The organism is Sphingomonas citricola, assembly GCF_019429535.1.
Classification (GTDB): domain Bacteria; phylum Pseudomonadota; class Alphaproteobacteria; order Sphingomonadales; family Sphingomonadaceae; genus Sphingomonas; species Sphingomonas citricola.
This window is the reverse complement of the sequence record NZ_JAHXZM010000001.1, coordinates 56,459-111,316: the sequence shown is the minus strand read 5'-3', so window position 1 is coordinate 111,316 and position 54,858 is coordinate 56,459. Positions and strand designations below refer to the sequence as shown.

Below are 54,858 nucleotides of genomic sequence, written 5' to 3'. Positions count from 1 at the left end.
GGTCGATCATCCACGCCGCCATGTTGTGGATCGAGATGAACGCCGACGTCGCGGGACAGCCGTAGGCCATCGCCTCCATCACCAGGGCCGCCTCGAGCCGGCCGAGCGCGATGCCACCCGATGCCTCGCTGACATAGATCGCGCCGAAGCCGAGTTCGCCCGCCGCCTTCCACACGTCGACCGGATAGTGCGATGTCTCGTCCCACTCGGCGGCGAACGGCGTGATCCGGTCGGCGGTGAAGCGCTGCGCGAGTTCCTGGATCTCGCGCTGATCGGGGGTCAAATCGAACTGGTTGGTATCGGTCATCGCTGATCTATCATGCTTGAGGATGTGGGTGCTGTTAGCACCGCTGGTATCGCATCGTCTGCCCCGGACGCGCGGTGTCGCCCTGCTCGACCAGCAGCAAGCGTGTGCCGCCCTGCTCGAGGCTGAACCGGGTTGAGTGCGTCCAGCGCGCGTCGTCGGCCTTGAACGACAGCGTCGCCGCGATTTCGTTGGCGGACACTTCGCGCAACGTGTCGACGCGCGCGCGCTTGCGGAAGAAGCGCAACTGGTCGGCCTCGATCGCGAGGCGTCCGCCCGCATCGACGTTGGCGAGCGCGCAATCGCCCGGCGTCGCGCCCCAATAGCCCTGGAACGCGATCGGCAGCTTACGCGCGCCGGCCGAGGACGGCGTCGCAGTCGCGACGGGCAGGCCGCTGCGCGCGGCGGCACGCGGCCCCTGCGCCGCCGCCGCGCGATCGATCTGTGCCTGCGCGCGCGCCTGCGCGGGGTCGACGCGGACGGTGTTGTAATCCGCCTCGTTCGACCCGGGCGAGCAGGCGGCGAGCCCTGCCGCCATTCCGATCGCCACCCAGCACCCGCGCGCCATCGTCCACCTCATCCCATCGTCGGGATGACGAACGCGTCCTGAATGCGGCTGGGTCCACCGTCCTCGCTGCCGCGCGGCAGATCGCCGCCCGACATGCCGAACCCGTCGGGCCAGCGCTGCGTCACGGTCTTGACCTTGGTCCAGAACTTGACGCCCTCCATGCCGTGCTGGTTGGTGTCGCCGAACGCCGAACGCTTCCACCCGCCGAAGGTGTGATAGGCGACGGGCACCGGGATCGGCACATTGATGCCGACCATGCCGACATTGACCCGCGCGGCGAACTCGCGCGCGGCGTGGCCGTTGCGGGTGAAAATCGCGACGCCGTTGCCGTACTGATGCTCGCTTGGCAGGCGCACCGCCTCCTCGAAGGTGTTCGCGCGCACGATCTGGAGGACCGGGCCGAAGATCTCCTCCTTGTACGCGCTCATGTCCGTCGTCACGCGGTCGAACAAAGTCGGGCCGACGAAGAAGCCGTCCTCGTGCCCCTGGAGCGTGAAGCCGCGCCCGTCGACGACCAGCTCCGCGCCCTCATCGACGCCGGTCTGGATCCAGTTCTCGACGCGTTGCTTGTGCGCGGCGTTGACGACGGGGCCGTAATGCGCCTCCGCATCGGTCGACACGCCGACGCGCAGCGCTTGGATCGCGGGGATCAGCTTCTCGCGCAGGCGGTCCGCGGTCTGCTCGCCGACCGGCACCACGACCGGCAGCGCCATGCAGCGCTCACCCGCCGAGCCGAACGCCGCGCCCGACAGATCGGCGACGACCTGATCGAGATCGGCGTCGGGCATGACGATGCCGTGGTTCTTCGCCCCGCCCATCGCCTGGACGCGCTTCCCCGCCTCGACGCCGCGGCGATAGACGTAGTGCGCGATGTCGCTACTGCCGACGAAGCTGACCGCCGCGATCGCGGGGTGATCGAGGATCGCGTCGACCATCTCCTTGTCGCCGTGGACGACCTGCAGGATGCCCTCGGGCAATCCTGCCTCGCGGAACAGCTCGGCGAGCCGCACCGGCACCGAGGGGTCGCGCTCGCTGGGTTTCAGGATGAAAGCGTTGCCGGTCGCGATCGCGACGCCCGACATCCACAGCGGAATCATCGCGGGGAAGTTGAACGGCGTGATGCCCGCACCGATGCCGAGCGGCTGGCGCATCGAATAAACGTCGATGCCCGGCCCGGCGCCCTGCGTGTACTCGCCTTTCAGGACGTGCGGGATGCCGCAGCAGAATTCGATCACCTCGAGCCCGCGCTGGATATCGCCCTTGGCGTCGGCGATCACCTTGCCGTGTTCGGACGAGAGCGTGTGCGCGAGCTCGTCCATGTTCGCCTCGACCAGTTCCTTGAACCGGAACATGACGCGCGCGCGGCGCTGCGGGTTGGTCGCGGCCCAAGCGGGTTGCGCGGCCTGCGCCGCCGCGATCGCGCGGTCGAGGTCTCCTCGCGTGCCGAGCGTGACGCTCGCCTGCACGCGGCCCGTGTTGGGGTCGTACACGTCCCCGGTACGCCCCGCACCCGCGCCGCCCGAATGGCCGACGATATGGTGGTCGATGAACCGCATTAGCGCTCTCCTAAATCTTGGCCGACCGTCTGCGCCTCATGCACGTTGCAGGCAACCGGCAAATCTGCAACGTCCGCCTGCAATGATGCAGCCGGTACCCTGGGGCGACCTGCAGGACTTCCTTGCCATCGCGCGCGCCGGGCAGATCGCGCGTGCCGCCGCGCAGGTCGGGGTCGACGCGACCACGATCGGTCGTCGGCTGCGCCGGCTAGAGGCGCGGCTGGGCGCGACGCTGTTCGAGCAGACGCGCGAGGGGCAGGTGCTGACCGAGGCGGGCGAGCGGCTGCTCGCGCAGGTCGAGACGATGCAGCGCGCGGCCGACCGTATCGGCGACCGGATCGGCGGGGCGGGCGACGGCGACCGCGAGACGCTGTCGGGGCTGCTGCGCGTCAGCGTGTCCGAAGGGTTCGGCACCTGGTTGATCGCGGAGCATCTGCACGACTTCGCGCGTCGCCACCCCGCGCTGACGATCGATCTGGTGGCGAGTTCGGGTTTCCTGTCGCCGTCGAAGCGCGAAGCCGATGTCGCGGTGCTGCTCGAGCGGCCGAGCGCGGGGCCGGTGGTCGCGAGCAAGCTCGCCGATTACAGGCTGCGCCTCTACGCCAGCCGTGGTTATCTCGAGCGGCACGGCAGTCCGACGCGCGAGACGATCGCCGCCGACCACCGGCTGATCGGCTATATCCCCGACCTGCTCTACTCACCCGAATTGCGCTACCTGCGCGAGATCGACGCGGATCTGCACCCGGCGTTGCGCAGTTCGAGCATCAATGCGCAGGCGCGGCTGATCGCGAGCGGGGCGGGTGTGGGCGTGCTGCCGCATTTCATCGCCGGGCAGGACCCCGCGCTGGTGCGCGTCATGCCCGAGGTCGAGATCGCACGCGCCTTCTGGCTCGTCACCCACCGCGACACGCGGCAGTTGCGCCGCGTGCGCGCGTTTCGGGCGTGGCTGGTCGAACTGGTCACGCGCCACCGCGCGCAACTGACCGGCGACTGAGCTACCGCGCGGAATAGCGGTCCTGCAGCGCGCGGACGACGCCGTTGGTCCAGCCGAAGCCATCCTGCGTCGGATATTCGCCCCCGCCGCCCGCGCGGCTTTCCTCGACGTCGTATTTCTCCAACAGCTTGCCCGAGGCGCGGTATTCGCGCTCGACCGTCCCGACGAAGCGAAGCGCGATCGCGCGCCCGAGGTAGTCGCGGCCGTACCGCGACAGTCCCTCGACCGCGATCCATTGCAACGGCGCCCAACCGTTGGGTTTGTCCCATTGCTGCCCGGTTGCCACCGTCGTCGTGCGCAGGCCGTTGGGTGCTAGCAGCAGCCGTTCGGTCGCGTCTGCCGTCCGCGCGGCATGTGCGGGCGATGCCAGCGCGGTGAACAGCGGATAAAGCGCCGCGGCGGTCATCCCGTCGCGCAGCCGCCCGCGCACGCTATCGTAATCGCCGTAGCGCCCGCCGCGCTCGTCCCACAGCCAGCGTTCCACTGCCGTCCGCCGCGCCGCCGCGCGCGCGGTGAAGACGCGCGCGCCGTCGGTGTCGCCCGTATCGGCGCACCCGCGCGCGATCGCCTGCTCCAATCCGTAGAGCAGGCTGTTCAGATCGACCGGCACGATCCGCGTCGTGTCGATCGTGGCGAGCGTCCGCCCGTCGGCGAGCCAGCGCGACGAGAAATCCCACCCGCTCTCCGCACCCGCGCGCAAGTTTCGGTACACCTCCCCCGCCGCGCGTCCGCTCGTCCGCGCGGTCTCGACATCCTCGCGGTAGGATTCGTCGCGCGGGGTGCGGCGCGCATCCCAGTAATGCTGGAGCGTCGAACCGTCGGGCATCGTCGTGGTGCGCTCCGGCACCGTCCAATAGGCCCATTCGCGCTTCAACGCGGCGAGCCGGCGCGCCTTGACGGCCGGATGGGTCGCGGGTGACAGCGCCATCATCGTGTAGAGGAGCGGCGGCTGCGATCGGCTGAGATAGTAGCTGCGCGTGCCGTTCGGCACATGGCCGTAGCGCTCGATCAGCGACACGAAGTCGTCGATCATGCTGTCGACGAGCGCGCCCTGCCCATCGGCCTTCAGACCCAGCATCGTGAAATAGCTGTCCCAGTAATACATCTCGCGGAACCGCCCGCCGGGCACCACATAGGCGCGCGGCAGCGCGAGCGCGGACGATCCAGCGGGAGGCGCGAGCGGCGCGCGGGTCAAGACCGGCCACAACCGCCGGATATGCTCCGCCATCGCGACGCGCCCGCCGCCGGTATCGGGTGCCGGGGCAGGCGCGAGCCCAGGCACGTCGAAATTCGCGAGCACGAAGGCGCGCAATGCCGCATCGTCCATCGCGCCGCGCGCGCGCCAGTCGCGCATGATCGCCGCCGCCGCGCGGCGTGGCACCGCGTCGACGAAGGTCTTGCCGTCGGGAAAGATGCGCCGCGTCTGCACCGCGACGAACAGGTCGCCGTACAGGTCGGCAGGTGTCTGTACGCGCGCCGGATCGACCGCGACGACGCGGTGCGGCGCCGGGGCCGCCGCGCCGCCGCCCGCCGTCAGGAGCAATATAGCGGCGGCGGTCATGGCGTGGCGGTGGCGCGCGGAGGGATGCGGAAAACTCATGCCGCATCATCTCACCACATCGGCCGGCATCACGACAACCGCTTGTCGTCGTCCGGGCCGGGCCATAGACAGCGAAGCGATCGTCTCAGGGGTAACCACCTACCATGCGCTTCGCCGTCACCGCCGCCCTGCTGCTCGCCTGTTCGAGCGCCGCGTTCAGCCAGGCGCTCCCGCCGCCGCAGCCCGTCGCGGGGGACAGTGCGGAGGACGGCCGGCTCAAGCGCCTGTTCTACGACAGCGACGAGGCGAGCCTGAAGCGCAACCCGATCAGCGCGATCTTCCGCGGCGATCTGCGCTACGCCGATCAACTGGGCGATCCGCTGTCCGACGCCTCGATCGCTGCCGAGCGCGCCGCGAACGAGCGCGATCTCGCCGCATTGAAGCGGATCGACCGTGCGAAGCTGACCCACGTCGACCAGATCGCGTACGACGTGTTCAAATATCAGACCGAGGTCGCGTTGCGCGGGCTCCAGCCCGACATCGTAGCACTGACGATCGTGCGCCCGCTCGATCATTTCTACGGGTTCCAGGCGTTCTACCCCGACTTCGCCTCGGGCCAGGGCGCGGCACCGTTCAAGACGCTGGCGGATTACGAGAACAACCTGAAGCGCAACGCCCAATATGCGCGGATCATGGACGAGGCGATTGGGCGCTTCCGCCAGGGGATGAAGGCCGGGATCGTCCAGCCCAAGCTCGTCGTGCGCAACATGGTCGAGCAGTTCGACAATCTACTCAAGCAGGGGATCGAGGGCTCTACCTTCTACGCGCCGGTCAAGACCTTCCCCGCGGGCATTTCCACCGCCGACCAGACCCGGCTGCGCGCCGCCTACGCCGCGCAGGTCCGCGACGTGATCAACCCCGCGCACCAGCGGATGCGCGACTTCCTCGAGCGCGAATATCTGCCGGTCGCGCGCGACAGTGTCGGGCTGTCGGCGATGCCGGGCGGCGCGAAGCTGTACGATTACCTGATCGAATCGAACACGACGCTGCCGCTCAAGGCGGAGGCGGTCCACCAACTCGGTCTGAGCGAGGTCGCGCGCATCCTGCGCGAGATGGAGGTGCAGAAGGCCAAGGTCGGGTTCAAGGGTACGCTGCCCGAGTTCTTCACCTATCTGCGCACCGACAAGCGCTTCCAGCCGACCTCGGCGGAGCAGTTGCGGCTCGGCTACGAGGCGATCGGGCGCCGCGTCGACGCGCGCGTGCGCGAGCAATTCTCGCTCATCCCCAAGACCAAGCTTGAAATCCGCCCCGTTCCCGCCTTCCGCGAGAAGACCGACGCGGGCGGGTCGTACAATGGCGGCACGCCCGACGGGTCGCGGCCGGGCGTGTTTTACTACAATACCTACGACCTCCCCTCGCGTTACATGTGGGAGATGGAGACATTGTACCTGCACGAAGCGGTGCCGGGACATCATTTCCAGATCAGCCTGGCGCAGGAGAATACCGCTCTTCCCGCGTTCATGCGTTTCGGCGGCAACACCGCTTATGCCGAGGGTTGGGGGCTGTACGCCGAGACGCTGTGGCCCGAACTGGGGGTCGAGACCGATCCCTATCAGCGGATGGGCGGGTTGAACGACGAGATGCTGCGCGCGATGCGGCTGGTGGTCGACACCGGCATCCATGCCAAGGGTTGGACGCGCGACCAGTCGATCGACTACATGCTCGCCAACTCGCCGATGGGACGGACCGACGCGACCGCCGAGGTCGAGCGTTATATCGCGATCCCGGGACAGGCGCTCGCCTACAAGCTTGGTCAGCTCACCATCTCGCGGCTGAAGGCGTCGAGCAAGGCGACGCTGGGCGCGCGGTTCGACCCGCGCGCGTTCCACGCGCAGGTGCTGGATACGGGCGCGCTGCCGATGCCGGTGCTCGAGCGCAAGATCGAGACCTGGGCGAAGGGCGCGAAATAGAAGTGGTTAAGTCCTCTCCCCGCCGGGGAGAGGGTGGGTCAGGGTTGGGAGTCTCGCCGGGCGCATTGCCCGGATTGGCCCCTCACCCCGACCCTCTCCCCGGCGGGGAGAGGAAGTGCGATCACGCCACGGTTTGTTCGATCACGCCGAAGATCGGGTGATGGCGGTCGTCCTCCGCCCAGATGCGGACCGTGTCGCCCTTCTTGAGAAACGGCGTCGTCGCCTTGCCCGATGCGATCGTCTCGACCGTGCGCACCTCGGCGAGGCAGGAATAGCCCACCCCGCCGTCCGCGATCAACTTGCCCGGCCCGCCGTCGGCGTCGCGGTTGGAGACGGTGCCCGAGCCGACGATCGTCCCCGCCCCCAGCCGCCGCGTCTTCGCCGCATGCGCGACGAGCGTACCGAAATCGAACGTCATGTCCTCGCCGGCCTCCGCGCGCCCGAATGGCTGCCCGTTCAGGTCGACGCACAGCCGGCGGTGGAGCTTGCCGTCCTGCCACCAGTCGCCCAGCGCCTCGGGTGTCACGAACACCGGCGAGAACGCGCTCGCGGGCTTCGACTGGAAGAAGCCGAACCCCTTGGCGAGTTCGCCGGGGATCAGGTTGCGCAAGCTCACGTCGTTGGTCAGCCCGACGAGCCGGATCGCGGCGAGCGCTTCGTCGCGGCTGGCGCCCTGCGCCACGTCGCCGGTCACCACCACCACCTCGGCCTCGAGATCGCAGCCCCAGCTCTCATCGGCGAGCGGGATCGCGTCGCGCGGCCCCAGGAAGCCGTCCGACCCGCCCTGGTACATCAGCGGATCGTGCCAGAACGTCTCGGGCATCTCCGCGCCGCGCGCCTGGCGCACCAGCGCGACGTGATTGACGTAGGCCGAGCCGTCCGCCCACTGATAAGCGCGCGGCAGCGGCGAAGCAGCGTCATGCTCGTGAAAGCGCGCACGCGGAATCGTTTCATGCTCCAGATCGGTCGCGAGCAGTTCGAGCTGCGGCGCCACGCGGTCCCAATCATCCAACGCGGCCTGCAGCGTCGGGCACAGATGCGCCGCATCGGCATACCAGGCGAGGTCGTTCGACACGACGACGAGCTTGCCGTCCCGACCGTGCTTAAGGCTGGCCAACTTCATGAATGCTCTCCTTCGCCCACGATCATAGGGACCGATCGCGGGGGAAGTCGAGGGATCAGCCGCCGGGCATCTTGAATACGACCGGCTGCTGCCGGCCGGCGCAGGCGAGCGCGCCTTCGGGGCGGAAACTGCTGCTGAAGCGACTGTCGCGCATGATCCCGGTGGCCGCATCGTCGAATACGAATGGCGGATAGGCGATCACTGCGCGCGGTGAGACCGTGCGCCCATCCGCAGCGATGTCATATTCGGTCCACACCCAGCCCTCGAAGCCCATCTGGATCGCTGCCATCGGGTAGTCGCTACCCGACGCGCCACTGCGGCGCAGATTCGGCGTGATCCCTAGCAGCGAGCATTGCTCCGCACTCAGTCCGGTTGCAGCGAACGCCTGTTTCGCGCCGGCCAGGTCACCCTTCGCGGCGCGCACATTCGCTTGCTGCAGCATCGCCGCGACCTTCAACGGGTGCCGCGCGGGAAGCGCCGGCTCGGCAATCACCGCGTCGAGCAACGGCGCCGCGTCATCGGGGAGCCCCGACCGGTAGCCCGGTGATGCGATCAGCAGCCGCAGCGTGGCAGCGCTAAGCGGATCGCGCGCGAATTCAGGCGCGGCCAACAAGGCGCGCACGCCCTTGCGATATTCCGAGCTGGTGTTCCCATCGATAGCGTTGATCGCCAGATAGGTCCGCACGGGCGTTGGAGCGCCGAGCGCCCCGGCCTGTGCAAGCGCCTGCGCCCGCAACGACGTGCGCTCGTCATCGGGTACGACCGGGTTGCCCGTCAGCGCGACGATCGCTGCCAGCCGGGTCATCGCATCACTGCTCGACATCGCGGCGCGTTGCAACGGCAGCGCGGCGGCGTCGGACATGCCGTCCCAGCCCGGATCGGCCACGCCCTTCGCGACGAACCAGTTCCGCGTTTCGTCGCGCAGGGGTGTGGTGAGTGACGGCACCTCGGGAGTCTTCAAGCAGCGCATCTCGACACGGGTCGCGACGCGGAAGAAGGGCTTGATCGCGGCCGCGTCTTCGGCCCGCCATGACCAGTCGGCGGCCGCGCGCGCGAACGCGATCGCCGCGGCGCGTTTGCCGGTCGTGAAGATCGGAACGGCATTGATCACCCGACCGTCCTCCGCCATTGAAAATTCGACGATCGCGACATCCTGCGGCGTCAGCCCCGGCACGTCGGCGCACGTTGGCGGTTTCATCGAGACTGCGCGGACGAATGGCGCATCCGCCATCCGCCCGGCACCGGTATAGGCCAGATATTGCCGCGCCCCGTCCATATCACCAGTTCTGAGCGCGGCGATCGCTAGGTCGGACCGGATCACCACGTCGTCCAACCCGACCCGCATCGTCAGCCCGCCCCGCTTCGCTAGGCTGCTTTTCAATTCAGCGTACGCCTCCTTGTCGCGCCCTTCGTTGAGAAGAACCCGCGCGTAGATCGCCTGCACGTTGGCAATGTCCTTCTTGGACAGCGTAGGGGTGGCAAGCGCGATTGTCCGCGCCTCCTGTGCATATCCCAGTGCTGCGCCGTCGCGGTCGAACATCAGCGTGGTGGCTAGCAGCATCAACGGACGCAGCCGCGCTACCCCAGTTGATAAGGCCAACGCCGCACGTCCGTCAGCCGCGGCAAGGTCATAATCGAAGGCCGACAGCGCCGATCGCGCGAGAAACAGATGCGTCTCGACGACCTCGTCCGCGAACGAGCCCCCTTGCGCCGCGAGCACCGGCAGCGCGGCGCGTACCATCGCGTCGCCCTCCGCGCGGCGATCGAGCGCGATTAGGCACTTGCCCTTGCGCACCTGCCCCGCTGCCGTGGCGATCTTCGACTTCGCCAGCCGCGGCGCAACCGCGTCGAAGATCGGTACGGCCTCGGCGCATTTGCCCTCCGCTGCCAATTGCGTCGCGGTGTCGAAACGTTGCTGCAGCGACGCGCCGCCGGCGGGTGCCGGAGCGGAGGCCGCGGGCGCTCCCGCGGCTTGACCGAGCGCGAGCAGCGCGAGCACAATCGATGACATATCCAATCCCCCCAGATGACGGGCAGAGGACCACGTGAACCAAGCGATGTCGAGCGTTTTGATGCTTTTACGTGCGATCCCGCTCGTCGTGCTGTTATCCGCCGCGACACCACCCACCAGCGCGCCCGCAGCGCCCCGCGTCGGCGAACCACATTATCCGCCGCGCACGATCATCATGCTGGTCGCGTCGTGGTGCGCGCCGTGCCGCGGCGAATTGGCGCGCCTCGACGAGATCGCCGCGGCGGCGGGCGGGCGACCGATCGGGGTCCTCGCGATCGATGACAGTGCCGCGACCCAGCGGATGCTGCGGCTGGTCGACCCGGCGCGGGTGTGGCGGCCCGACGTGGCCGAGCGCACACGGCTACGCGCCGTGCTGCTCGCGCGTACCGCCGGGCTGCCCTACGCGGTCGCGACCGACGCGCATGGCCTAATCTGCGCGGAGACGGATGGTGGGCTCGACGCGGCACGGACGATCGCACTCGTGCGGCGGTGCCCACCTCCATAACAAAAGTTACTTGACCCCCGTCGCGCTGCTCGCGACACTCGTGCCATATCATTCACGCGAGAGGGCGCACATGACACTCGACGACGTCGCCGGCCGGCAGGCCTATACCGAGGATCACGAGGCGTTCCGCCAGACGGTACGCAGCTTCCTCGCCAAGGAAGGCCAACCCTTTGCCGACCAGTGGAATAAGGATCGGCTGGTGCCGAAATCCTTCTGGCGGCAGGCAGGCGAGGTCGGGATGCTGTGTCCGACCGTGCCCGAGGCGTATGGCGGGCTCGGGCTCGATTTCGGCTACAACGCGATCGTCGACGAGGAAATGGCCTATGCGGGGGTGCCCGCGGGCTTCTCGCTCCAGTCGGACATCGTCGCGGGCTATATCGAGCATTACGGCAGCGAGGAGCAGAAGGCGCAGTGGCTGCCCAAGATGGTCTCGGGCGAGGTCGTCACCGCGATCGCGATGACCGAGCCGGGCACGGGCAGCGACCTGCAATCGATCCGCACCTCGGCGAAGAAGGACGGCAACCATTACGTCATCAACGGCTCGAAAACCTACATCACCAACGGGCAGAATACCGACCTGACGCTGGTGGTCGCGAAGACCAACCCCGACGCGCAACCCGCCTACAAGGGGATGTCGATCATCCTGGTCGAGAGCGACCGCGAGGGGTTCAGAAAGGGGCGCAAGCTCGACAAGATCGGGCAGGACGCGGCCGATACGTCCGAACTATTCTTCGACGACGTGCGCGTGCCGATCACCAACTGCCTGGGCGAAGAGGGCATGGGGTTCATCTACCTGATGAGCCAGTTGCCGCAGGAACGCCTGTCGATCGCGGTGTCGGTACAGGCGACCGCGCAGAAGGCATTCGACGAGACGGTCGCCTTCACCAAGGATCGCAAGGCGTTCAAGGGCACGGTGTTCGATTTCCAGAACACCAAATTTGTCCTCGCCGACCTGAAGACCAAATTGCAGGTCGGCTGGGCGCACCTCGACTGGTGCATCAAGCGGCATCTGGCCGGCGAGCTGACCAACGAGGAAGGCGCCGCCGCCAAGCTGTTCCACACCGAACTCGAGTGGGAGGTGATGGACAAATGCCTCCAGCTCCACGGCGGTGCGGGGTACATGAACGAATATCCGATTGCGCGTGCGTGGCGCGCGGCGCGCGTCAGCCGCATCTACGGCGGCACCAACGAGATCATGAAGGAAGTGATCGCGCGCAAGTTGTAAGAAAGTGCGGGGCCGGATTGCTATGGTCCTGCCCCGCCTGTTTATTGCCCCGCCTGGCAGCGCTCGATCCAGGCGGCTTTCTCGCCCCTGCATCGGTTCACGAGCGCATCCGGTCGATGTGAGGGGCGGGCTCGGCCTCACCCGGCCTGGCGCTCAAGCGGCGGCGTCGGCGCGCAGCTCCTCCACGAAGCGATCGGTTGACTGGCGCAGCTGCCGCGCGTGCGCCGACAGACTGGCGGCGGCCGCGCGGACGTCGCCCGACAGCGTCTCGGCCGCGGTCGCGGCGCTCGCCACCACCGCAATCTGTTGCTCGACGTAATCGGCGCCGCGCGCGGCGTCGTAGGCGGTGCGCTCGATCTCCGCTGCCACGACGCGCTGCGTCCCGACCGCCTCGCGAATGTCGTTCGCCGCCAGCGTGACGCGCGTCACCAGCGCGCTCGCCGCGTCGAGATCGCCCGCAGCGGTCGACACGCCGTGCTGGATGCCCGAGATCAGATCGGCGATCTTCTGCGTCGCGCGCGCGGTTCCGGCGGCCAGTTGCTTCACCTCGCCCGCGACCACCGCGAAGCCGCGCCCCGCCTCGCCCGCGCGCACCGCCTCGATCGTGGCGTTGAGCGCGAGGAGGTTGGTCTGCGCGGCGATGCCGTGGATCTGCTCGACGAAGCCGCCGATGTCGCCCGTCCGCGCGGCGAGCGCGCGGACCGCCTGATCGCTCGATGCCGCGCTGTCGCGCGCGGCACGGGTCAGGTCGCGCTGCGCCTCGGCGTGCTGTGCGACCGTCTCCATCGACCCCGACAGGTCGCGGATCGCTGCCGCCACCCCCTGCGCCGCCGACGATGCCTGCACCGCACCCGCCACCACCTCGGTCGCCTGATGCCCGGCGTCCGCGGCGAGTTCGTTGAGCGAGACGGCCGAATTGACGAGTTGCGCCGATGCTTCCTCCAGTGCGACCGCGACGCCCGCGACGGTATGCTCGAACGCCCCCGCCAGCGTCAGCAGCGCGGCGCGGCGCTCGCTCGCCAGCCGCTGCTCGGCCTGTTCGCGGCGGACACGGTCGCGCGTCGAGCGTTCCTCGGCAGCCGTCGCCGCGGCGAGCGCCTCGACCGCGCGCTGCGCCGCCGCTTCGGCCGCGGCGGACAATTCCTCGCTCCGCACCCGCGCACGTTCCTGCTCGTGGCCCGCATGGTCCTGCGCGATGATCAAGTTGCGCAATTGCTGCGTGACATAGGCGAGCGCGCCGAACTGGAGCACGACCGCCACCGCGTGAAAGATGACACGACCGAGATTGCCCGACCCGGCGAACACCCAGTCGGGCACCAGCGCCTCGAACAGCAGGTGGTGGACGGCGATCAGCGCGGAAGCGAGCGCGATCGGACGCCAGTCGCACAGCAACGTCAGCGCGGCGAGCGCGACGAAGAAATACATGTGCGCGTCCATCTGCCACGCATGCCCGCGCAGCAGATAGACGAACACCGCCGGCATGATCGCGGCCGCGACCGCAACCGTCAGTCGCGCGGCGCGATCGAACCGCCCGTTGAACGCCATGATGGTCGGCAGCACCAGCGTCATCACCGCGACCGCCAGCTCGAGCCCGAAGATCGGGCGGTCGAGCAGGACGTTGCCCGCGGCGAGCAACGGCACGCAGAGCCAGCCCGCGACCACGAGCGCGCGTACCCCGCGGCGGCGCAGGTCATCGAGCGCGGCCGAGCGGCGCGTCTGGTCGATCGGCGTCATCTCAGCATCGCTCATGCTGCGACCTCCGCGCCGCACAGCGCGCTCGGCGCCGCGACCACCAGAATGCCCGCGCGCAGCAGCCGCGCGGCGTCGCGTGCGTGCGTCGCGCGCACCACCACCGAGCCGAGCGGACCGCGCGCGAGCAGCGCGAAGCCGTCACCCAGCGCCGCCTGCGCCGGCTGCGCCCGGGGCGTCAGTGGCAGGTAGAGCAGGTTACCGCGTTCGGGCGGCGCGAAAGCGAAGACGATCAGGGCGGCGAGCCCCCCGACGATCTGCACCAATGGTAAAGTGTAAGAAAAAACGGGGGACATGCCCGCCCATTAGCGCGGCTATCGTTACCGGTCCGTTTAACATCGCGCATCGTAAACGCGCGATGGATCGATCATCCGCATCTTGCGTACCCAAGGCTGAAACGGATGCGGGCCGGACGCGAATGCGGGCCGGAAGCGAACAGGCAGGAGTGGCGAATGGATCGTCGAGACGCACGCCCGGATGCCGGGTTCTTTCCCTTTCCCGTCGGCCATGCCGCCTTCGCGCTGGGCGTCGCCGGATTGTTGCCGCAGACCGCGGCGGCGCTGCTCGCGGGACTGGGATATTTGTCCGGCGGGATGATCGCGCTTGGCTACGGCGCGCTGATCCTCAGTTTCCTCGGCGGGATGTGGTGGGGTTTCGCAATGTTCCTGCGATCGGGGCAGCCGCTGCTCGTCGCGCTGGCGGTGGTGCCGAGCCTCGTGGCGGGAGCGATCCTCGCGCTCGCATCGGTTCACCTGCCGATCGCGCTTGTCATACTGGGCAGCGCGATCCTGCTGACGCTGCCGGTCGATCGCTCGCTCGTCGCGCGGGGTATCGCGCCGGCCAACTGGATGCGGCTGCGCGTGCCGCTGTCGGTGGGCCTCGGCGCGCTGACGATCGCGGCGGGGGCGCTCGCCGCGTGACGGTCAATCGGCAAGCAGCAGGCTGACTTTCGCGGCGAGCGTGTCCATCGCGAACGGCTTCGTCACCAGCGCCATGTGTGGGGCGAGCTGCCCGTTGCCGATCACCGCATTCTCGGCATAGCCGGTGATGAACAGCACGCGCAGCGCCGGCATCTGCGCGACCGCCGCGTCGGCGAGCTGGCGCCCGTTCATCTGCCCGGGCAGGCCGACATCGGTGACGAGCAGGTCGGGCGTGATGCCCGAGGCGAGCAGGCGGAGCGCGCTCGCACCGTCGCCCGCTTCCAGCACGGTATAGCCCTGCTCGGCCAGTACCTCGGCCACCAGCATTCGGATCGTGGGTTCGTCGTCGACGACGAGCACGGTGCGCTGTCCGTCGGGTTGCGCCGCGGCGAGTTCCTGCAAAACCGTCGCGCCGTCCTCCACCTCGCCGCCGTAGAAGCGCGGCAGGTAGATGCACAAGGTCGTCCCTTCGCCCAGCTCGGTATAGATGCGTACCTGCCCACCCGATTGCCGTGCGAAACCGTAGATCATCGACAGCCCGAGGCCGGTGCCCTCCCCGAGCGGCTTGGTGGTGAAGAACGGATCGAACGCGCGCGCCTGCACCTCGGGCGTCATGCCCGCGCCCGTGTCGGTCACGCACAGCGACAGATATTGTCCGGGCGTCAGGTCGCGCTCGCGCCCGGTCCGCTCGTCAATCCATTTGTTCGCGGTCTCGATCGTGATCCGCCCGCCGTCGGGCATCGCGTCGCGCGCGTTGATGCACAGGTTGAGCAGCGCGTTCTCGAGCTGGTTGGGGTCGACCAATGCCGGCCACAACCCCGCCGCGCCGACCACCTCGAGCGTGATCGACGGGCCGACGGTGCGCCCGATCAGTTCCTCCATCCCGGCCACCAGCCGATTGACGTCGGTCGGCCGGGGATCGAGCGTCTGGCGGCGCGAGAAGGCGAGCAGGCGGTGCGTCAGTGCGGCCGCGCGTCTGGTCGCCCCCTGCGCCGCGGCGACGTAGCGGTCGAGTTCGTTCACCCGCCCCTGCCCGACGCGCAACTGCATCATCTCGAGCGCGCCCGAGATGCCGGTCAGCAGATTGTTGAAATCGTGCGCGAGGCCGCCGGTGAGCTGTCCCACCGCCTCCATCTTGTGCGCCTGCCGGAGCTGTTCCTCCGCGCGCATCAGCTCGGCGGTGCGCGCGTCGACCTCCTCCTCTAGCCGCGCGTTCAAGGCGGCAAGTTCGTGCTCCGCGCGCCGACGCTCAACCGCGTCGCGCACGCGCTCCGCCACGTCGCGGACGAAGGCGATTTCCTCCTCGCTCCACGCGCGCGGCACCGCATTGTTGAGGTACAACAGCGCGACGAAGCCGCCACGTTCGGTTACCGGCATGTTGATGAACGACATGGCCGACAGCTCGCGCAGGCCGTCGGCGGTGTCGCGGGTGCGCGGATCATGGCGCACGTCGGGGATCGCGACGGTGACGCCCGCCTTCAGATCCTCGATATAGCTGCCATAATCGCGGAAATGCAGCAGCGAGGGCAGCGGGGCGATCCCCTGCGCGCAATAGGCCCGCTCGGTCGTGATCGTCTCGTCGCGCGGATCGACGGTACCGTAGCCCGCGCGGCTGACGTCGAGGACGCGGCCGAGTATCTCCGCAGCGGCGAGCGCCAGATCGCCCGCATCGCCGCCCGCGCGCAGCCGGTCGTTGATCTCGACCGTCGCGGCGAGCCGCAATTCGTGACGTTTGCGCGCGTCGATGTCGTAGCTGATGCCGGGGAAGGCGTGCGGCGCGCCCGTCCCGTCATATTCGACCCGCCCCTGCGCGACGAGCCAGCGGACCTGCCCGTCGACATCGACGACGCGGTATTCCTCCTCGAACGGATCGCCGACCGCGAGCGTCCGCGCGATCGCGGCCTGGACGCGCGACAGATCGTCGCGGTGGATCCCGCCGAAAAAGGTGGCGATCGGCGCACCCTGCGCCGCGACGTCGGCAGGCACGCCGTACATTGTCGCGAACGACGCATCGGCAGTGATCCGGTCGGTTCGGACGTCCCAGTACCAGCGGCCGATACTGAGCGCTTCGTCGCGGGGAGATTGGGAAAACGAGACGGCCATGGTCGAAATCGACTATCCGGGATGAACGATGTTGATGGGGACGAGCAGCCTGAACACATGCTGCGCCGGCTGGTTCAACCCCAAACCTTGACTTTTTGCGGCGCAGCGAGCAGATATCGCGACATCGAGGCGTTTGCAGCGTGATCGACCCCGCAAGGGGTCCGGCTCCGCCTCGGTCGATCATCGACCGACCTCCCATGTCACGCGGGGTGTCTATTCTTACCCCCACCCTCTTCGTGCCCCGGCGCGGCGGGGGTTCGATTATTTGGGACCATATTTCCATGTCATTCGCACATCTCGGCCTCGCCGAGCCGCTCGTCCGCGCGATCGAGGCCAAGGGCTATTCCGAGCCGACGCCGATCCAGCGCGACAGCATCCCCACCCTGCTGGAGGGCCGCGACCTGCTCGGGATCGCGCAGACCGGCACCGGCAAGACCGCGGCGTTCGTGCTGCCCTCGATCCAGCGCCTCGTCGCCGCCGACAAGCGCGTCCTGCCTACGCACGTCCGCATGCTTGTACTCGCCCCGACGCGCGAACTTGCCAGCCAGATCGCGGAAAGCGCGCGCGGCTACGGTGCCTTCTCTAAGATGTCGGTCGCGACCGTGTTTGGCGGCACCAGCATCAACAAGAACCGGCAGGACGTCAGCCGCGGTGTCGACATCCTGGTCGCGACGCCGGGCCGCCTGATCGACTGCGTCGAGCAGGGCTACATCAACCTGTCGATGATCGAGATCCTGGTGCTCGACGAGGCCGACCAGATGCTCGACCTCGGCTTCATCCACGCACTCAAGAAGATCGTGCGGATGGTGCCGCGCAAGCGCCAGACCTTGTTCTTCTCCGCCACGATGCCGGTCGCGATCCGCGACCTGGCGGCGCAGTTCCTGACCGACCCGGCCACCGTCTCGATCAAGCCCGCGTCGACCACCGCCGAACGCGTCGATCAGAGCGTCGTGTTCTGCAACCAGGCCGAGAAGCAGGCGCTGCTGACGATCATGCTGCGCGAAACGAAGATCGACCGCGCGCTCGTCTTCACGCGTACCAAGCACGGCGCCGACCGCGTCGTGAAGCTGCTCGCGGGCAACGGCATCGCGGCGAGCGCGATCCACGGCAACAAGAGCCAGCCGCAGCGCGAGCGCGCGCTGGCGCTGTTCAAGTCGGGCGAAGTGCCGATCCTCGTCGCGACCGACATCGCTGCGCGCGGTATCGACGTGTCGGGCGTCAGCCATGTGTTCAACTTCGAGCTGCCCAACGTGCCCGAACAGTACGTCCACCGCATCGGCCGCACCGCACGTGCGGGCGCGAGCGGCGAGGCGATCGCGTTCTGCGCCGACGACGAGAAGCCGTATCTGAAGGATATCGAGAAGGTCACGCGGCAGAAGATCCCGGTCGTGGCGCTTCCCGACGATTTCATGCGCCGCGCGAACGAACTGAAGGCCGAGCGCGTCAAGGCGATCGGCGCCGATCCCGCGCCGCGCGTCGACCGGCAGCGCGGTCCCGCGCGTCCGAAGGCGACGCATGCGCCGCGGCCCGCGCACGGTTCGCGCCAGCACGAGCCGCAGGCGCCTGCGCGCGCGCACGGCGGCGGCGGCGGTGCGACACGCCCGGCGCAGGGCGGTGCCTCGGCACGTGGTGCGCAGGGCGGCAACGGCGGCGCGGGTGCGAACACCGGTGGGCGCAGCTATGCCAATGCGAGCGGCGGCCGCCGGCGCGGCGGTCGCGGTCGCGGTGGCCCCGGCGGTGGGCGCAGCCTCTCCGCCTGATCGCCCGATCACGCGTTGACGGCGGCCCGTGCGGGGTCCGTGGTTGGACCACGGCCCTCGCGCGGGCCGCTTCGCATTTCGGGCCGGGGGACGTGCGCCCGGCCTGTCGACTTCGCGCGGTTCGCGCCTACAAGCGTCGCCATGACCGATGCGCCCCCTACCCCGCCTCGCCCGCTCGCGGGTCTTCGCGTACTCGAGCTCGCGCGCATCCTGGCGGGGCCGTGGTGCGGGCAATTGCTCGCCGATCTGGGTGCTGACGTGATCAAGGTCGAGCGACCGGGCGAGGGCGATGACACGCGCCACTGGGGGCCGCCCTTCGTCACCGCGGCGGACGGCACCAACCTGTCCGCGGCCTATTATCACGCCTGCAACCGCGGCAAACGCTCGGTCGCGATCGATATCGCCAGCGTTGAGGGGCAGGACCGTGTCCGGGCGCTCGCAGCGGATGCCGACGTGGTGATCGAGAATTACAAGGTCGGGGGCCTTGCCAAATACGGGCTAGACGCCGCCGCGTTGCGCGCGTCGAACCCGCGGCTGATCGTCTGCTCGGTGACGGGATTCGGGCAGACCGGGCCTTACGCGCACCGCGCGGGCTATGACTTCATCATCCAGGGCATGGGCGGGATCATGTCGCTGACCGGCGAGCCCGACGGCGCGCCGCAGAAGAGCGGGGTCGCGATCGCGGATCTTTTCACCGGCGTATATTCCGCGGTCGCGATCCTCGCCGCGCTGCGTGAACGCGAGCGATCGGGCGTGGGCGCGCACATCGACATGGCGCTGCTCGACACGCAGGTGGGCGTCCTCGGCAATCAGGCGCTCAACTGGATGGCGAGCGGTATCGTGCCCGGCCGGATGGGCAACGGCCACGTCAACCTGGCACCCTATCAGAGCTTTCCCACGAGCGACGGCGACCTGATCGTCGCGGTTGGCAACGACCGGCAGTTTGGCAAGTTCTGCGCGGTGCTCGGCACACCCGCACTCGCGGAGGACGCGCGCTTCGCGACCAATCCCGAACGGGTGCGCAACCGCGCCGCGCTGCTGCCGCTGATTATCGCGGAAACGGTGAAATGGGAAAGCGCGCAGTTGCTCGCCGCGCTGGAGGAGGCAGGCGTACCGGTCGGACCGGTCAACCGCGTCGACCAGGTGTTCGCCGACCCGCAGGTGATCGCGCGCGGGATGCAGATCAGCGTCGACGGGCTCGCCGGGCTGGCCGCGCCGATCACGATCGACGGGCACCGCGTTGTTGCCGACCGCGCCAGCCCGCGACTGGGCGAGCATGCCGACGCCGACTGGCGCTGATCGGGTGGCGGCGCTCGGGCGAGGTTTTGCCGCCGCGCGATGCCAGCCCCTTGTCTTGCCGCTTCGAAGCAGCCGAATGATCCGTCGCTCCGTCACACTTGCTCTGCTGCTCGGCGTCGCGGCACCCGCGCAGGCTCAGGCGATCGCCCCGGGCGCGGTGCCCGTGGCGGGCGAGGAGATCGTCGTCACCGGCCGCGGGCTGAAGGATCGCCCCAGCGATGTGGCCGCCAGCGTGGTCACGATCGACCGCGCACGGATCGAGAGCGATGCGGCCGACCGGCTCGAGAGCATCCTGGCCGACGTCGCGGGGTTGCAGCAGTTCCGCCGTTCCGACTCGCGCTCGGCCAACCCGACGAGCCAGGGGATTTCGCTGCGCGGGATCGGTGGCAACGCGTCGAGCCGCGCGCTGCTGATCCTCGACGGCGTACCGCAGGCCGACCCGTTCGGCGGCTGGGTCCCCTTCCCCGCCTACGCGACCGATCGCATCGGGCGGATCCGCGTGACCCGCGGCGGCGGCAGTGGCTATTTCGGCCCCGGCGCGCTGGCCGGCACGGTCGAGCTGGAAAGCGCGACGCCGTCGCAATCGGCGGGCGTCCAAGGCAATTTCGCCTACGGCAGCCGCGCCGCGCTCGACGCGCGAGCATCGGCAGCGTTCACCAACGACGGCGGATTCGCCACGCTGTCGGGCGCCTACGCGCGCGGCGACGGCTTCGTGCCGATCGTGGCGGAGGACCGCGGGCCAGCTGATCGCCGCGCACCCTATGAACAGGCGTCGGGCGCGGTGCGGGGGGTGATCCGCGCGGGGGCGGACACCGAAGTGCAGGCCAATGTCAGCGCCTTCACCGACCGTCGCACGCGTGGGACGCGTTTCACTGCGAACCGCAGCGACGGTGCGGACGCGAGCCTGCGGCTGGTGGGGCGCGGCCGGTGGGGCTATTCCGCGCTCGCCTACCTGCAGACGCGCGCGTTCGCGTCGCAATTCGCGAGCATCGACGCGGCGCGTACGACCGCGACGCAGACGCTCGACCAGTACAACACCCCCGCGACCGGCATGGGCGCGCGGCTGGAACTGGTGCCGCCGCTCGGCGCGGGGACCGACCTGCGGCTCGGCGTCGACTGGCGCGCCGTCGATGGGCGGACGCAGGAGCTCTACAGCTACGCGAACGGCGTTCCGACGCGGCGGCGTGTCGCGGGTGGCGGCAGCACCACGGTCGGCGCGTTCGCCGATGCGAGCGGCACGCGGGGGCCGCTGACACTGACGCTGGGCGGGCGGATCGATCGCTGGTCGATCAACGGCGGTTTCCTCAGCGAACGCGCGATCACCGCCGCGACCGTCTTCAGCGACAGCCGGTTCGCCGATCGCGACGGCACCGAGGCGACCGGACGCGCGGGCGCGGCGTACCGACTGAACGACGCGATCACCGTCCGTGCATCGGGTTATCGCGGCTGGCGGCTGCCGACGCTCAACGAACTCTACCGCCCATTCCGCGTCGGCGCGGACGCGACCGCCGCCAGTGCCGTGCTCCGCCCCGAGCGGCTGACCGGGCTCGACGCCGGCGTGACGGTCACCCCCGCCGCGCGCGTCGACATCACCGCGACGATGTTCTGGAACCGGCTCGACGACGCGATCGCCAACGTGACGGTCGCGCGCGGTCCGGGGACCTTTCCGGGCGTCGGCGTCGTCTCCGCGGCGGGTGTGTACCGCGTGCGGCAGAACCTCGACGCGATCAGGTCGACCGGGCTCGAGCTCGACGCCGACTGGAACGTCGCCGGGCCAATTTTCGCGCGCGCGTCGTGGAGCCATGTGTCGCCGCGCGTCGAGGCATCGGGAAGCGCCGCGACACTCGACGGTTTGCGGCCGGCGCAGACGCCACGCGACGCCGTGTCCGCGACGATCGGGTGGCGGCGCGATGGAGTGGCCGTTTCGGCCACGCTGCGCCATGTCGCACGCCAGTTCGAGGACGACGCCAACGCGCGCACGCTCGCGCCCGCGACGACGATCGACGGCTATCTCTCGCTCCCGCTCGTGCGCGCACTGGCGCTGGAGATACGGGCGGAGAATGTATTCGACGAGCGTGTCGAGACCGGGGTGAGCGGCGCCGACATGGTCGAGCGCGCGACGCCGCGGACGCTGTGGATCGGCATCCGCTATCATCCATCGTGAACCGCGAGACCGACCTTTCACATGCGGTCCCATTGGACGACACGCAGCGACGGCTGGAGGCGTGGCGGCGCGCGCTTGCCGACAGCGGGCGGCGGATGCCGCGGTTCGACGCTGCCGACGGCGGGGCGGCCGCACGGATGCTGGTTCTGCTCGAGACGCCCGGGCCTGGCGATGACGCCGAGCGCACGGTGTCACGCGACAATCCGACGGGGACCGCGCGCAACTTGACGCGGTTCCTTGCCGACGCAAGGATCGCGCGCTGCGACACCGTTCTGTGGAACACCGTGCCGTGGATCGTACATGAGTCCGGCGCGCGCAACCGGCCGCTGCGCCGCGGCGAGATACGCGAGGGGTTGAGTGTACTGCCCGACTGGCTGGTGCTGTTGCCGCGCCTGCGCGTCGTGGTGCTCGCCGGACGCGTGGCGCGGGAGGCAGCACCGGTGATCGCGGCGCATCGGCCCGAGCTGCCAATACTGTCGATGCCGCATCCGTCGCCGACGATCGTGTGCACCAGTCCGGCCATTCCGGCGGCGATCATGACCACGCTTTGGCAAGCCGCCGCGATCCTCGACACCCCCGACTAGACCGCGGCCCGGTGCGACGAATGGTCGCTGCGATGCGACCCGGACTGGGTGGGCGGACTTTCCGATATCGCCAGAACAGGCTATATCTACATCAATTTCGCAACAAGTTCCGTGGCGGCGTAAAAAAGTACGATTGCATGATCGTTGCTGCGTCGCTGCGCGTGCCCGAACCACAAAGGATGCCATGTACCTGCCGGCCGACGATCACCGCATCGACCTTCCCCTGCCCGCCTATGACGTCGTCATTCCCTGCTACAATCGTGCGCACGTCGTCGCCGATGCGCTGGAAAGCGTGCTGGCACAGGAACACGCGCCGACACGGGTGGTGCTGGTCGATGACGGGTCGCGCGACGACAGTGCACGCGTGATCCGACGGTTGGCGGATGCACATGCGAACGTCGAGGCCGCGGTGCTGCCGCGCAACGGCGGCGCGTCGAACGCACGCAACGTCGGCGTGTCGATATGCCGCGCGCCCTGGGTCGCGTTCCTTGACAGCGACGACGTCTGGCTGCCGGGCGCGGCGCGCGCGCTTCTGGAACGCGCGGAGGCGTATGACATCCTCGTCGGCTTCTTCGCGCGGGTGGAAGATGGCGGCACGCCCGGGGTGCCCGAATGCGGCTGGTTCGGCGACGACATCCGTTACGCGCTCAGCACCGGTGGCGTGATCGGGCCGAGCTGGTCGATCGTGCGACGCGCGACCGTGACCGACGTCGACGGTTTCGATCCCAGCTTCCACAATTGCAACGACTGGGATTTCTACACCCGCGCCGCCGCCGCGGGCGCGCGCTTCGGCCGGATTGAACGCTGCGTCGCGCTGTACCGGACGGTTGCGGGGTCACGCCTCGTCAACGACAGCGCGATCGGCGCGATCAACGCGCAGCGCGTGTTGTCGCATCCGTATCTCGCCGACCTGCTCGAGCCTGCGTAGGCACCGGGCACACACGCCGGCGTGCCCGGTTTGGGTCAGTTCAGGCCCTGTTCGAGCAACTTGCGAATGTAGCTCCAGCGACGGCGCTGGAAACTGGCCCAGTAGGCGCGCGCGATACGGCCGTTGACGTAGGTCATGGCGTCGGTGCCGTGGTCCACCTTGACCTGTCGCGCGCGCAAGACGGCCGTGGTCCGCCACCGGTCCCGCGCGCCCGTGAAATAGTCGAACCGCCGCATAACGCCCCTGTCGAGTCCCGCCGCGCTGATACGATGGCCACGACCGCACCGGCAGCAACAGAGTCTTACAATCGGTCCGTAGCGGCGTTATTTCTGGACCAAGGGCGTATCGCAATGGCACGATTTTTCACGGCCGATACCCATTTCGGCGATCACCGCACGATCAATATCCAGCGCCGCGCCTTCGGATCAGTGGCGGAGATGGATGCGCTGCTGATCGAGCGGTGGAACGCGACGGTCGCGCCCGACGACGAGGTCTGACATCTGGGCGACGTCGCCCGCCGCGCCGCCGACGTCGCCGCGCTGTTGGCACGCCTGCACGGCACCAAACATCTGATCCGCGGCAACAACGACCCCGACGCGACGCTAGCAGCCGCCGGCTGGGCGAGCGTCGCCGACTATGCCGAGATCGAGGAGGACAACCGCACGCTCGTGCTGTGCCACTACCCCTTCCGGTCGTGGAACGGTCAGTCGCGCGGCGCGATCAATCTGCACGGACACAGCCACGGCCGACTGAAGCCGATGACCCGACAGTTCGACGTCGGGGTCGACGCGCGCGACTTCGCCCCGGTGACGCTCGCCACGCTGCTCGCGCATTAAACGCCCCGGCGAAGCCCGGGTACCGCCGCGATGAAATTGGCGATTTCCAACCGCCGCCGGTCCTCGTGCGCGAATTCGTCGTCGACACCCAATTCCCAACGCGCGGCGTGATCATCGGGGTCGTGCTGGATACGGTCGAGGAGCGCTGAACAGTGCTCGACCGCGGCCTCGTCGCTCGCGAGGCCGGCCTCGACCAGTGAGGCTGCCTGTGCCCGGATCGCGCTCGCGATTTCACCGGGGCTCAGTTCCGGGTGGTATTGCACTCCCCAGAAGACCCCGCGACCCGACCGGATCTCGACCGCCTGTACATGGGTCACGCCGTTGGATGCGAGCAGCGTCGCACCGTCCGGCAGTTCGGCGACCTCGTCGGTGTGAACCGCCGCCGCGTCCCACGCGGGAGCGCGGCCAGCGAGCAGCGGATGGTCGCGTCCGTCGTCGGTCGCGGTGATCCGCCGCGCGATCGCCGCTTCCAGCCGCTCAGGCATCGGCCGCACGCGCCCGCCCGCGGCCGCGACCGCGACCTGCAACCCCGCGCACGATCCGAACGCGGGCACGCCGCTGTCGAATACCGTGCGCATGAACGCGACCTGCCGCTCCACCTCGGGCGCGTCGTCGTAGACGTGGAGCGGCGATCCGGTCAGGAACACCGCGTCGAACGCGGCGACCGCATCCGCGTCCATCCGATCGCCATCGGGGTCGGCGGGCTCGACCCGCGTCACCGCGGCGCCCGGTGCCATCTGCTCCAGCGTCGCCTGGAAACTCTCGCCCGAACTCTTGCCCGCACGCGCGCGCCGCTTGGCACGGTCGTCCGCCGTCTCGCTTTCCACCACCAGGAATTTCACGCGCGTCCGTTTCGAATGATTGTTGCCGGCCGAATGAACGCTCGCCGGGCTGCGTCGTTCTCCCCGCAACCATTTGAAAGGAAGAAATGATGGCGATCTTCAACAAGGACATGGTCGAGCTCGCGAACGGCAACGAGCTGTGGCAGAAGGAAGTGTACCGCGACAACAAGGTGCAGGTGGTGCTGATGAGCATCCCCGCGGGTGAGGAAATCGGGATGGAGACGCATCCCGCCGACCAGACCACCTTCATCGTCACCGGCGAGGCGCAGGTCACGATCGACGGCCACAACACCAAGGCCGGGCCGAACCACATGGTCGTCGTGCCCAAGGGATCGCAGCACAATATCGTCAACAAGGGGACGTCGGCGTTGAAGCTGTTCTCGGTCTACGCGCCCCCCGCCGAGCCCGAGGGTGCCGCGTTCAAGACCAAGGAAGAGGCCGAGGAAGCCGAGAAGGGCCTGCTCGCCAAGGCCACCGACGCGGTCAAGGACGCGATCGGCCGATGAGCCGGCGGTCCTCCAAGCCCGGCACGCGCGTCGTCATCACCGGCGCGTCGAGCGGCATCGGTGCGGCGACCGCGCTCGCCTTCGCGAAGAAGGGGGCGCACCTCGTGCTCGCCGCACGCGGTGAGGCCGGGCTGGAGGACATTGCGGCAAAAGTCTGCGCGGCAGGTGGCACCGCGGAGGTGCGCTCGGTCGACGTGACCGATGCCGCCGCGGTCGCCGCCTTCGCTGCCGACGCGCAGGCGATTTTGGGCGAGATCGACCTGTGGTTCAGCAACGTCGGCGTCGGCGTCGTCGGCAAATACCACGACGTCCCGATGGCGGATCACGCCCGCGTCGTGGAGGCGAACCTGATCGGCCACATGAACGACGCGCACGCGGTGTGGCCGATCTTCCTCGCGCAGGACCGCGGTACCTGGGTCAACATGATCTCGGTCGGCGGCTTCTTCGCGACGCCCCATGCCGCCGCCTATGCCGCGAGCAAATTCGGCCTGCGCGGGTTCAGCGAGGCCTTGCGCGCCGAGGTGTCGAAACACCCGCGCATCCACGTCTGCGACGTCTATCCGACCTTCGTCGATACGCCCGGCATCGACCATGCGGGCAATTACACCGGCGCGAAACTGTCGCTGCCGCCGGGCGCACTCGCGCCGGAGGCGGTCGCGGAGGCGGTGGTCAGGCTCGCCAAGCGCCCGCGCAACACGACCGTCGTCGGCGCGCCCGCGTGCCTGCTGAAACTCGGGCAGTTGGCGGTGCCGAATTTGGGCGCTGCGATGATGAACGGCTTCATGGACGTTTGGGCCGATCGCGCCGAGGCCGGCGAGGATAAGTCCGGCGCGCTCCACGAACCGGCCGCGGGGGCGAGCGGTGTCGAGGGCGGGCGCCGCCATCCTCAGCGTCGCCGAACCGCCGCGATCGTCGCGGGGGGAGTTGCAGCCGCGGGGATCGCCGCCGCGGCGGCCGTTTTCTGGCGCAACCGCCGCGACTGAGCGCGCACCGGTCACGCCCGATGGCCGCTACCTCGTGGTCCGCGGGCGCTTGTGGCGGCGCAGCAACCCGGCGCTGCCCGAAAATCGTCGCGCGGCGCTGGTATCCGAATTAACGGACGCCCGACGCATCATCGGCGGTGCGGGGCGGAGTGGTGATACCGACGCGGTCGCCGCCGCGCGCACACGCGTCCACGCCGCGAAGGTGGCGCTCGGCGAACGCGGTCCGGTCTGGTGGGACGACGACGCACCCGACCTCAACCGCCACATGGCGCGCAACACGCCCTACGCCGACTGGTTCGCGAGGCTGCCCGATCCGGGCGTCGAAGCCGGCACGGCGGATCGGCCGGATGAGGGAACGTGAGCCCCGGCGCTACACCGACACCGCCGCCTCGGTCCGCCCACCGTCGCCGAAGATCCGCAGATAGCGTGCGATCTCGGCCGGATCGCCCGTCGCCTTCGACGGATTATCCGACAATTTGACCGCGGGCCGCCCGTTCGCCTCGATCACCTTGGCGACGAGCGAGATCGGCTCGAGCGCGTGGCCGCCTTCCGGATCGCAGCCGCGAAAGTCGTTGGTAAGATTGGTCCCCCAACCGAAACTCATCCGGACCTGTCCCGCGAAATGGCGGTAGGTCGCCTCGATCGAATCCATGTCCATCCCGTCGGAGAAGATCAGCAGCTTCCCGCGCGGGTCGCGGCCACGCGCGCGCCACCATTCGATGATCTGCTCGCCCGCCGCGATCGGTGGCAGGCTGTCGGGTCGGAAACCGGTCCAGTCCGCGACCCAGTCGGGCGCGTGATCGAGGAATGCCTTCGTTCCGAACGCGTCGGGCAGGACGACGCGCAGGTTACCGCCATAATGCGCTTGCCACTCCTCCAGCACGCGGTACGGCGCCGCCGCCACACCCGCGTCGTCGTCGGCGAGCGCGGCCATCACCATCGGCAATTCATGCGCGTTGGTGCCGATCGCCTCCAGGTCGTTGTCCATCGCGAGCAGGACGTTCGACGAACCGATGAAACGCGTGCCCAGCCCTTCCTTCAGCGCTTCGACACACCAGCGTTGCCACAGGAAGCTGTGTCGCCGCCGCGTCCCGAAATCGGAGATAACGAGATCGGGCAATTGCCGCAGCCGCTCGACCTTGTTCCAGAGTTTCGCCTTGCCGCGCGCGTAGAGCACGTCGAGCTCGAACCGGCCGCGTGCCCTGAGCGCGGCGCGGCTCCGCAGTTCGTTGACGATCGCGAGCGCGGGGATTTCCCACATCGTCGTGTCGGTCCACGCGCCCTCGAAATGCAGCTCGTACTGCCCATCGGCGACGCGCAGGTCGTAGTCGGGCAGGCGGAAGTCGGCGAGCCAGGCGAGGAAGTCGGGCGCGAACATCCGCCGCTCGCCGTAGAAGGTGTTGCCCGCGAGCCAGATCAGTTCCTTCTTCGCCAGCCGCACGCTGCGCGCGTGGTCGAGTTGTTCGCGCAGCTCGCGCTCGTCTACCACCTCGGCGAGCCGCACCGATTTCGTGCGATTGATCAGCGCGAAGGTCGCGCGGACGTCGCGGTGCTCACGCCAGATCACCTGGAGCATTAGCAGCTTGTAGAAATCGGTATCCAGCAGGCTGCGGACGATCGGGTCCAGCCGCCAGCTATGGTCGTATACGCGCGTGGCGATGTCGGTCACCGCCACGCGGTATGCTCCGTCCCGTCAACTCAGAGGAAGGGCGTACCACCCGTCACCGGGATTGTCGCGCCCGAGATATAGCTCGCCTCGTCGCTCGCCAGCATGACATAGGGCGGCGCGAGTTCGGCGGGCTGCGCCGCGCGGCCGATCGGGGTTTCCTGCCCGAACGTCTTCACCTCGCCGGCAGGCATGGTGGAGGGGATCAGCGGCGTCCACACCGGCCCCGGCGCGACCGCGTTGACGCGAATCTTCCGCTCGGCGAGCATCTGCGCGAGGCCCGCGGTGAAATTGTGGATCGCGCCTTTGGTGGTCGCGTAGGCGAGCAGGGTCGGCAGCGGCTTGTCCGCGTTGATCGAGGTCGTGTTGATGATCGACGACCCTTCGCGCATGTGCGGCACCGCGGCTTTGCACAGGTAGAACATGGCGTGCATGTTGACCGCGAAGGTCTTCGCCCATTCCTCGTCCGAAATGTCCTCGATCGCGGCGAAGGTATGCTGGTAGGCGGCGTTGTTGACGAGCACGTCGACGCGCCCGAACGCCTCCACCGCCTTGTCGACCACGGCGCGCGCGTGCGCAGGATCGCTGATGTCGCCGGGGATGAGCACCGCCTTGCGCCCCGCATCCTCGACCAGCCGCTTGGTCTCGGCCGCGTCGTCATCCTCGTTCAGATAGCTGATCACCACGTCCGCGCCCTCGCGCGCGAAGGCGAGCGCGACCGCGCGCCCGATCCCGCTGTCGCCGCCCGTCACGATCGCCTTGCGGTCGTTCAGCCGACCATAGCCGACATAGCTATCCTCGCCGTGGTCGGGACGCGGGTTCATCTGGTCGGTGTGGCCGGGCACGTCCTGCTGCTGCTCGGCATAGGGCGGTTCGGGGCGATAGGTCATGCACGGCTCCTTGAGAGATGGAGGCTCAAGGGCTGGCGACGCGAAGCGTTCCCTCGGCACGGACGCGCGTTATCCCCATCCGTCAGGCCACTCCCTCCGCCACGATCCGCGCCGCCACCATCGCGCGGATATCCACCCGCGCCTTCAACCGCGCGGCGAGCAGCGCGGTGCCGCTGATCTTGCGCTGGACGAACAAGGTGTCGATCGGCGGCACGTGCCAGGTCGAGCGATCGCGCGCCATGTCGATCGCCTGCTCGCGCAGCACGCCGACGAAAGCGCGATCGCCGAAGTCGAACACGCCGGGCTGGTTGAGCTCGGCCAGGATCACGTCGATCATCCGGTCGACGAGCGCGCGATGCGCGACCGCCGCCGCCTCGCCCATGAAGCCGGCCGCCACCGCTGCCTCGCGTACTGCATCGCGACTGCCCGAAAGTCCCGCGGCGAGCAGCCGGCGATAGCCCGCGCTCGTCTCGGCGGGCACGGCCCGCGCGGCACCGAAGTCGAGCAGCACCAGCCGGCCTGTGTCCGGTTGCCATCGATAATTCGCGAAATTGGGATCGGTCTGCATCAACCCCCAGTCGAACAACTCGCGCAGGACCAGCGCGATCAGCCGCGCCATCGCCGCATCGCGCGTTTCCTGCGCGGCATCATCCAACGTCTCGATCGGTACCCCTGCGACGAAATCCATCGCGAGCACGCGCTCGGTCGTCATCGACGGCTCCAGCTTCGGCACGACGAAGCCGTCCTCCCCCGACAGCAGTTCGCCGTAGCGCGTCAGCATCCCGCCCTCGCGGCGGTAATCGGCCTCCTCGTGCAGCTGCCGCTTGGCTTCATTTAGCAGCGGACGGATATCGAGTTCGCGCGGCAGCAGCCCCGAGACGCGCAGCAAGGTCGCGACATTGTCGACGTCGGCGTCGATGCTTTCCTTCACGCCGGGATATTGCACCTTGATCGCGAGCTCGCGTCCATCGGGCAGCCGGGCGCGGTGGACCTGCCCGATCGAGGCGGCAGCGATCGGGTGCGCCTGGAAATGCGCGAAGCGACGACGCCAGCCTGCGCCCCATTCCTGCGTCAGCACCGTGTCGAGCTGTTTGGGCGGCATGTGATGCGCATTATCGCGCAGCCGCGACAGGATCTGGGTCAGCTCGGGCGGCAGCATGTCGCCCGCGTCCATCGACACCATTTGCCCGAGCTTCATCGCCGCACCGCGCAGGTTGGCGAGTTGATCGGCGACACGCGTCGCATTGGCCGGGGTGAGCAGCAGGTCGCCCATTCGCGGACGCTCGCCGTTCGCGAGCCGCCGCGCGCCCTCGGCGACGACGCCGCCCGCAACCCCTCCTGCCAGTCGCCCGAACGCGCCGAACCGCGCGACGCGCCCGCTCGGCACCGCACGACCACCGCCCGTCATCCGATCATCGTCACTCACGCCGGCACTCCTTCGCGCAGCCCAACGTTCGGCGCGGTGCGAAAGGTTCGGTGGATGAGGCGGTCGGGACCAATTCCGCCCCCTAGGATACGCGGTCAGGCCCGCGAGCCTCGGCGGGGATCACGTCGCCTCAGCAGCGACGCTTCGGTCCCGCGGGCACGACGTCGCGCACGTCGGCGAGCGTGAACGTGCCCGACTCGCTCGCATAAGCGCGCAACAGCGGCGCGTGGCCGGCACCGAAGATCGCCACCGTGCGATCCCCCGGCCGCCCCGCGACGCGCGCCAGATTGGCATAGATGCGCAGGTTACGCGCATGCCATTGCCCGACCCACGCGGCGCCGGGGGTCTCGCGCGCGTCGCCGAAGCGCGCGATCGTGTAATAGGGCGTCTCGTTACGGCGCATCGTGTCGGGATCGGCGTGATAGCGCAGCCAGTCGCCGACCGACGAACAACGCTGCCGCGCCGCAACCGCATTCGCCGCGACCTGCGCCTCACGCTGGAACCTTGCCCATTCGATGCCGCGGCCGTGCGCCTTGAGCCACGCGACGTAGTCGTAATCGGCGTCCTTGCCCGGTGCGTCGCCCTGGAAGTCAACCGCGTCGACGCGGGGGAGCCCGAGCCGGGCGGCGAGACGGAGCCCGAGCTGGTCGCGCTCGTCGGCGGTCAGGGTGTAGCGTCCCGCCCGGTAATCGGCGTAGCGTTTGTCGAGCCCCGCCTGATCGATCGCGCTCCACTCGACCGCGACATGGTTTGGGTGGAACCGCGCGAGACGATCGACCACCGCCTCGATCTCGCGCTGACGCTCGGGTGTCATGACGTCGTCGACGCTCGGGTCGGCGATGCCGGTCCTGGGATTGTCGAAATGCGGGGATCCGACGATCAGCAGCGCGGGCCTGTTGCCCGATAGCGATACGCCCTGCGCCGCCACGACCGTCGCGCCGGCCACGAGCGTCAAAGCCGAAAGCACCGCGCCGACCCATTTCAATGTCATCAAACAACTCCCCCGCCGTGAACCCCGTGGTACACGGCGGGGGCAATGCTTCAACCCGTCAGGGCTCTGGCCCGTCGGGGCGCGTGGATTAGACGCGAGGCGGCACGCCCGCGCGCGACGCCTTGTGGCGGTCGTAGGCCTTCTTACCAAGATAGGCCGCGCTCGCCGCCATGCCGAGCGGCCCCATCCGCGACAGCCCGCGGGTCAGCAACCCGCCGACGATCGCGCCCTTCACACCGCCGCCACGGTTGTTCTGGCTTACTTCGCGGCCGACCAGCGCACCCAGAATCGTTCTCAACATCACACGCTCTCCTTGATCCGGTCGCCTAGCACCGCGACGCCTTTCAACACGCCCCACCCGATCGCGTAGGTAACCGCGATCGGCAGAACCACTTTCAACACATTGGCGGTGATCGCGCCGATCAGCGCACCATCGGCGACGCTGTCGTCGTCACCCGACATCGCATCGATCGCGCCGCCGATCAGCGCGCCTACGCTTGTTGCACCCATGGAATGATCCTCCTCGCCGCATTCAATGACCGGCGTGGCCAGCGGTTCCGGAACGGACCTGCGCGGGCTCAGCGCCCGATCATGGTTTCAGGGCGAACCACGCGGTCGAACGTTTCCGCGTCGACCAGCCCGAGCGCCAGTCCCGCCTCGCGCAAACTCAACCCCTCGGCATGCGCGTGCTTGGCGATCTTCGCCGCATTGTCGTAGCCGATCTCGGGCGCCAGCGCGGTGACGAGCATCAGCGACCGGTCGAGCAATTCGGCGATCCGGCGCTCGTTCGGGACGATACCGGTGACGCAACGCTGCTCAAACGCGCGCATGCCGATCGCGAGCAGGTCCATCGAGCGCAACACGTTGCTCCCGATCAGCGGCTTGAACACGTTCAATTCCAGATGACCCTGAAGGCCGCCGATCGTCGCCGCGACGTGATTGCCCATCACCTGCGCGGCGACCATCGTCAGCATCTCGCACTGCGTCGGATTGACCTTGCCCGGCATGATCGAGCTGCCGGGTTCGTTCGCGGGTAGGTCGATCTCGGCCAGACCCGAGCGCGGACCAGAGGCGAGCAGGCGGATGTCGTTGGCGATCTTGGTCAGCGCCACCGCCAGCGTGTTGAGCGCACCCGACAGGTGAACCAGCGCATCGTTGCAGGCCAGCGCCTCGAACTTGTTGTCGGCAGGCACGAAGCGGATCCCCGTCAGCGCCGCAATCTCGGTCGCGATGTCGCGGTCGAACTTGGGCGGGGCGTTCAGCCCGGTGCCGACCGCGGTGCCGCCCTGCGCCAGCTTGTTGACGTCGATCAGCGCGGCGTCGATCCGCGCGCGGCAGGCCGAGAGCTGCGCGGCATAGCCCGAAAATTCCTGCCCCAGCGTCAGCGGCGTCGCGTCCTGCAGATGCGTCCGCCCGATCTTGACCAGATCGGCCCAGTCGCGCGCCTTGGCGTCGATCGCGTCGTGCAGGCTGGTCAGCGCGGGCAGCAGGTCGCCCGCCGCCTTGATCGAGGCGGCGACGTGCAGGGCGGTCGGGAAGCTGTCGTTGCTCGACTGTCCGCGGTTGACGTCGTCGTTGGGGTGGACGGGCGTCTTGCCGCCGCGCGTACCCGCCAGCAACTCGTTGGCGTGGCCCGCGATCACCTCGTTGACGTTCATGTTCGACTGCGTGCCCGAGCCCGTCTGCCAGATGACGAGCGGGAATTGATCGTCGAGCGCGCCGTCGATCACCGCGCGCGCCGCCGATTCGATCGCGTCGGCTTTCTCCGCCGACAGCCCGTGGCGCTTGTTGACGCGCGCCGCGGCAAGTTTGACGTATGCCAGCGCGCGAACGATCTCGATCGGCATCCGCTCACGCGTGCCGAACGGGAAATTCTCCAGGCTACGCTTGGTCTGCGCGCCCCAGTAAGCGTCGGCGGGAACCTCGATCGGTCCGATCGAGTCGGTTTCGGTGCGTGTGTCGGCCATGCACGATCAAGCGCGCGAGCCGCCCAAGTCGTTGCACGCGGCCGCGGGATACCACGGCCGGCGCCTTACTTTTTGCGCTTGAAATCCACCGCGACGACGTTTGAGCCGTCCTGCTGCTCCGCGGTCGGCGTGCCGTCGTTCTCGGCCGGATCGTGCCCACCCGGGCCGTCGCCCGGCCCTTCCTGCGCCTGAAAGCGCAGCTCGAAATTGACCGCGGGATCGTGGAACCCGGTGATCGCCGAATAGGGAATGACCAGCTTCGACGGCACCTGGTTGAACGACAGGCCGACCGAGAATTTCTGATCGTCGACGATCAGGTCCCAGAACCGGTTCTGAAGCACGATCGTCATCTCGTCGGGGAAGCGTTCGATCAGCCGCTGCGGGATGTCGACGCCCGGCGCCTGCGTCTTGAAGGTGATGTAGAAATGGTGCTCGCCGGGCAGCCCCCCGGTCTCGGCCACGGTGTTGAGCACGCGGCCCACCACGGCGCGAAGGGCTTCCTGCACGATCTCGTCGTACGGTATCAGGCTGTCGGGCATGTCGCTCATCGCGGGCCATCGGTAGCGCGGTCGCCGGCTGGGTCAAGCGTGCTTGGCGCAGCGCCGTCCGGGACGAGGTTGCCTGTCGCGAGCGCTTCGCTAAGGAGCGGGCCATGCGGACCGCGACCATCAAGCGCTCGACCAGCGAGACCAGCATCGAGGTGACCGTCAACCTCGACGGCACGGGCATCTACCATGTCGAAACGGGGGTCGGCTTCTTCGATCACATGCTCGAACAGCTCTCGCGCCACTCGCTGATCGACCTCGACGTCAAGACGCGGGGCGACCTGCACATCGACGCGCATCACACGGTCGAGGACACTGCGCTAGCGCTTGGCAGCGCGGTCGCGCAGGCGCTTGGCGACAAGCGCGGCATCCGCCGCTACGGCGACGCGCTCAGCCCGATGGACGAAGTGCTGACGCGCGTTGCGCTCGACATCTCGGGGCGTCCGTGGCTGGTCTGGAAGGCGCCGTTCAGCCAGGCGACGCTCGGCACGATGGACACCGAGTTGTTCGAGCATTTCTTCCATTCGTTCGCGCAGACCGCGGGCATCACGCTCCATGTCGAGCTGCTCCACGGTCACAACAACCACCATATCGCCGAAAGCGCCTTCAAGGGGTTGGCGCGCGCGCTGCGCACCGCGACCGAGGTCGATCCGCGCAAGGCCGACGCGATCCCGTCGACCAAGGGCGTGCTGTGAGCGCGCGGCGATGACGCTCGCGCTGATCGATTACGGCGCGGGCAATCTCCATTCGGTCGAGAATGCGCTGCGCGCCGCGGGCTGCCGTGACCTGACCGTCACCGCCGAGGCGGACGTGGTCGCGCGCGCCGACCGGATCGTCCTTCCCGGCGTCGGCGCATTCGGCGCGTGCGCAGGCGCGCTGCGCGGCGTGCCCGGCATGGTCCAAGCGCTGGAGCAGCGCGTACGCCGCGAAGGCGCGCCGTTTCTCGGCATCTGTGTCGGCATGCAGTTGATGGCGGAGGCGGGCGAGGAACTGGGCACCCACGCCGGGCTCGGCTGGGTGCGCGGGCGCGTGCGGCTGATCGACGCGGCCGGCACCGACGCGAAGGTGCCGCACATGGGGTGGAACGACGTCGCGCCGACCCGTCCCCACCCCCTGATCGTCCCCGGTGAGGCGTATTTCCTCCACAGCTTCGCCTTCGCGGGCGACGACGGCGACGTCGTTGCCACCACCAATCATGCCGGCCCCGTCACCGCCGCGGTCGCGCGCGACAACATGGTCGGTGTGCAATTCCACCCCGAGAAGAGCCAGCATTACGGCCTGGCGCTTCTCGACCGTTTCCTGAAGTGGCGCCCATGAGTTTGATCGTCTTCCCCGCCATCGATCTGAAAGCCGGGCAGGTCGTCCGTTTGGCCGAAGGCGACATGGCGCGCGCCACCGTTTACGGCGACGATCCCGCGGCGCAGGCGGCGACATTCGCCGCGGCGGGCGCGCAGCACCTCCACGTCGTCGATCTCGACGGCGCGTTCGCGGGCGAGAGCGTCAACGGCGACGCGGTGCGCTCGATCGTCGCGACCTTCCCCGGCCATGTGCAACTGGGCGGCGGCATCCGCACGCCGCAGGCGGTCGCGGCATGGTTCGACCTCGGCGTCGCGCGCGTCGTGATCGGCACCGCCGCGCTCGAGAACCCCGAGTTCGTCCGCGACATGGCGCGCGACTATCCCGGCGGCATCGTCGTCGCTGTCGATGCGAAGGACGGCATGGTGGCGACGAAAGGCTGGGCCGATGTCTCGACCGTCTCGGCGACCGACCTCGCGCGCCGGTTCGAGGACGCGGGTGTCGCCGCCGTACTCTTCACCGACGTCGGGCGCGACGGGATGCTCAAGGGCTGCAACGTCGAGGCGACCGTCGACCTCGCCCGTGCGGTCGACATTCCAGTGATCGCGAGCGGCGGCGTGAAGGGCATCGGCGACATTCATGTCCTGGCGATCCACGCGCGCGACGGCGTCGAGGGCGTGATCACCGGCCGCGCGCTCTACGACGGGCGGCTCGACCTCACGGCCGCACTGTCGGTCGCGGCCGCGGCATGACCCCCGCGATCGCAGCGCTGATCGGCGGCGCCTTGAGCACGGGTTACGCCCCGGTCCTCAGGCGGCAGGTTTGTGATGGAATCGTCTCGATCCCGATCGGCGGCATCAGGCCGTTCGAGATCCGCCGCGACACGGCGCCGCGCGCCTTTCGTGTCGCGGTCGCGGTGATGACCGCATCGGTGACCGCGCTCGTCATCGGCTGCGCCATTCTGCTGGTCGGGGCGCTACGCCGATGACCGTCCGCGCGCGCGTCATCCCGTGCCTCGACGTCGCGAACGGGCGCGTCGTGAAGGGGGTCAACTTCGTCGACCTGATCGACGCGGGCGATCCGGTCGAGCAGGCGCGCGCCTATGACGCGGCCGGCGCGGACGAATTGTGCTTCCTCGACATCACCGCGAGCCACGAGGCGCGCGGCACGATCCTCGACGTGGTCAGCCGCACCGCCGCGGTCTGCTTCATGCCGCTGACGGTCGGGGGCGGGGTGCGCACCGCGGAGGATGCGCGCGCGTTGCTGCTGGCGGGGGCGGACAAGGTCGCGGTCAATTCCGCCGCGGTGTCGCGGCCCGAGGTCGTCGCCGACATCGCCGAACGCTTCGGCGCGCAATGCTGCGTCGCCAGCATCGATGCGCGACGCGTCGCGGATGGCTGGGAAGTGTTCACCCACGGTGGTCGTCGCGCGACCGGCATCGACGCGGTGGCGCACGCGCTCAGGCTCGCCGAGCTCGGTGCGGGCGAGTTGCTCGTCACCTCGATGGATCGCGACGGCACCCGCGGGGGCTACGACCTCGATCTGGTGCGCGCGATCGCCGACCGGACGAGCGTGCCGGTCGTCGCCTCGGGCGGGGTCGGGACGCTCGACGATCTGGTCGCGGGGGTGACGCAGGGTCATGCCTCGGCAGTGCTCGCCGCCTCGATCTTCCATTTCGGCGACGCGACGATCGCCGACGCGCACGCCGCACTCGCCGCCGCGGGCGTCGCGGTCCGGTCGCACTGACGCCGGCCGTGGGCGCTGTGATGCCGGGCGCCAACCTTCTGGTGACGAACGCGTGCTACGATCGGCAACGATGACCAAGCGTCCCCTCGCCTGCCTGCTGTTCGCCGTGCCGCTGCTGCTCGCGGCGAGCGGGCACGACGGGCAACCGCACCCGCGCACCGCGCCCGAGCTGTCCGACGTCGCCCTGTTCGTGTTCGCGGTCGTCGCGGTGTGGCTGACCCGTCGCGCGCTGCGCAAGCGCGGACTGGTGCGCCGGGACCGCGCGTCGCGCAAGGATTGACCCCGCGCCCGGCACGGGGCACCGCGCACGGCATGGCCGACGACATCCTCGATCGCCTCCAGGCGACGATCTCTGAGCGAAAGAGCGCCGACGCGGGCGCCTCCTACACCGCATCCCTGTTCCAGAAAGGCCGCGCGCGGATCGCGCAGAAGCTGGGCGAGGAAGCGACCGAAACGATCATCGCCGCGATGGGCGACAACCCGCACGCGATCGTGCCCGAGGCGGCCGACCTCCTCTATCACCTGCTCGTCCTGCTAGCCGACGCGGGGTTAAGCCTCGGCGACGTGCGGATGGAGCTTGCCAAGCGCGAGGGACTGGGCGGGCTCGACGAAAAGGCCGCGCGAACGCCCGCCGGGCTGCCGTTGTCGTTCCGACCCTGACCCGATGGGAGAGTGAAGCCATGAGCGTCGACGCCACCCAACCCTACGACGACACCAACATCTTCGCACGGCTACTGCGCGGCGAAATCCCGTCGACGCGCGTCTACGAGGACGAACACACCGTGGTGTTCCGCGACATCGCCCCTTGGGCGCCGACCCACCTGCTCGCGATCCCCAGAGGTGCCTATGTCAGCTGGGACGATTTCAGCGAGCGCGCGTCCGACGCGGAGATTGCGGGCTTCACCCGCGCGATCGGCAAGGTCGCGCGGGACGCCGGGCTGGTCGCGGGCGGTTATCGCCTGATCGCGAACGTCGGCCTCGATAGTCACGCGGAGATACCGCACCTGCACGTTCACGTCCTGGCGGGCCGGCCGCTCGGACCAATGCTGGTCGAGAACGACAGCCGGCGCTAGAACAGCGCGCACTTGTCACCGCGGGAGAGGTCGCTAGGCTCCCCGCTTTCGCATTCCCGCGGGGAGGGGATATTTCTTTCATGTTCTTCGAACGCATTAAACCCTTGGACGCCATTCTGGCGACCGCGGAGGAGAAATCGCTCCACCGCTCGCTCGGCTGGTTCCAGCTGATGCTGTTCGGCATCGGATGCGTCATCGGCGGCGGCATCTTCGTGCTGACCGCGGTCGGCGCGCAGAAGGCGGGGCCTGGCCTGATGCTCGCCTTCGCGATCGCGGGCGCGATCTGCATCGTGGCCGCGCTCTGCTACGCCGAGATCGCGGCGATGATCCCGGTCGCGGGCAGCGCCTATACCTACAGCTACACGACGATCGGCGAGACGGTCGCCTGGACGGTCGGCTGGGCACTGATCCTCGAATATGCGGTCGCGGCGAGCGCGGTCGCGGTCAGCTGGTCGGGCTATTTCAACGGCACGATTTTGCAGCAATTCTTCGGCATCCATTTGCCCGCCTGGGCGAGTGCCGGACCGCTCGCGCTCGGCGGCGCGCCGGGGGGGCTCGTCAACCTGCCCGCGGTGTTCATCTCGCTCCTGATGACGTGGCTGCTGATGGTCGGCACCTCGGAGAGCGCGAAGGTCAACGCGATCCTGGTCGGGATCAAGGTCATCGCGCTGTCGATTTTCTGCTTCCTGACGCTGCCGAAGATCGACAGCGCGAACTACAGCCCGTTCCTGCCCGCCGGCGTGTTCGGTGGCCTAGGTAGCGGCGTTGGCGCCGTGGGTGCGGCGGCGACGATCTTCTTCGCCTATGTCGGGTTCGACGCGGTCTCGACCGCGGCGGAGGAGACCAAGAACCCGCAGCGTAACGTGCCGATCGGGCTGATCGGGTCGCTGCTGATCTGCACCGTGTTCTACATCGTCGTATCGGCGGGGGCGATCGGCGCGATCGGCGGCCAGCCGGTGATGAACGCGCTGACCGGCATGCCGCTGGAAGCCGGGTCGCCCGAGCTCGCGCGTCAGTGCGCGCTGCCGCAATACCGTGACGCGCTGGTCTGCTCGAACGAGGCGCTGGCGCACGTGCTGCGCGTGATCGGTTTCGGCAAGGTCGGCAATCTGCTCGGCATCGCGGCGAACATCGCGCTGCCGTCGGTCATTCTGATCCTCTTGTTCGGCCAGACGCGCATCTTCTTCGTGATGAGCCGCGACGGCTTGCTGCCCGAGGTGCTGAGCCGCGTCCATCCGAAGTGGAAGACCCCGCACATCGTGACCGCGATGACCGGCATCGCGGTGGCGATCGCGGCGGCGTTCCTGCCCGTTGGCCAGCTCGCCGACTGGGCCAATGCCGGCACGCTCTATGCCTTCATGATGGTCGCGATAAACGTGATGCTGCTGCGTCGCCAGCAGCCGAATGCGAAGCGGTCATTCCGCACGCCCGCCCTTTGGCTGGTGGGTCCTCTGACGATCGCAGGGTGCATCTTCCTGTTCGTCAACCTGCCGTGGCAGGCGATGCTGGTGTTCTTCGTCTGGGGCGCGATCGGGCTGGTCGTCTATTACGCCTACAGCCGCAAGACGAGCCACCTGGGTCGCGGCGAGGTGATCGTCCCCGACGCAGGGCACTAAGGCCGAATCTTTGGCCAAAACCGAAGGGCCGGGGGAGCGATCCCCCGGCCCTTTGCGTGTCAGAGCGTCGGGGGCGTCCCGCGCGCCTTCAGTTCGTCGCGGATCTCGCGCAGCAAGGCGACCTCGGCGGGCTCCGCGGCCGGCTCCGCCACACCCTGCACTTTCTCACGCTCGGCCGCGGCGATCAGCCGGTTCACGCTGCGCATCATCAGGAACACGATGAACGCGAGGATGACGAAGTTGATCACCACCGTCACGAACTCGCCGTACCCGAACAGTGGCACCCCCGCCGCCTTCAGCTGCGCGTAGCTGTCGAGCGACCCCTTGTAGGTCGCGGGCACGGGGCCGAGCCGCACGAAATAGCTCGAGAAATCGAACCCGCCGAAGATCGCACCGACGACCGGCATGATGATGTCGTCGGTCAGCGATTTGGTGATCGTCGCGAACGCGCCGCCGATGATCACACCGACCGCGAGGTCGAGCACGTTGCCGCGCGCGATGAAGGTGCGGAAATCCTTGAGCATCGTCACATTCTCCCTTTGTTGACCCATGCGCTGGACCGCATCGTTCCCCTCTTCGCGCCGGCGATCAAGTGTCCTATATGCGTGACACAGACCTGATGGAGACCTCTCGACGATGACCAACCGTGCCGTTGCCGCCGCGCTGATGGCGCTCCCGCTCGCCGCGTGCGGGCTCAACAGCGTGCCGACCGCGGAGGAAACCGCCAAGGCGCGCTGGGCCGACGTGCAGAACGAGTATCAGCGTCGAGCCGACCTAATCCCCAATCTCGTCTCGACCGTGAAGGGTTATGCCAAGCAGGAATCGGACGTGCTGACCCGCGTGACCGAGGCGCGCGCCAACGCGGGCCGCATCCAGCTGTCGGGCGACGATCTGAAGGATCCCGCCAAGGTGCAGCAATATGCCAATGCGCAGAACGGGCTGAGCGCCGCGCTGACGCAGCTGCGCCCGTTGCAGGAGGCCTATCCCGACCTGAAGAGCAACGCCAATTTCATGGCGCTGCAATCGCAGCTGGAGGGGACGGAGAACCGCATCACGATCGCGCGGCGCGACTATAACGGCGCGGTGCAGGATTATAATACGCGCATCCGCACCTTCCCCGACGCGGTCGGCGCCAAGATTTTCTACGGCGCGAAGCCGATGGTGCCGTTCCAGGCAACGACGCCGAACGCGCAGACCGCGCCGACGGTGAATTTCGGCGCCTGAGTTGCTCGCCTCCGCGCCGCGCCCGGTAACGCCGCGTTTCCTGACGCGGTTGTTCCGCACGATCCTCGCGCTGCTGCTGGTCGCGTTCGCGCTGCCCGCCGCGGCGCAGACGTTCCCCAAACTGACCGGGCGCGTGGTCGACGACGCGCACCTGCTCTCGCCCGAGCAGGTGCAACAACTGACACAGCTGAGCGCGTCGGTCGAACAGGCATCGACACGGCAGTTGGTCGTCGCGACGATCCCCGACCTGCAGGGGTATGAGATCGAGGATTACGGCTACCGGCTCGGTCGCGCCTGGGGGCTGGGGCAGAAAGACGCAAACAACGGCGTGATCCTGCTGGTCGCACCCAACGCGCGCAAGGTCAGGATCGAGGTCGGTTACGGGCTGGAGCCGATCGTGACCGACGCGCTGTCGAGCGTGATCATCAACCAGACGATCCTGCCGCGCTTCCGCAACGGCGACATGGCGGGCGGCATCGTCGCGGGGGCGAATGCGCTCGCCGAGCAATTGAAGCTGCCGCTGGAGGCAGCGGAACAACGCGCAAAGGCCGCCGGTGCCAAGCGCGCCGACGCGGGCGGCGAACAGCGCGGCGGGTTGATCGCGGGTTTCTGGATTATGGTGGTGCTGTTCTTCGTCGTGCCGCTGATCTTCCGGCGCGCGGGCGGGCGGCGTTTCCGCGACGACGACGACGATGACGACGACCGCGGCAGTGGTGGCGGCGGGGGCGGCGGTGGGCGTCGCCGCGGTATCGCGCCGCCGGTGGTGATCTGGGGACCGGGCTTCGGCGGCCGCGGTTGGGGTGGCGGCAGCAGCGGCGGCGGCTTCGGCGGCGGTGGTGGCGGCTTCGCGGGCGGCGGCGGGTCGTTCGGCGGCGGCGGTGCGAGCGGGAGCTGGTGATGGCGCAGGCAACCCTCTCCCCGGCCGAACACGCCGCGATCGCCGCGGCGGTGACCGCGGCGGAAGCGACGACCGACGGCGAGATCGTGACGATCGTCGCGCGCCGGTCGGATGCGTACCACGATGTCGCGCTTCATTACGCGGTGGCGGCGATGCTGGCGGTGACTGCGCTGGGTGCCATCCGGCCCGGCTGGCTCACCCCGTTCGACAACGGCTGGGAACATGAGGCGAGCGTCGCCGAAACACTGTTCGCGCTGCTGATCGCGCAGACGGTCGCGTTCCTCGCCGTCCGCCTGCTCCTTGCGTGGCGCCCGCTGCGCCTCGCGCTCACCCCTACCGCGACCAAGGCGCGCCGCGTGCGTCGCCGCGCGCTCGACGCCTTCCGCGTCGGCACCGAGCGCCGCACCGCGGGGCACGAGGGCGTGCTGCTCTACCTCTCGCTCGACGAGCATCGTGCCGAAATCGTCGCCGACGCCGCGGTCCACGCGCGGGTCGCGCCCGAGCGCTGGGGGCAGGCGATGACGGCGCTGGTGGCGGCGATCCGCGCGGGCCGGACCGCCGATGGCTTGGTCGCTGCGGTGGCGGCGATCGGGGCGGTGTTGGCGCAGATCCTCCCCAAGACCGCGGACAATCCCAACGAACTGCCGGACCGGGTGATCGAACTATGACCGTCGAGGATGCCGACGCGCCCGTCGAAGTGATGTGGGAGGGCCGCTTCATCCGCGCGGTGCGTCGCGGGCGGTGGGAATATGTCGGCCGCCGCGGCGGGATCGAGGCGGCGGTGATCTACGCCGAGACGCCCGCGGGCGAAGTGATCCTGGTGGAGCAATATCGCGTCCCGCTCGGCCGCCGCAGCCTGGAACTACCTGCGGGCCTCGTCGGCGATGATGCCGAGGGCGAGGGCGTCGCCAGCGCCGCCGCGCGCGAGCTGGAGGAGGAAACCGGCTACCGCGCCGGTCGCATCGAGGAGCTCGGTTTCTTCTACGCCTCGCCCGGCATGACCAGCGAGGGGTTCACGCTGGTCCGCGCGCACGATGTCGAGAAAGTCGGCGATGGCGGCGGCGACGCGCACGAGAATATCGAGGTCATCGTCGTGCCGCGCGCCGGCCTCCCCGCCTTCGTCGCCGCGAAACGCGCGGCGGGAGTCGCGATCGACGTCAAGATGCTGCTGCTGCTGGCCGACTCACTGCTTTAGCGCGTCGCCCGCGCCTCAGCGGAAGTTGTCGGCGTAGCTCTGCAGCTTGAGCTTCCTAGTCGGCGTCGGGATCACGGTATAGGCGATGCCCTGTTCCTCGGCATAGGCGACTGCGGCGTCGCACGTCGGGAAGCTCAGCTTGATCTGGTCGCGCACGTCGCCGCTGCCGGCCCAGCCAGTCAGCGGGTCGGCGTGCTTGGGTTCGGCCGGTTCGAATTCGAGCATCCAGTGATCGGTCGCGAAACGGCCCGACTGCATGGCGTTCTTCGGGCGCTGATAGATGCGGGCGGTGGGCATTGGTCGTTCTCGAACTAATCAGATGATCGTTGAACAGATGCTCTAGCGCGCGCCGGCGTTCCGCGCATCCGCCTTTTTGGTGCGCAGCGTGGGCGACGCGGCGGCGGGATCGTCGGGCCAGGGGTGTTTGGGATAGCGCCCGCGCATTTCCTTCGCGACCGCCACCCACGATCCGCGCCAGAAGCCCGGCAGATCGCGCGTCGTCTGGATCGGGCGGCCCGCGGGCGAGGTGAGCGACAGGACGAGCGGCACGCGCGCCTCACCGACGACCGGATGCTCGGCAAGGCCGAACAGCGACTGGACGCGCAGCGTCACGGTCGGGCCGGCTTCTGCGGCGTAATCGATCGCGTGCGTGCTGCCCGCGGGTGAGGTAAAGTCGGCGGGGGCGAGCCGGTCGATCTGCCGCATCGCGTCCCAGCCGATCAGCATGCGCAAGGCGTCCGCGAGCGCGCCGGGCGGAATGGCGTCGAGCCGGCGGCGACCAGCGACGAGGGCGGGAAGCCAGTCGTCGAGGCGTTCGATCAATGTCGCGTCGTCGAGCGCCACGCCGGCGAACGCGGCACGCTGGCGCAGCGCGGTCGCGCCCTCACCCCACGGCAGCATTGCGACGCCGTGGGTGCGGACGCCCTCGACAAGCGCGTCTGCAATGACTTGCGGATCGGCACGCGCGTCCGGCCCCGACGACAGCCGGATCGCGCCGAGGCGGCGTTCGCGCGTCGGCTGCACGGCGCCGGTCGCGGGGTCGAACGTGGCGGTGTGCACCGTCTCGATCCGGTTGGCGAACAAGGTTTCGATCTCGTCCAGGGTCAGCGGCGCGGCGGAGAGGATGCGCGCGCCCGCCGCCGCCCCTTGCGTCTCCGCCACCGCGAGCCATTCGGCCCGCGCGAGCGATGCGGTCGCATCGAGCCGGAACCCGCGCCCGCCGACCGAGGCCCAGCGTTCGCCGCTCGCGTCGCGGCGGCGCGAGACGCGGTCGGGGAAGCCGAGCGCGAGTGTCGCGCCGATGCTGGAGCCGTTTTCGACCGCGCGGTCGCCCTTCCCGGCCGACCCGGCCCAGCGCGCGGCGAGCTTGCGCGCGCCTTCCGCCTTTGTCCCACGCTCGCCGCGCCAGCGCCGCAGCCGCAGCTCGAGATCGGCGTCGGGGCCACCGAGCCCGCGCTCCTGCAACAGCACCGCGATCTCGGCGGCGAGGCGCTTGTCGGGGGCGGCGAGCAGCATGTGCGCGAGCCGCGGTGCCATCGGCATCGCCGCGATACGCCGGCCATGCGGCGTCGGGCGCCCGTCATGACCCAGCGCGCCGAGCGTCGTCAGCCGCGCGCGTGCCTCCTGCACCGCCGCTTCGGGCGGCGGGTCGATCCAGCGCAGCGCGCGCGGATCGGCGACGCCCCAAATCGCCGTGGCGAGCAGCAGCGCCGACAGATCGGCCTCGAGGATTTCAGGGGGATCGAAACGCGGCATCCCCGCGGTCGCCGCTTCTTCCCACAAACGGTAGGCGACCCCCGGCCCCTGCCGCGCCGCGCGGCCTGCGCGCTGCGTCGCCGCGGCCTGGCTCTCGCGTTCGGTGACCAGCCGCGTCATTCCCGCCGCACGGTCGTAGCGCGGACGGCGCGCGAGCCCGGAATCGACCACGACGCGAATGCCGTCGAGCGTCAGGCTGGTCTCGGCGATCGAGGTCGCGAGCACCAGCTTGCGCGCGCCATCGGGCTCGGCACGGATCGCGGCGCGCTGTGCCGCCGGGTCGAGACTGCCGTGCAGCCGGTGGAGCGTGACGCCCGGCAGATCACCGAGCGCAGTCGCGGTACGCTCGATCTCGGCGACACCGGGCAGGAAGGCGAGCACACCGCCCTGCTCCTCGCTGAGCGCCTGTCGGATCGTGCCGGCCATCGCCTGCTCGATCCGCTGCTCGCCCGCGCGACCGACGTGACGCAGCGTCAAGGGATAGCTGCGCCCTTCGCTCTCGATCACGGGGGCGTCGTCCATCAATGCGGCGAAGCGCGCACCGTCGAGCGTCGCCGACATCGCGACGACGCGCAGATCGGGGCGCAGGCCGGCCTGCGCGTCGAGCGCGAGTGCCAGTCCGAAATCGCCGTCGAGGCTGCGTTCGTGGACTTCATCGAACAGGATCGCCGAGACGCCCGACAATTCGGGGTCGGCCTGCAACCGCGCGGTCAATATGCCCTCGGTCACGACGGTGACGCGCGTCGCGGCCGATCTTTTGCTGTCGAGCCGGGTGGCGTAGCCGAAGGTGCGCCCGACGCCCTCGTCCGCGAGCGCTGCCATCCGCTCCGCCGCGGCGCGCGCGGCGAGACGACGCGGGCTGGTGACGAGTATCTCGCCCGTACACCATGCCTCCGCCAGAAGCGCGGGCGCGACCGCGGTGGTCTTGCCCGCGCCCGGTGGCGCGACCAGCACCGCCGACGCGCCGCCACGCAAGGCGGCGATCAGGTCGGGCAGGACGGCGTGGATCGGCAGCGCCGTCACCGACGTAGCCCGGTCAGAGCGCCTGCCGCGCGAGCTCCTTAAGGTCGGCGATCGGGCGCGCACCGAAGTGGCTGATGACCTCGGCCGCGCACACCGCGCCGAGCGTCAGCGACTGTTCCAGCGTCTGCCCGCGTGCCTGACCGTGGAGGAAACCGGCGGCGAACAGGTCGCCCGCACCGGTCGTGTCGACCACCGCGTCGATCGGCTGCGCGGGCACCGTCACGCGCTCGTCACCCGCCTGCGCCAGCGCGCCGCGCTCGCTCAGCGTCACGACGACCAGCGGCACCTTGTCCGACACGGCGGCGATCGCCGAATCGACGTCCGCGGCCTGGGTCAGGAACACGATCTCCGCCTCGTTGGCGAACAGCACGTCGATCAGCCCCTGATCGATCAATTCCTGGAACGCGGCGCGGTGACGGTCGATCACGAACTCCGCCGACAGCGTGAAGGCGACCTTGCGCCCCGCCTTGCGCGCGATGTCGATCGCGGCACGCATCGCCGCGCGCGGCTCCTCCGGGTCCCACAAATACCCTTCGAGGTAGAGGTAGCGCGCGTCCTCGATCAGCTTGGCGTCGATCGATTCGGCGGGCAGATAGTGCGACGCGCCGAGGAAGGTGTTCATCGTGCGCTGCCCGTCGGGCGTCACGAAGATCAGGCAACGCCCGGTGGTCGGCTGGCCCGCGCGCGCCGACACATCGAAGCGGATGCCCGCGGCGTGGATGTCGTGCGCGAACACCTCGCCCAGCTGGTCGTCGGCGACCTGCCCGATGAACGCGCACTCGCTGCCGAGCGCGGCCATCCCCGCGATCGTGTTCGCAGCCGAGCCGCCCGACACTTCCTGCCCCGGGCCCATCTTGGCGTAGAGCGCGTCGGCTTCCTCGGGCGAGAACATCAGCGCCATCGCGCCCTTGGTCATGCCGTTTTCGGCGACGAAGCCGTCGGTCGCGGGCGAGAGGACGTCGACGATGGCGTTGCCGATCGCGACCACGTCGTAACGGGGTTCGGTCAAGTAGATGCTCCAACAGGGCGCGGCGGGACGGATCGCCCGCGCGGATGGTGTTCGCGGTTAGCCAAGCGCCGCTCCGGTCGCAACCGTTGTGGCCCGTTCGCGCGCGACGACGGCGCGGATCGGTGCTCGATCACGCCCCTCCCCTACCCCGGCCGGGTGGTCGGCGGCGGGCGTTGACGGACGCACCTAGGCCCTGCGATCCTCGCGTCATGGTCCGCGCTTTGCTGCTCTCGCTCGCCCAGCTCGGCGATCCCGCGATCCGGCGCGTGCTCGCAAAGTCGTTGGGCGTCACGCTCGCGATCTTTGTGGCGCTGGGTGCGCTGACGTGGTGGGGGCTCGACGCGGCGCTGGCGGATTGGCGGTACCACGGCGCGCTGGCGGGGGTGGCGGCGAGCGTCGCGACGATACTCGCGCTGTGGCTGCTGTTCCGCGCGGTGGCGGTGCTGGTCGTGGGCGTGTTCGCCGACGACGTGGTCGCCGCGGTCGAGCGGCGGCATTACCCGGCGGCCCTGGCCAATGCGCGTGCCGTCCCGCTGCACCGGTCGATGCGAATGGGGCTCGGCTCGGCGATACGCTTCCTGCTCGTCAATCTGGTCATGACGCCGGTCTATCTCGCGCTCTTGGTGACCGGTGTCGGCACGGCCGCGGCGTTCTTCGTCGTCAACGCGTGGCTGCTGGGTCGCGACCTGACCGACATGGTGGCGAGCCGGCATTTGGGCGGTGCGGCGATGCGCGACTGGCGCACGGCGAATGCCGGCGGGCGCTTTCTGCTGGGGCTTGCGGGGACGGGGCTGTTCGTGGTTCCGGTGGTCAACCTGCTCGCCCCCGTGCTCGGTGCGGCGATGGCGACCCATCTGTTCCACAGGACGCGACCATGATCCGCCGCTTCTCCCCGCTCCTGCTCGCCGCGCTCGCCGCCTGCGGCCCGCAAGGGTTGCCCCCGCCGCCGGCACTCGGCAATGCGCCGTCGCAGGCGAACCTGCCCGTCATGGGGCAGGATGCCGCGGGGCTCGTCCGCCTGTTCGGCAACCCGGATGCTGACGTGCGCGAGGGCACCGCGCGCAAGCTCCAGTTCGAGAGCGCGATCTGCGTGCTCGACGCCTATCTCTATCCCAAGGGCAGCGGCGAGCAGCGCGTGACCTGGGTCGACGCGCGTCAGCGCGACGGCAGCCCGATCGACCGCGCGAGCTGCATCGCCGCCCTCTCCCGCCGCGACGGCGGCAAGTAGCGCTTCCGGCCGGCCCCATGCCGCGCTACCATCGCGGCGATAACAGGGGGCGCGTGCGTGGCAGGGGATTGGGCGGTCACCGCCGAGGGATTGGTCAAGCGGTTCGGTGAGCGGCGCGTGGTCGACGGCGTCGACCTGATGGTGCCTGCGGGCGCGATCTACGGCGTGCTAGGCCCCAACGGCGCGGGCAAGACGACGACGCTGCGGATGCTGCTCGGCATCATCGAGCCCGACGACGGGCACCGCACTTTGCTCGGCCGGGCGCAACCGCAGGATGCGAGCGACGAGGTCGGTTATCTCCCCGAGGAGCGCGGGCTCTACCCGGCGATGAAGGCGCGCGAGGCGATCGCGTTCATGAGCGCGCTGCGCGGGCTCGACTGGCGCACCGGCCGCACTCGCGCGGGCGAGATGCTCGAGGCCGCCGGGCTCGGCCACGCCGCCGACGAGAAGATCCGCAAATTGTCGAAAGGCATGGCGCAACTCGTCCAGTTGCTCGGCTCGGTCGTTCACCTGCCGGCGCTGATCGTGCTCGACGAACCCTTCTCCGGCCTCGATCCGGTCAACCAGGAACGGCTCGAGCGGTTGATCGTCGCCGAGCGCGATCGCGGCGCGACGATTCTGTTCTCGACCCACATCATGGCGCACGCGCAGCGGCTGTGCGATCGCCTCGCGGTGATCGCGGGCGGCAAGCGGCGGTTCGAGGGCACGGTGGAGGAAGCGCGCGCGCTCCTGCCGCAGCAGGTCCATTACGTGCCGCACCATCCGGGGCCCGACATCGCCCGCGCGCTGCCCGCCGACGCCCGCCCCGATGGCGAGGGCTGGCGCTTCACGCTGCCGGCAGGCGGGATCGAGCAGACGCTCAAGCATCTGATCGACGCGGGGCACGGCATCTCGGGCCTGTCGATCGAGCGCCCCGGCCTGCACGAGGCGTTCGTCCGTATCGTCGGAGCGGACGCGGCGGAGGCGGCACGATGAGCAGATTGCGTAGCCAGACCCGTTTTCGGCGCCAGCTCCGCCAGACGCTGACGATCGCGCGGCGCGACTTCATCGCCACGGTATTCACGCCGATCTTCCTCCTGTTTCTGTTCGCGCCGCTGATCATGAGCTCGTTCGGCGCGATCGGCGGACTGGGCGCGGCCAATGCGGCGGACGGATCGTCCGACAAACAGCGCATGGTGCTAGTGATGCCGGTCGCCGAGGCACGGCTGGTACGCTCCGCCGACGAGCAATTGCGCACGACCTTCCCGCGCGACGCCGCCCCGCCGACGATCGTCGTGGTATCGGACGCGGTCGAGCCGCGCAGCCAGCTCGAACGCCGTGACTTCGACGTGTCGGCGGTGATGCAGGGACCGCTCGATCGCCCGGAGATCTTCTATGCCGCGAGCAACCGCCGCGATGCGCGCTACCTGTCCACGCTCGCCGACGTCGCGCTGCGCCGCCACGCAACCGGCGACGCGCGGCTGTCGACGCCGACGATCGAGCGGGTGCGCGTGTCGGCGCCGTCGCTCGGCGGGCGCAAGACCGCGGCGTTCTTTGCGGTATTCGGCATCTTCTTCCTCACCCTGTTCCTGTCGGGCCAGGTCGTCGGCACGATGGCGGAGGAGCGCAACAACAAGGTGATCGAGGTGCTCGCCGCCGCGGTGCCGCTCGAATCGGTGTTTCTGGGCAAGTTGCTCGGCATGTTCGGCGTCGCGGTGCTGTTCGTCGCCTTCTGGGGCACCGTGATCAGCCAGATCGGGCAATTCCTTCCCGCCGATCTGGGCGCGCAGGCGGCACAACTCGTCCCCGCGGTCGGGCTCGGCTGGTTCGTGCTGCTGTTCGCGGCCTATTTCACCACCGCCTATCTGCTGCTCGGCGCGGTCTTCCTGGGGGTGGGTGCGCAGGCATCGACGATGCGTGAGATCCAGATGCTGTCGCTGCCGATCACGGTTGTCCAGGTCGGCATGTTCGCGCTCGCCAGCGCCGCGGCGTCGCATCCTGGCAGCTGGATCGCGACCGCGGCCGAGCTGTTCCCGCTCTCCTCGCCCTTCGCGATGGCGGGGCACGCGGCGAACCGGCCCGAGTTGTGGCTGCACCTCGCCGCACTCGCGTGGCAGATACTGTGGGTTGCGATCTTCATCACCGTCGGCGCGCGGCTGTTCCGGCGCGGGGTGCTGCAGTCGGCGAGCAGCAAGCCGGTGTGGCGGCGGCTGTTCGGATAACGAAACGCTGTTGACATGAATGTCAGTTAGGTTTTCTCTCGCAACCAAATAGGAGAGACCCGATGGCCACGCTGTTGAGAGAGGCTGCACCCGCGATCGACCCGTTCGACGTGAGCCGGCCCGAGCTGTACCGCGACGACACCTGGGGCGAGCCGTTCCGCCGGCTGCGCGCCGAGGCACCGGTCCACAAGGTCGAGCATTCCGAGTTCGGCCCCTATTGGTCGGTGTCGACCTACAAGCCGATCGTCGAGGTCGAGTCGCTCCCTGACCTGTATTCGTCCGAGGTCGGCGGGTTCACGATCGCGCCGTTCCTGAACGATGGCAGCGAAGTGCGCATGCCGATGTTCATTGGTCGCGACCGCCCGATCCACACCGGGCAGCGCCGCACCGTCGCCCCCGCCTTCACCCCGAGCGAGATGGTGCGGATGACCGGCGACATCCGCCGCCGCACCGCCGAGATCCTCGACGCGCTGCCCTACGGCGAGCAATTCGACTGGGTCGACCGCGTCTCGATCGAGCTGACGACGCAGATGCTCGCGATCCTGTTCGATTTCCCTTGGGCCGACCGGCGCAAGCTGACCGAATGGTCCGACTGGGCGGGCGACATCGAGATCATCAAGAACGAGGCATTGCGCGAGCAGCGGCTGGGCAAGATCTACGAGATGGGCGCCTATTTCCAGGGGCTGTGGAACGCCAAGGTGAATGCCGAGCCGACCCCCGACCTGATCAGCATGATGATCCATTCCGATGCAATGGGGCAGATGGATGCCAATGAATTCATGGGCAACCTCATCCTGCTGATCGTCGGCGGCAACGACACCACGCGCAACACGATGAGCGGGCTCGTCTACGCGCTCGACAAATTCCCCGACGAGCGCGCCAAACTGGAGGCGGACACCGGGCTGATCGGCAACGCGACGAGCGAGATCATCCGCTGGCAGACCCCGCTCGCGCACATGGGCCGCACTGCCACCGCCGACACCGAACTGCACGGACAGCGGATCGCCGCGGGCGACAAGGTGGTAATGTGGTACATCTCCGCCAACCGCGACGAGAGCGTGTTCGGCGACAATGCCGACGCGTTCCAGGTCGATCGCGCCAATGCGCGCCGCCACCTCGCCTTCGGGCACGGCATCCATCGCTGCGTCGGCGCGCGGCTGGCCGAATTGCAGGTGTCGATCCTGCTCGAGGAGATGGCGGCGCGGCGGATGCGCGTGAACGTCGTCGGCGAGCCCGCGCGCGTCGCCGCCTGTTTCGTTCACGGCTATCGCTCGCTGCCGGTCGAACTCTCACGCTATTGAGGGCTTGAGCCGACGCCCGTTGCGGCTACCATCGCCGTCAAAGGCGGGGGCTTTGAATGGGTTTGGAAGAAGCGGCAGACGTGATCACCGGGGGCGTGTTCGCGCACGCGGTCGATCCGCGCGGGGGCACTTACGCGGGCGAGAGCCAGCCCCGCGTCGACGATCACGAGCACGGCCTGTGCCTCAACTGCGGCACCGCGCTGATCGATGCGCATTGTCATCGCTGTGGACAGGCGGGGCACGCCCATCGCACTGCGGGCGCATTCTTCCACGACGTGCTCCACGGCGTCTTCCATTTCGAGGGCAAGGCGTGGCGCACGCTGCCGATGCTGGTGCGTCATCCGGGTGCGCTGACGCGGCGCTACATCGCGGGCGAGCGCGCGCGCTTCGTGTCGCCGATCGCGCTGTTCCTGTTCTCGGTCTTCCTGCTGTTCGCAGTGCTGGCGCAATTGCCGATGTTCCACTTCGGCAACAGCGCCCTATTCAAGCCCGGCGCGGGGCTGGGCGAGGTGCAGGCAACGGTCGCATCCGAGCAGCAGGCAGCCAGTGAGGCACTGTCGGACCTGCGCGCGACGCTCGCCGAGCAACAACGCGCCGCCTCTCCCGACGCCGCCGCGATCGCGCACGCAACGCGCCGCATTGCGGAGGAGCAGCAGAAGCTCGACGGACTGCGCACCGCACAGCGTGTCCTGCCAAAGGCGCAGACGCAGGCGCACGATTCCGACGACTGGATCGGCGCCATGGTGGAGCATGCCAAACAGAACCCGCAGCTGTTGCTCTACAAGCTGAAAAGCAGCGGCTACAAATACAGCTGGGCGCTGATCCCGCTCTCCCTGCCCTTCCTGTGGTTGCTGTTCCCGTTCAGCCGCCGCTTCGGCTTCTACGACCATGCGGTGTTCGCGACCTATTCGCTGACGTTCATGTCGCTGCTCACGATCACCGCGGCGCTGCTGATCACGGTGGGCGTCAAATCGCTGCTGGTCGTCGTCGGCGCGCTCGTCGGCGCGATCGTGCACATCTACAAGCAATTGAAGGGTGCCTATTCGCTAAGCCGTGGCGGAGCGCTGATCCGGACATTGGTGCTCACCACCTTCATCTGCTGGGCGATCGTGCCGCTATTCCTGACCGGGCTGCTCTACCTCGGGCTCGCCGACTGATCGCGCGCAACCTGTGGCGGGTCGCTGCGTTACCGAACGCACCACTCACCCAGGGAGAATAGTACCATGCGTAAGTTCCTGCTCACACTGGCGGCGGCCGGGCTCGCGGTGCCGACCGCCGCGGTCGTCGCACCCACCGGCAAGGCCGAGGCACGCGAGTATCGCGGCAAGAGCCACACCCACCGTCGCTACCGCGGTGCGCGCCGCTGCCGGTATTCGAGCGGAACGACCGGGCTGGTCGCGGGCGGCGTCGGCGGTGCGGTGCTCGGCAACGCGGTCGGCGGCGGTCTGCTTGGCACGGTCGCCGGTGGTGCGGCGGGTGCCCTCGGTGGCCGCGCGATCGATCGGACCATCACGGCCAAGCGTCGCTGCCGTTGAGGTAGACCGCATACCCGCCGGTATCGACTGTCGGGTATGGTCGAGTGACATGAAAAAGGCCGCGGGAGCATCACTCCCGCGGCCTTTTCGTGACGGCTTAGCTGAGTCGATCAGGCGCCCGCGGGTGACGGGCTGCCGAACGGGCCGCTCGACCGCTTCGTCTTCGGGATCGACGTGCCCGCGCTCGGCACCGACGCAGTCTTCGGCCCCTGGTCAACGCGACCGATATCGTCGCCCGCGATCAGGCGCTTGATCTCCTCGCCGTTAAGCGTCTCGTATTCAAGCAGCGCACCCGCGAGCGCGTGAAGCTGGTCGATGTGATCGCTCAGCACCTGCTTCGCGCGCGACAGGCCGCCCTCGACGATGCCCTTGATCTCGTCATCGATCAATTGAGCGGTCGCATTCGACATCCGCACTGGCTGCGACGAGGAGTAACCGAGGAAGCTCTCGCCCTCGGGCTGGGCATATTCGACCGGGCCGACCTTGTCCGACATGCCCCATTTCGTGACCATGTCGCGGGCGAGGCCGGTCGCATACTGGATGTCTCCGCTCGCGCCCGACGACACCTTGTCATAGCCGAAGATGATCTCCTCGGCGACACGACCGCCCATCGCCACCGCGAGGTTCGCGTACATCTTGTCGCGGTGGTAGCTGTAGCTGTCGCGCTCGGGCAGGCGCATCACCATGCCCAGCGCACGGCCGCGCGGGATGATCGTCGCCTTGTGGATCGGATCGGACGCGGGCTCGTGCATCGCGACGACGGCGTGGCCGGCCTCGTGATAGGCAGTCATCCGCTTCTCGTCGTCGGTCATCACCATGCTGCGACGCTCCGCGCCCATCATGACCTTGTCCTTCGCCTCCTCGAACTCGGCCGAGGCGACCAGGCGCTTGCCCTTGCGCGCCGCCATCAACGCCGCCTCGTTGACGAGGTTGGCGAGGTCCGCGCCCGAGAAGCCCGGCGTCCCCCGCGCGATGACGCGAGCATCGACGTCGGGGGCGAGCGGCACCTTCTTCATGTGCACTTCGAGGATCTTCACGCGGCCGTCGATGTCGGGGCGCGGCACCACGACCTGGCGATCGAAGCGGCCCGGACGCAACAGCGCGGGGTCGAGCACATCGGGGCGGTTGGTCGCGGCGACGATGATGATGCCTTCGTTGGCCTCGAAACCGTCCATCTCGACGAGGAGCTGGTTGAGCGTCTGCTCGCGCTCGTCGTTGCCGTTGCCGAGCCCTGCGCCGCGGTGGCGACCCACCGCGTCGATCTCGTCGATGAAGACGATGCACGGCGCCGACTTCTTCGCCTGCTCGAACATGTCGCGCACGCGGCTGGCGCCAACACCAACGAACATCTCGACGAAGTCCGAGCCCGAAATGGTGAAGAACGGCACGCCCGCCTCACCCGCGATCGCGCGCGCGAGCAAGGTCTTGCCGGTACCGGGCGAGCCGACCAGCAACGCGCCCTTCGGGATCTTGCCGCCCAGCCGCGCGAACTTCGTCGGGTCCTTCAGGAACTCGACGATCTCGGTCAGCTCGGCGCGTGCCTCGTCGATGCCGGCGACGTCGTCGAACGTTACCTTGCCGTGCTTCTCGGTCAGCATCTTCGCGCGGCTCTTGCCGAAGCCCATTGCGCCGCCCGCGCCGCCGCCCTTCTGCATCTGGCGCAGCACGAAGAAGGCGATGCCGAGGAACAGCAGGAACGGCAGCGACTGGTAAAGCAGCACCATCCAGATCGATGGGCCTTCCTCGGGCTTGCCCGCGACCTCGACGCCCGCCTTTCGCAGACGCTCGATCAACCCCGAGTCC

General features: G+C 68.9%; 59 protein-coding genes (2 of these 59 only partly in view). 35 read left to right on the top strand and 24 right to left on the bottom strand.

The features are described from left to right. The 3 genes in view from KZ810_RS00555 to KZ810_RS00545 are tightly spaced (at most 34 nt apart) and all read right to left on the bottom strand, a layout consistent with a single transcriptional unit that may run on beyond the window. Positions 1-307, bottom strand: the 5' end (the start) of a protein-coding gene (locus KZ810_RS00555) for an acyl-CoA dehydrogenase family protein (RefSeq protein WP_219767072.1). Its footprint begins 845 nt before the window's first position; the window shows 307 of its 1,152 coding nt (coding positions 1-307); its start codon is at positions 305-307; its stop codon lies off the left edge, out of view. Between the two features lie 34 nt (positions 308-341). Continuing rightward, the gene (locus tag KZ810_RS00550; protein ID WP_219767071.1) at positions 342-884 is read right to left on the bottom strand and encodes a hypothetical protein; all 543 of its coding nucleotides are present in this window, start codon (positions 882-884) and stop codon (positions 342-344) included. Then, positions 881-2,428, bottom strand: coding sequence for a CoA-acylating methylmalonate-semialdehyde dehydrogenase (locus tag KZ810_RS00545; protein ID WP_219767070.1), 1,548 nt, complete (start codon positions 2,426-2,428; stop codon positions 881-883). The genes KZ810_RS00550 and KZ810_RS00545 overlap by 4 nt, the downstream gene beginning before the upstream one ends. A gap of 82 nt (positions 2,429-2,510) precedes the next feature. On the opposite strand from KZ810_RS00545, the gene KZ810_RS00540 reads away from it, so the two are divergent. After that, on the top strand, positions 2,511-3,422 hold the full coding sequence (locus tag KZ810_RS00540) for a LysR family transcriptional regulator (RefSeq protein ID WP_219767069.1): 912 nt from the start codon (positions 2,511-2,513) through the stop codon (positions 3,420-3,422). A 1-nt stretch (position 3,423) separates the two neighbouring features. Here KZ810_RS00540 and treF read toward each other — a convergent pair whose 3' ends face one another. Then, a complete protein-coding gene (gene treF / locus KZ810_RS00535) occupies positions 3,424-5,022 on the bottom strand; it encodes an alpha,alpha-trehalase TreF (protein ID WP_258044244.1) in 1,599 nt (532 codons plus the stop codon). 104 nt (positions 5,023-5,126) lie between these two features. Between treF and KZ810_RS00530 the strand changes: the two genes are divergently transcribed. Continuing rightward, a complete protein-coding gene (locus KZ810_RS00530) occupies positions 5,127-6,932 on the top strand; it encodes a DUF885 domain-containing protein (protein WP_219767068.1) in 1,806 nt (601 codons plus the stop codon). Between the two features lie 121 nt (positions 6,933-7,053). Here KZ810_RS00530 and KZ810_RS00525 read toward each other — a convergent pair whose 3' ends face one another. Next, complete coding sequence (locus tag KZ810_RS00525) at positions 7,054-8,055, bottom strand: fumarylacetoacetate hydrolase family protein (protein ID WP_219767067.1); 1,002 nt, start codon at positions 8,053-8,055, stop codon at positions 7,054-7,056. Positions 8,056-8,110: 55 nt separating this feature from the next. After that, entirely contained in the window at positions 8,111-10,066 is a 1,956-nt protein-coding gene (locus tag KZ810_RS00520) for an energy transducer TonB (RefSeq protein WP_219767066.1), read from the bottom strand. A 61-nt stretch (positions 10,067-10,127) separates the two neighbouring features. On the opposite strand from KZ810_RS00520, the gene KZ810_RS00515 reads away from it, so the two are divergent. Both KZ810_RS00515 and KZ810_RS00510 read left to right on the top strand, forming a co-directional pair. Then, entirely contained in the window at positions 10,128-10,571 is a 444-nt protein-coding gene (locus KZ810_RS00515) for a thioredoxin domain-containing protein (protein ID WP_219767065.1), read from the top strand. 70 nt (positions 10,572-10,641) lie between these two features. Beyond that, complete coding sequence (locus KZ810_RS00510; protein WP_219767064.1) at positions 10,642-11,796, top strand: acyl-CoA dehydrogenase family protein; 1,155 nt, start codon at positions 10,642-10,644, stop codon at positions 11,794-11,796. 153 nt (positions 11,797-11,949) lie between these two features. Here KZ810_RS00510 and KZ810_RS00505 read toward each other — a convergent pair whose 3' ends face one another. Together KZ810_RS00505 and KZ810_RS00500 are read right to left on the bottom strand one after the other, a co-directional pair. After that, a complete protein-coding gene (locus tag KZ810_RS00505) occupies positions 11,950-13,545 on the bottom strand; it encodes a methyl-accepting chemotaxis protein (protein ID WP_219767063.1) in 1,596 nt (531 codons plus the stop codon). Further along, positions 13,542-13,841 carry a hypothetical protein gene (locus tag KZ810_RS00500; protein ID WP_219767062.1) on the bottom strand — a complete coding sequence of 100 codons (300 nt, stop codon included), beginning with the start codon at positions 13,839-13,841 and terminating at the stop codon, positions 13,542-13,544. The genes KZ810_RS00505 and KZ810_RS00500 overlap by 4 nt, the downstream gene beginning before the upstream one ends. A gap of 156 nt (positions 13,842-13,997) precedes the next feature. Here KZ810_RS00500 and KZ810_RS00495 point away from each other — a divergent pair, with 156 nt between their 5' ends. Next, positions 13,998-14,465 carry a DUF3429 domain-containing protein gene (locus KZ810_RS00495; protein ID WP_219767061.1) on the top strand — a complete coding sequence of 156 codons (468 nt, stop codon included), beginning with the start codon at positions 13,998-14,000 and terminating at the stop codon, positions 14,463-14,465. Positions 14,466-14,468: 3 nt separating this feature from the next. Here KZ810_RS00495 and KZ810_RS00490 read toward each other — a convergent pair whose 3' ends face one another. Next, a complete protein-coding gene (locus KZ810_RS00490) occupies positions 14,469-16,568 on the bottom strand; it encodes an ATP-binding protein (protein ID WP_219767060.1) in 2,100 nt (699 codons plus the stop codon). A 281-nt stretch (positions 16,569-16,849) separates the two neighbouring features. Between KZ810_RS00490 and KZ810_RS00485 the strand changes: the two genes are divergently transcribed. The 5 genes from KZ810_RS00485 (at position 16,850) to KZ810_RS00465 (ending at position 23,303) form a co-directional block, all read left to right on the top strand. Next, on the top strand, positions 16,850-18,328 hold the full coding sequence (locus KZ810_RS00485; RefSeq protein WP_219767059.1) for a DEAD/DEAH box helicase: 1,479 nt from the start codon (positions 16,850-16,852) through the stop codon (positions 18,326-18,328). A gap of 141 nt (positions 18,329-18,469) precedes the next feature. After that, positions 18,470-19,627, top strand: a complete 1,158-nt coding sequence (locus tag KZ810_RS00480; protein WP_219767058.1) for a CaiB/BaiF CoA transferase family protein — start codon at positions 18,470-18,472, stop codon at positions 19,625-19,627. Positions 19,628-19,703: 76 nt separating this feature from the next. Beyond that, positions 19,704-21,791: a TonB-dependent receptor gene (locus KZ810_RS00475; protein ID WP_219767057.1), complete on the top strand. Its 2,088-nt coding sequence runs from the start codon at positions 19,704-19,706 to the stop codon at positions 21,789-21,791. 32 nt (positions 21,792-21,823) lie between these two features. Further along, positions 21,824-22,375 (top strand): uracil-DNA glycosylase, encoded by a 552-nt coding sequence (locus tag KZ810_RS00470; RefSeq protein ID WP_219767056.1) that lies wholly within the window; start codon positions 21,824-21,826, stop codon positions 22,373-22,375. Between the two features lie 184 nt (positions 22,376-22,559). Further along, entirely contained in the window at positions 22,560-23,303 is a 744-nt protein-coding gene (locus KZ810_RS00465) for a glycosyltransferase family 2 protein (RefSeq protein WP_219767055.1), read from the top strand. A 35-nt stretch (positions 23,304-23,338) separates the two neighbouring features. Here KZ810_RS00465 and KZ810_RS00460 read toward each other — a convergent pair whose 3' ends face one another. Further along, positions 23,339-23,539: a hypothetical protein gene (locus KZ810_RS00460; RefSeq protein ID WP_219767054.1), complete on the bottom strand. Its 201-nt coding sequence runs from the start codon at positions 23,537-23,539 to the stop codon at positions 23,339-23,341. 114 nt (positions 23,540-23,653) lie between these two features. Here KZ810_RS00460 and KZ810_RS17110 point away from each other — a divergent pair, with 114 nt between their 5' ends. Beyond that, positions 23,654-23,800: a metallophosphoesterase family protein gene (locus KZ810_RS17110; protein WP_258044241.1), complete on the top strand. Its 147-nt coding sequence runs from the start codon at positions 23,654-23,656 to the stop codon at positions 23,798-23,800. Positions 23,801-23,845: 45 nt separating this feature from the next. Then, positions 23,846-24,139 carry a hypothetical protein gene (locus tag KZ810_RS17105; protein ID WP_258044240.1) on the top strand — a complete coding sequence of 98 codons (294 nt, stop codon included), beginning with the start codon at positions 23,846-23,848 and terminating at the stop codon, positions 24,137-24,139. Here KZ810_RS17105 and KZ810_RS00450 read toward each other — a convergent pair. Beyond that, the gene (locus tag KZ810_RS00450) at positions 24,136-24,981 is read right to left on the bottom strand and encodes a type 1 glutamine amidotransferase (protein ID WP_308461452.1); all 846 of its coding nucleotides are present in this window, start codon (positions 24,979-24,981) and stop codon (positions 24,136-24,138) included. The genes KZ810_RS17105 and KZ810_RS00450 overlap by 4 nt on opposite strands. A gap of 89 nt (positions 24,982-25,070) precedes the next feature. Here KZ810_RS00450 and KZ810_RS00445 point away from each other — a divergent pair, with 89 nt between their 5' ends. From KZ810_RS00445 to KZ810_RS00435, 3 genes are read left to right on the top strand one after another with little or no spacing between them, the layout of a single operon-like run. Then, complete coding sequence (locus KZ810_RS00445) at positions 25,071-25,487, top strand: cupin domain-containing protein (protein ID WP_219767053.1); 417 nt, start codon at positions 25,071-25,073, stop codon at positions 25,485-25,487. Continuing rightward, complete coding sequence (locus tag KZ810_RS00440; RefSeq protein WP_219767052.1) at positions 25,484-26,470, top strand: SDR family oxidoreductase; 987 nt, start codon at positions 25,484-25,486, stop codon at positions 26,468-26,470. Before KZ810_RS00445 ends, KZ810_RS00440 begins: the two co-directional genes overlap by 4 nt. A 34-nt stretch (positions 26,471-26,504) precedes the next feature. Then, a complete protein-coding gene (locus tag KZ810_RS00435) occupies positions 26,505-26,831 on the top strand; it encodes a hypothetical protein (RefSeq protein WP_219767051.1) in 327 nt (108 codons plus the stop codon). A gap of 9 nt (positions 26,832-26,840) precedes the next feature. Here the strand turns inward: KZ810_RS00435 and pncB are convergent, their stop codons facing one another. From pncB to KZ810_RS00395, 8 genes are all read right to left on the bottom strand, one after another. Beyond that, on the bottom strand, positions 26,841-28,145 hold the full coding sequence (gene pncB, locus KZ810_RS00430) for a nicotinate phosphoribosyltransferase (protein WP_219767050.1): 1,305 nt from the start codon (positions 28,143-28,145) through the stop codon (positions 26,841-26,843). A 23-nt stretch (positions 28,146-28,168) separates the two neighbouring features. Further along, positions 28,169-29,026 (bottom strand): glucose 1-dehydrogenase, encoded by an 858-nt coding sequence (locus KZ810_RS00425; RefSeq protein WP_219767049.1) that lies wholly within the window; start codon positions 29,024-29,026, stop codon positions 28,169-28,171. 82 nt (positions 29,027-29,108) lie between these two features. Then, complete coding sequence (locus tag KZ810_RS00420) at positions 29,109-30,434, bottom strand: ABC1 kinase family protein (protein WP_219767673.1); 1,326 nt, start codon at positions 30,432-30,434, stop codon at positions 29,109-29,111. A gap of 148 nt (positions 30,435-30,582) precedes the next feature. Further along, complete coding sequence (locus KZ810_RS00415) at positions 30,583-31,443, bottom strand: DUF5694 domain-containing protein (protein ID WP_219767048.1); 861 nt, start codon at positions 31,441-31,443, stop codon at positions 30,583-30,585. Between the two features lie 88 nt (positions 31,444-31,531). Continuing rightward, positions 31,532-31,744 carry a hypothetical protein gene (locus tag KZ810_RS00410; RefSeq protein ID WP_219767047.1) on the bottom strand — a complete coding sequence of 71 codons (213 nt, stop codon included), beginning with the start codon at positions 31,742-31,744 and terminating at the stop codon, positions 31,532-31,534. Further along, the gene (locus KZ810_RS00405; RefSeq protein WP_219767046.1) at positions 31,744-31,953 is read right to left on the bottom strand and encodes a hypothetical protein; all 210 of its coding nucleotides are present in this window, start codon (positions 31,951-31,953) and stop codon (positions 31,744-31,746) included. Before KZ810_RS00405 ends, KZ810_RS00410 begins: the two co-directional genes overlap by 1 nt. Before the next feature lie 68 nt (positions 31,954-32,021). After that, positions 32,022-33,410, bottom strand: a complete 1,389-nt coding sequence (fumC, locus tag KZ810_RS00400) for a class II fumarate hydratase (protein WP_219767045.1) — start codon at positions 33,408-33,410, stop codon at positions 32,022-32,024. Between the two features lie 65 nt (positions 33,411-33,475). Continuing rightward, positions 33,476-33,958 (bottom strand): SspB family protein, encoded by a 483-nt coding sequence (locus tag KZ810_RS00395; RefSeq protein WP_219767044.1) that lies wholly within the window; start codon positions 33,956-33,958, stop codon positions 33,476-33,478. A 104-nt stretch (positions 33,959-34,062) separates the two neighbouring features. Between KZ810_RS00395 and hisB the strand changes: the two genes are divergently transcribed. The 9 genes from hisB to KZ810_RS00350 all read left to right on the top strand — a co-directional run bounded on the left by hisB (position 34,063) and on the right by KZ810_RS00350 (position 39,686). Continuing rightward, positions 34,063-34,650, top strand: coding sequence for an imidazoleglycerol-phosphate dehydratase HisB (hisB, locus tag KZ810_RS00390; RefSeq protein WP_219767043.1), 588 nt, complete (start codon positions 34,063-34,065; stop codon positions 34,648-34,650). Between the two features lie 10 nt (positions 34,651-34,660). Further along, positions 34,661-35,272 (top strand): imidazole glycerol phosphate synthase subunit HisH, encoded by a 612-nt coding sequence (hisH, locus tag KZ810_RS00385; RefSeq protein ID WP_219767042.1) that lies wholly within the window; start codon positions 34,661-34,663, stop codon positions 35,270-35,272. After that, on the top strand, positions 35,269-36,003 hold the full coding sequence (gene hisA / locus KZ810_RS00380) for a 1-(5-phosphoribosyl)-5-[(5-phosphoribosylamino)methylideneamino]imidazole-4-carboxamide isomerase (protein ID WP_219767041.1): 735 nt from the start codon (positions 35,269-35,271) through the stop codon (positions 36,001-36,003). Before hisH ends, hisA begins: the two co-directional genes overlap by 4 nt. Further along, on the top strand, positions 36,000-36,239 hold the full coding sequence (locus KZ810_RS00375; protein WP_219767040.1) for a hypothetical protein: 240 nt from the start codon (positions 36,000-36,002) through the stop codon (positions 36,237-36,239). The genes hisA and KZ810_RS00375 overlap by 4 nt, the downstream gene beginning before the upstream one ends. Next, entirely contained in the window at positions 36,236-36,997 is a 762-nt protein-coding gene (hisF, locus tag KZ810_RS00370; protein ID WP_219767039.1) for an imidazole glycerol phosphate synthase subunit HisF, read from the top strand. Before KZ810_RS00375 ends, hisF begins: the two co-directional genes overlap by 4 nt. Positions 36,998-37,067: 70 nt before the next feature. Next, a complete protein-coding gene (locus KZ810_RS00365) occupies positions 37,068-37,277 on the top strand; it encodes a hypothetical protein (protein WP_219767038.1) in 210 nt (69 codons plus the stop codon). Positions 37,278-37,309: 32 nt separating this feature from the next. Beyond that, positions 37,310-37,657: a phosphoribosyl-ATP diphosphatase gene (locus tag KZ810_RS00360; protein ID WP_219767037.1), complete on the top strand. Its 348-nt coding sequence runs from the start codon at positions 37,310-37,312 to the stop codon at positions 37,655-37,657. Between the two features lie 20 nt (positions 37,658-37,677). Then, entirely contained in the window at positions 37,678-38,070 is a 393-nt protein-coding gene (locus KZ810_RS00355) for an HIT domain-containing protein (protein WP_219767036.1), read from the top strand. 80 nt (positions 38,071-38,150) lie between these two features. After that, positions 38,151-39,686, top strand: a complete 1,536-nt coding sequence (locus KZ810_RS00350; RefSeq protein WP_219767035.1) for an amino acid permease — start codon at positions 38,151-38,153, stop codon at positions 39,684-39,686. A 59-nt stretch (positions 39,687-39,745) separates the two neighbouring features. Here KZ810_RS00350 and mscL read toward each other — a convergent pair whose 3' ends face one another. Beyond that, positions 39,746-40,210 carry a large conductance mechanosensitive channel protein MscL gene (gene mscL, locus KZ810_RS00345; protein WP_219767672.1) on the bottom strand — a complete coding sequence of 155 codons (465 nt, stop codon included), beginning with the start codon at positions 40,208-40,210 and terminating at the stop codon, positions 39,746-39,748. A 112-nt stretch (positions 40,211-40,322) separates the two neighbouring features. Between mscL and KZ810_RS00340 the strand changes: the two genes are divergently transcribed. Genes KZ810_RS00340 through KZ810_RS00325 form a run of 4 tightly spaced genes read left to right on the top strand, consistent with a single transcriptional unit; the run spans position 40,323 to position 43,003 of the window. Continuing rightward, positions 40,323-40,910 (top strand): LemA family protein, encoded by a 588-nt coding sequence (locus KZ810_RS00340; protein WP_219767034.1) that lies wholly within the window; start codon positions 40,323-40,325, stop codon positions 40,908-40,910. 40 nt (positions 40,911-40,950) lie between these two features. Beyond that, a complete protein-coding gene (locus tag KZ810_RS00335) occupies positions 40,951-41,808 on the top strand; it encodes a TPM domain-containing protein (protein WP_219767671.1) in 858 nt (285 codons plus the stop codon). Next, positions 41,808-42,476 carry a TPM domain-containing protein gene (locus KZ810_RS00330; protein ID WP_219767033.1) on the top strand — a complete coding sequence of 223 codons (669 nt, stop codon included), beginning with the start codon at positions 41,808-41,810 and terminating at the stop codon, positions 42,474-42,476. The genes KZ810_RS00335 and KZ810_RS00330 overlap by 1 nt, the downstream gene beginning before the upstream one ends. Continuing rightward, entirely contained in the window at positions 42,473-43,003 is a 531-nt protein-coding gene (locus KZ810_RS00325) for an NUDIX hydrolase (protein WP_219767032.1), read from the top strand. The genes KZ810_RS00330 and KZ810_RS00325 overlap by 4 nt, the downstream gene beginning before the upstream one ends. Positions 43,004-43,018: 15 nt before the next feature. Here KZ810_RS00325 and KZ810_RS00320 read toward each other — a convergent pair whose 3' ends face one another. From KZ810_RS00320 to KZ810_RS00310, 3 genes are read right to left on the bottom strand one after another with little or no spacing between them, the layout of a single operon-like run. After that, positions 43,019-43,300 carry an ETC complex I subunit gene (locus KZ810_RS00320; protein ID WP_219767031.1) on the bottom strand — a complete coding sequence of 94 codons (282 nt, stop codon included), beginning with the start codon at positions 43,298-43,300 and terminating at the stop codon, positions 43,019-43,021. Between the two features lie 42 nt (positions 43,301-43,342). Continuing rightward, positions 43,343-45,781 (bottom strand): ATP-dependent helicase HrpB, encoded by a 2,439-nt coding sequence (hrpB, locus tag KZ810_RS00315; RefSeq protein WP_219767030.1) that lies wholly within the window; start codon positions 45,779-45,781, stop codon positions 43,343-43,345. A 13-nt stretch (positions 45,782-45,794) separates the two neighbouring features. Further along, entirely contained in the window at positions 45,795-46,790 is a 996-nt protein-coding gene (locus KZ810_RS00310; RefSeq protein ID WP_219767029.1) for an adenosine kinase, read from the bottom strand. A 209-nt stretch (positions 46,791-46,999) separates the two neighbouring features. Here KZ810_RS00310 and KZ810_RS00305 point away from each other — a divergent pair, with 209 nt between their 5' ends. The 7 genes from KZ810_RS00305 (at position 47,000) to KZ810_RS00275 (ending at position 53,055) form a co-directional block, all read left to right on the top strand. Continuing rightward, complete coding sequence (locus tag KZ810_RS00305) at positions 47,000-47,668, top strand: EI24 domain-containing protein (protein ID WP_219767028.1); 669 nt, start codon at positions 47,000-47,002, stop codon at positions 47,666-47,668. After that, positions 47,665-48,018 (top strand): hypothetical protein, encoded by a 354-nt coding sequence (locus KZ810_RS00300; protein ID WP_219767027.1) that lies wholly within the window; start codon positions 47,665-47,667, stop codon positions 48,016-48,018. Before KZ810_RS00305 ends, KZ810_RS00300 begins: the two co-directional genes overlap by 4 nt. Before the next feature lie 57 nt (positions 48,019-48,075). Continuing rightward, positions 48,076-48,993, top strand: a complete 918-nt coding sequence (locus tag KZ810_RS00295) for an ABC transporter ATP-binding protein (protein ID WP_219767026.1) — start codon at positions 48,076-48,078, stop codon at positions 48,991-48,993. Beyond that, positions 48,990-50,219, top strand: a complete 1,230-nt coding sequence (locus KZ810_RS00290) for an ABC transporter permease (protein ID WP_219767025.1) — start codon at positions 48,990-48,992, stop codon at positions 50,217-50,219. Before KZ810_RS00295 ends, KZ810_RS00290 begins: the two co-directional genes overlap by 4 nt. Before the next feature lie 62 nt (positions 50,220-50,281). Next, on the top strand, positions 50,282-51,520 hold the full coding sequence (locus tag KZ810_RS00285) for a cytochrome P450 (protein WP_219767024.1): 1,239 nt from the start codon (positions 50,282-50,284) through the stop codon (positions 51,518-51,520). 56 nt (positions 51,521-51,576) lie between these two features. After that, the gene (locus KZ810_RS00280; protein WP_219767023.1) at positions 51,577-52,677 is read left to right on the top strand and encodes a DUF3667 domain-containing protein; all 1,101 of its coding nucleotides are present in this window, start codon (positions 51,577-51,579) and stop codon (positions 52,675-52,677) included. Positions 52,678-52,743: 66 nt separating this feature from the next. Continuing rightward, the gene (locus KZ810_RS00275) at positions 52,744-53,055 is read left to right on the top strand and encodes a hypothetical protein (RefSeq protein ID WP_219767022.1); all 312 of its coding nucleotides are present in this window, start codon (positions 52,744-52,746) and stop codon (positions 53,053-53,055) included. Between the two features lie 110 nt (positions 53,056-53,165). On the opposite strand, the gene ftsH is transcribed toward KZ810_RS00275, so the two are convergent. Beyond that, a protein-coding gene (gene ftsH / locus KZ810_RS00270) for an ATP-dependent zinc metalloprotease FtsH (RefSeq protein WP_258044239.1) crosses the window boundary here: on the bottom strand, positions 53,166-54,858 show its 3' portion. The gene runs 287 nt beyond the window's last position; 1,693 of the gene's 1,980 nt are visible here — the last part of the coding sequence; its start codon lies off the right edge, out of view — the gene reads right to left on this strand; the stop codon is at positions 53,166-53,168.

Bases quoted from the DNA above. Each gene is read 5' to 3' on its own strand.
- KZ810_RS00350 (WP_219767035.1), top strand. From the start codon at position 38,151: ATGTTCTTCGAACGCATTAAACCCTTGGACGCCATTCTGGCGACCGCG.
- KZ810_RS00425 (WP_219767049.1), bottom strand. From the start codon at position 29,026: ATGACCTATCGCCCCGAACCGCCCTATGCCGAGCAGCAGCAGGACGTG.
- KZ810_RS00525 (WP_219767067.1), bottom strand. From the start codon at position 8,055: ATGAAGTTGGCCAGCCTTAAGCACGGTCGGGACGGCAAGCTCGTCGTC.
- KZ810_RS00275 (WP_219767022.1), top strand. From the start codon at position 52,744: ATGCGTAAGTTCCTGCTCACACTGGCGGCGGCCGGGCTCGCGGTGCCG.
- mscL (WP_219767672.1), bottom strand. From the start codon at position 40,210: ATGCTCAAGGATTTCCGCACCTTCATCGCGCGCGGCAACGTGCTCGAC.
- KZ810_RS00340 (WP_219767034.1), top strand. From the start codon at position 40,323: ATGACCAACCGTGCCGTTGCCGCCGCGCTGATGGCGCTCCCGCTCGCC.
- fumC (WP_219767045.1), bottom strand. From the start codon at position 33,410: ATGGCCGACACACGCACCGAAACCGACTCGATCGGACCGATCGAGGTT.
- hisH (WP_219767042.1), top strand. From the start codon at position 34,661: ATGACGCTCGCGCTGATCGATTACGGCGCGGGCAATCTCCATTCGGTC.
- KZ810_RS00355 (WP_219767036.1), top strand. From the start codon at position 37,678: ATGAGCGTCGACGCCACCCAACCCTACGACGACACCAACATCTTCGCA.
- KZ810_RS00475 (WP_219767057.1), top strand. From the start codon at position 19,704: ATGATCCGTCGCTCCGTCACACTTGCTCTGCTGCTCGGCGTCGCGGCA.
- KZ810_RS17110 (WP_258044241.1), top strand. From the start codon at position 23,654: ATGGCACGATTTTTCACGGCCGATACCCATTTCGGCGATCACCGCACG.
- KZ810_RS00395 (WP_219767044.1), bottom strand. From the start codon at position 33,958: ATGAGCGACATGCCCGACAGCCTGATACCGTACGACGAGATCGTGCAG.
- KZ810_RS00405 (WP_219767046.1), bottom strand. From the start codon at position 31,953: ATGGGTGCAACAAGCGTAGGCGCGCTGATCGGCGGCGCGATCGATGCG.
- KZ810_RS00290 (WP_219767025.1), top strand. From the start codon at position 48,990: ATGAGCAGATTGCGTAGCCAGACCCGTTTTCGGCGCCAGCTCCGCCAG.
- KZ810_RS00465 (WP_219767055.1), top strand. From the start codon at position 22,560: ATGTACCTGCCGGCCGACGATCACCGCATCGACCTTCCCCTGCCCGCC.
- KZ810_RS00515 (WP_219767065.1), top strand. From the start codon at position 10,128: ATGCTTTTACGTGCGATCCCGCTCGTCGTGCTGTTATCCGCCGCGACA.
- KZ810_RS00550 (WP_219767071.1), bottom strand. From the start codon at position 884: ATGAGGTGGACGATGGCGCGCGGGTGCTGGGTGGCGATCGGAATGGCG.
- KZ810_RS00360 (WP_219767037.1), top strand. From the start codon at position 37,310: ATGGCCGACGACATCCTCGATCGCCTCCAGGCGACGATCTCTGAGCGA.
- KZ810_RS00325 (WP_219767032.1), top strand. From the start codon at position 42,473: ATGACCGTCGAGGATGCCGACGCGCCCGTCGAAGTGATGTGGGAGGGC.
- KZ810_RS00365 (WP_219767038.1), top strand. From the start codon at position 37,068: ATGACCAAGCGTCCCCTCGCCTGCCTGCTGTTCGCCGTGCCGCTGCTG.
- KZ810_RS00545 (WP_219767070.1), bottom strand. From the start codon at position 2,428: ATGCGGTTCATCGACCACCATATCGTCGGCCATTCGGGCGGCGCGGGT.
- hisB (WP_219767043.1), top strand. From the start codon at position 34,063: ATGCGGACCGCGACCATCAAGCGCTCGACCAGCGAGACCAGCATCGAG.
- KZ810_RS00420 (WP_219767673.1), bottom strand. From the start codon at position 30,434: ATGACGGGCGGTGGTCGTGCGGTGCCGAGCGGGCGCGTCGCGCGGTTC.
- KZ810_RS00415 (WP_219767048.1), bottom strand. From the start codon at position 31,443: ATGACATTGAAATGGGTCGGCGCGGTGCTTTCGGCTTTGACGCTCGTG.
- hisF (WP_219767039.1), top strand. From the start codon at position 36,236: ATGACCGTCCGCGCGCGCGTCATCCCGTGCCTCGACGTCGCGAACGGG.
- KZ810_RS00495 (WP_219767061.1), top strand. From the start codon at position 13,998: ATGGATCGTCGAGACGCACGCCCGGATGCCGGGTTCTTTCCCTTTCCC.
- KZ810_RS00490 (WP_219767060.1), bottom strand. From the start codon at position 16,568: ATGGCCGTCTCGTTTTCCCAATCTCCCCGCGACGAAGCGCTCAGTATC.
- KZ810_RS00305 (WP_219767028.1), top strand. From the start codon at position 47,000: ATGGTCCGCGCTTTGCTGCTCTCGCTCGCCCAGCTCGGCGATCCCGCG.
- KZ810_RS00440 (WP_219767052.1), top strand. From the start codon at position 25,484: ATGAGCCGGCGGTCCTCCAAGCCCGGCACGCGCGTCGTCATCACCGGC.
- KZ810_RS00540 (WP_219767069.1), top strand. From the start codon at position 2,511: ATGATGCAGCCGGTACCCTGGGGCGACCTGCAGGACTTCCTTGCCATC.
- KZ810_RS00485 (WP_219767059.1), top strand. From the start codon at position 16,850: ATGTCATTCGCACATCTCGGCCTCGCCGAGCCGCTCGTCCGCGCGATC.
- KZ810_RS00375 (WP_219767040.1), top strand. From the start codon at position 36,000: ATGACCCCCGCGATCGCAGCGCTGATCGGCGGCGCCTTGAGCACGGGT.
- KZ810_RS00510 (WP_219767064.1), top strand. From the start codon at position 10,642: ATGACACTCGACGACGTCGCCGGCCGGCAGGCCTATACCGAGGATCAC.
- KZ810_RS00280 (WP_219767023.1), top strand. From the start codon at position 51,577: ATGGGTTTGGAAGAAGCGGCAGACGTGATCACCGGGGGCGTGTTCGCG.
- KZ810_RS00300 (WP_219767027.1), top strand. From the start codon at position 47,665: ATGATCCGCCGCTTCTCCCCGCTCCTGCTCGCCGCGCTCGCCGCCTGC.
- KZ810_RS00520 (WP_219767066.1), bottom strand. From the start codon at position 10,066: ATGTCATCGATTGTGCTCGCGCTGCTCGCGCTCGGTCAAGCCGCGGGA.
- KZ810_RS00445 (WP_219767053.1), top strand. From the start codon at position 25,071: ATGGCGATCTTCAACAAGGACATGGTCGAGCTCGCGAACGGCAACGAG.
- KZ810_RS00530 (WP_219767068.1), top strand. From the start codon at position 5,127: ATGCGCTTCGCCGTCACCGCCGCCCTGCTGCTCGCCTGTTCGAGCGCC.
- KZ810_RS00330 (WP_219767033.1), top strand. From the start codon at position 41,808: ATGGCGCAGGCAACCCTCTCCCCGGCCGAACACGCCGCGATCGCCGCG.
- KZ810_RS00505 (WP_219767063.1), bottom strand. From the start codon at position 13,545: ATGAGCGATGCTGAGATGACGCCGATCGACCAGACGCGCCGCTCGGCC.
- hisA (WP_219767041.1), top strand. From the start codon at position 35,269: ATGAGTTTGATCGTCTTCCCCGCCATCGATCTGAAAGCCGGGCAGGTC.
- KZ810_RS00500 (WP_219767062.1), bottom strand. From the start codon at position 13,841: ATGTCCCCCGTTTTTTCTTACACTTTACCATTGGTGCAGATCGTCGGG.
- KZ810_RS00480 (WP_219767058.1), top strand. From the start codon at position 18,470: ATGACCGATGCGCCCCCTACCCCGCCTCGCCCGCTCGCGGGTCTTCGC.
- treF (WP_258044244.1), bottom strand. From the start codon at position 5,022: ATGAGTTTTCCGCATCCCTCCGCGCGCCACCGCCACGCCATGACCGCC.
- KZ810_RS00410 (WP_219767047.1), bottom strand. From the start codon at position 31,744: ATGTTGAGAACGATTCTGGGTGCGCTGGTCGGCCGCGAAGTAAGCCAG.
- KZ810_RS00460 (WP_219767054.1), bottom strand. From the start codon at position 23,539: ATGCGGCGGTTCGACTATTTCACGGGCGCGCGGGACCGGTGGCGGACC.
- KZ810_RS00320 (WP_219767031.1), bottom strand. From the start codon at position 43,300: ATGCCCACCGCCCGCATCTATCAGCGCCCGAAGAACGCCATGCAGTCG.
- KZ810_RS00285 (WP_219767024.1), top strand. From the start codon at position 50,282: ATGGCCACGCTGTTGAGAGAGGCTGCACCCGCGATCGACCCGTTCGAC.